Raw genomic sequence first — 57,671 nt, forward strand, 5'->3', positions numbered from 1 at the left:
GTGGTGATGAGTGCGAGACGGCCGGATGATGTAGTTGCACTACATAAAAAAATTGTCGCGTTTTATCAGCAAGATCAAATTGAAGCTGAGTTATTTGTACCGTGGGAAGCACAGCAATTACGTAAGGATATCTATGCAACTTGCCAGGTTCTGGCAGAAACCTCTGACCATGAGGGGGCATTTTTTAAAGTGCGCGGTGAAGTGGACGCCGTTAAAAAACTAAGTGAGAGTATTAAATTAGTTTAACGTGAAGTTAGATTGCGTAGCGTTGAGCAACTGCTCGAACTGCTCGGCAGTAACTGGTTTTGAGTACAAATAGCCTTGCCCAAAGTCGCAGTTGGCATTGCGTAACAAATCGCGTTGCTCATCCGTCTCAACGCCTTCTGCAATCACTTTCATGCCAAGCTTGTGCGACATTTCGATAATCGCCTCGCAGAGCACCATATCACTTGAGTTCGGTATGATGTTGGAGGTGAACGAGCGGTCAATTTTTACAAAATCGATATCGAATTTTCTCAGGTAAGCTAGAGATGAATAGCCAGTGCCAAAGTCATCAATTGCGATTTTAATGCCAGCTTCTCTAAATGCATTGAGCTGACCTACCACAGAGTCTCTTGCATCTAACAGCAAACCCTCAGTAATCTCGACAATAAAACTTTCACCAGACAATCCTAGTTGCTGTAAGCGCTCTATCCAATTAGAACAATTGTCGTGCACGCTTCTAAACTGCACAGGTGATTTATTCACGCTCACTTGCAGGTTAGGGTAGTGTTGCTTCCATGTTGCCATTTGACTGGCAACTTCGTTAAATAGCCAATCACCAATATCTACAATCAAACCGGTATCTTCAGCCACAGGAATAAAGTCATTAGGGCTAACCAAGCCACGTGTTGGGTGTTGCCAGCGGATAAGGGCTTCTGCTTTAAAAATTGCACCTGTTGTAAGATCCACAATCGGCTGGTAGTACACGCGGAACTGGTTGTCATTTAACGCCCCCCATAAATCACTGATGAGACGCATACGTTTCAGAGCCTCTTCCTGCATCACTGGGGTGAAATATTGGTAGCGATTACGCCCTTGCTCTTTTGCCACGTACATAGCTTGGTCGGCATTTTTAAGCAGTAGCTCCACCTCTGTGCCATCTTTGGGGTAGTTGCTGATACCAATACTGGTGCTGACATGAATGACTTCATCACCCAAGTGAAATGGTGTTGTAAGTTGATTTAAAATGTCTTGTGCAATGCGTTCGATATTCACTTGGCTGTTAATGTCGTTCAGAATAATGGTGAACTCATCACCACCCATGCGCGCTACGGTGTCAGACTCCCGCACGCAGCTTTCAAGACGGCGGGCGACATCTTTTAGCAGCATATCGCCAATGTCGTGACCAAGCGAATCGTTTACTTCCTTGAACTTATCCAAATCTAAAAACATAAGCGTCACAATTTGCCCGGTGCGCTGAGCTTTTTTAATATCTTGCTTAAATCGATCCAGAAACAGCACGCGGTTAGGTAAACCGGTTAACTGGTCATAGTGGGCTAAATGGGTGACTTGTGCTTCTGAGGTTTTGCGGTTAGTAATGTCGGTGTGAGTACCAATCATTCTCAGTGGTTTTCCATCTGCAGACCTGCTCACGGTCATGCCACGAGCCAATGTCCATTTCCAAGAGCCATCTTTGCAACGTAGACGAAACTCAGAAATGTAAACATCACTGTTGCCGGCAAAATAATTTTGAACATCACTAATCAGTATGGCCAAGTCGTCAGGGTGTACCAACTCCCTGCCTGCGGTTGCTGTAGGGGCGATTTCATTCTCAGCATAGCCATAAATTTGGCTCCAGCGGCTAGAGCGAAACACATGGTCACTTGGTAGATCCCAGTCCCATACGCCATCGCCTGAACCTTCTAGCGCAAACTTCCAGCGTTCTTCACTTGCTTGTAGTGATTGCTCTATACACTGCTGTTCTTTTAAGGTTCTGCGGAAAAGTGAATATAGCAACAGCGCGGTGATCAAAATAAAGGCCACACCTTTGTAGGTGCTCAGTATTGCAAACTCATCATGGCTGGAGATCAGGCTAGACATCAAAGAATCTGACGCAAAAATCCAAAGCAAACCAAACGCAAGGTAAATGCAGACTATACGCAATACGATCAAATCTAATTTAGAGATTTTTTTACGGAAAAACTGATTCACTACATTAAGCCTTTGCTCATATATGCAAGCATTGTAAAGCGATTTGATATAGATACAAGGTTTAGTTGTATGTTTATATGGCGATTTTGAGTCGCTATCATAGTCAGATACAGCCCTGATTAAATGAAGTTTATATGACAGTTTTAAGTTTGATATGGACATACTGCCGCAACAGATTGCGGCAGTATGTGATTGTCACTAAGAGGAATTCTGCTAAAACGATTATTACTAGATTTAGTGCGCTTATGTGCATAGATATAAGCGCACCAAGTTTTTTATACAAATTCCTTGAGTAGGCTTTTCACAAAGTCAGCCCGCAGATTGATGGCTTCTAGTGCGATAGAGACTCTCAGTTTATCTGGCCCGTTCATGCGGCATCGTTTATCGCGTTGCAGCAAATTAATCAGTTTTAACGGGTCTATATCGGCCCTAGGGTTAAACTGTAATTGAATTGCTGCATCTGACGCATCAATCTTAATAATCCCCAGTGGTTTAGCGGCGATACGCAGGCGGTGGCATGCCATCAAAGCTTCGCCTTGCTCCGGTAGTAAACCAAAGCGGTCAATCAGCTCTTCTTGCAGGTTGTCTAAGGTGTCGTCGTCGTTGCAGTTTGCCAAGCGCTTATAAATCACTAGCCGCTCGTGCACATCCGGGCAGTAGTCGTTAGTGAGTAGTGCAGGGGTGTGCAGGTTGATTTCTGTGGTAACACCTAACGGTGCATTTAAATCAGGCTCTTTACCTGCTTTGAGCTGTTTTACAGCGTGATTCAACATGTCAGCATATAAATTAAAGCCGATTTCCTGCATTTCACCGCTTTGTGAGTCGCCTAGCAATTCACCAGCGCCACGAATCTCTAAATCATGCATCGCCAGATGGAACCCTGCGCCGAGGTCTTCCATTAACTGAATCGCATCTAGGCGTTTTTGCGCCTGTACCGTGATTTTGCGACCAGCTTCTGTCAGCAGGTAAGCGTAGGCTTGGTGGTGCGAGCGCCCAACACGGCCGCGCAGTTGGTGCATCTGCGCCAAGCCAAACATATCGGCTTTATTCATGATAATGGTATTGGCAGTCGGCACATCAATACCAGTTTCAATAATAGTGGTGCAAAGCAATAGGTTGTAACGTTGGTGATAAAAATCACGCATCACATGCTCTAGCTCGCGTTCGCGTAGCTGTCCGTGTGCCACGGCGATGCGGGCATCAGGCAAAATGCGCTCAAGTTTTTCGCGCATGGAGTGTATGGTATCTACTTCATTATGCAGGAAGTAGACCTGACCACCACGTTTAAACTCGCGGGTCACTGCTTCGCGGATAATGCCTTCTGAGTATTCGGTATGAAATGTTTTAATACTTAAGCGTTTTTGAGGCGGTGTGGCAATCACACTAAATTCACGCAAACCTTCCATTGCCATGCTTAATGTACGTGGGATCGGCGTTGCGGTCAGTGTCAGCACATCCACCTCAGCACGTAGTGCCTTGAGCTGTTCTTTCTGCCGCACGCCAAAGCGGTGCTCTTCATCCAGAATTACTAGACCTAGGTTTTTAAATCGTACGTCTTTTTGAATCAGGCGGTGGGTGCCGATGATAATGTCGATTTCACCTGCTTCTAAGCCACGCAGGGCTTCAGCTTGCTCTTTTGCAGTTCTGAAACGTGAGATTTCTGCAATTTTGATCGGCCACTCGGCAAAGCGGTCACTAAAGTTATTAAAGTGCTGCTCGGCAAGCAGCGTAGTAGGCACCAATACAGCAACCTGACGCCCACCCATCACCGCAACAAATGCTGCGCGTAGGGCAACCTCGGTTTTACCAAAGCCCACATCGCCACATACCAGCCTGTCCATTGGGCGGCCGGATTGCATGTCTTTAATGACGTTTTCAATCGCTTCCAACTGGTCTGCGGTTTCTTCAAACGGGAAGCCTTCACAGAAAGCTTCGTAGTCCTGCAGGCTTAAGGTAAAGGCATGACCGCGTCTGGCTGCACGCTGTGCATACAGGTTTAGCAGCTCTGCCGCGGTATCGCGGATTTGTTTAAGCGCTTTTTTCTTGGCTTTTTCCCAGCTACCACTGCCTAAGCGGTGTAATGGGGCAGATTCCGGTGGGCCGCCTGAGTAACGTGAGATAAGGAATAGCTGTGAAACTGGTACGTATAGCTTATCGTCACCGTAGTATTCAAGTAGCAGGAACTCAGTCTCACCTTCGCCTAAGTCTAGGTTAATCAAGCCTTTATAACGGCCTACGCCATGTTGTTCATGTACAACCGGGTCATTGATGCGTAGCTCGGATAAATCTTTGAGCATACCTTCTGTACTGCGGGCTTTTTCTTTTTCACGGCGACGCTGTTGGCGCACGGTGGCAGCATAGAGTTCTGCTTCAGTGATGATGGCAATTGCTTGCGCATGGTTATCGCTAAACACTACACCGCGATGCAGCGTGCTGACGCCCAACATCACATGCGCATCACTGGCTTGGAACTCAGCCCAAGTTTCACAGATGGCGACTTTTAAGCCGTGCTCCGCAAATAATTGCGTCATGGTTTCTCGTCGGCCCAAGCTTTCTGCCACAATCAGAATGCGGCCCTTAAACTGACCGATGAATTCAGTTAGCTTATGTAATGGGCGCTCTGCACGGCGCTCAATATCTAATGCGGGTAGGGTACTTGCAGCTTTGCTAGCTTCTAAACTGCCGGTAGTGAGTACCACTCTGGCAAACGTATGTGTAGCACTGAAAAAGTCTTCAGTTTTAATCAGCAGATTTTCTGGCGGCAGTAGTGGGCGCTCTGCATCGTGCGCCAAAGTGCGATAGCGCGATTGTGCCTCTCGCCAAAATTGCTGTGCGCTTAAATCTAAATCACCATGCAGACATAACAGGCTGTCTGACGCCAAATAATCTAGCAATGTGGCGGTTTGCTCAAAAAACAAAGGTAAATACCACTCAATACCGCCAGATGCTATGCCTTTACTTACGTCTTTGTAGATTTTTGCGCGTTGCGGGTCACCTTCAAACGCTTCGCGGAACTGGCTGCGGAATAGCGCAATACCTGCTTCATCCAGTGGAAACTCACGTGCAGGCAGTAGCCTGATTTCTGGTACTGGGTACAGGCTGCGCTGTGTATCTACATCAAATGTGCGTATCGTTTCAATTTCATCATCAAACAAATCAATACGGTAAGGCAGGGCTGAACCCATTGGGAATAAATCCACCAAGCCACCACGTACGCTGAACTCCCCGTGAGAGATTACTTGCGTTACATGGTGATAGCCCGCTTCTGCGCATTGCAGCCTCAGTGCTTCAATATCTAATGTCTGCCCTTTTTTGAGCATAAAGGTATTGGCACTTAAATAAGCCTTGGGGCTTAAGCGAATCAGCGCAGTGGCTAATGGCACAATCACCACATCAAACGCGTTTTGCGCAATATGGTAGAGCGTAGTGAGACGGTCTGAAATTAAGTCTGGGTGCGGTGAAAACTGATCATAAGGCAGGGTTTCCCAATCCGGTAATAAGTGCACTGATAAGTCGGGTGCAAAATACGGAATCTCTTCTAGTAGTCTTTGCGCATCAAAGCCGCCAGCCGTGATAATCACTAATGGCTGATGCGGTTTTTGTGCTTTTGATGCCGTTGCTAACATTGCCAGTGCAAACGCATCTTCGCCACTGTTTGCAAGTGTTAGCCGACTGGCGTGGCCTTTGTTGGGAATTGGCAGGGTGTTCTGCGTCATGAGTTTATGATTTTGTTGCGGTGAAAAAGGGCAGATTATAACGGCTGTTAGCACACAACCGTTATTAAATCTGCGTTAATTTAGGCAGTGCCGCCAACTGTTAAGCCATCAATTTTAAGGGTAGGCTGCCCAACGCCAACTGGCACACTTTGCCCCTCTTTGCCACAAGTGCCAACCCCTGAATCCAGCGCCATGTCGTTACCAATCATAGAAACGCGTTTCAATACTTCTGGGCCATTGCCAATCAGGGTTGCTCCTTTTACCGGGTAGGTAATTTTCCCATCTTCAATCATATAAGCTTCTGCGGCACTAAATACAAACTTGCCGCTGGTGATATCCACTTGCCCGCCGCCAAAATTAGCTGCGTACAAGCCTTTTTTCACAGACTTGATGATTTCTTCAGGTGGCAATGTGCCATTTAGCATATAAGTGTTGGTCATGCGTGGCATTGGCACATGGGCGTAGCTTTCGCGGCGTGCATTACCTGTAAGTGGCATATTCATCAGCCGTGCATTGAGCGTGTCTTGAATATAGCCACGCAAAATGCCGTCTTCAATCAATACGGTTTTATTAGTAGGGTTGCCCTCATCATCTACGCTGAGTGAGCCACGGCGGTCTGCAATCGTGCCATCATCCACAATAGTGATACCTTTTGCCGCTACTTGCTGCCCAATCATATTGCTAAATGCAGAGCTGCCTTTGCGGTTAAAATCACCCTCCAAACCATGACCAATCGCTTCATGTAATAAAATGCCAGGCCAGCCAGAACCTAAAACGACAGTCATACTGCCAGCCGGGGCAGGGCGTGCCTCTAAGTTAACCAGTGCCTGATGTACCGCTTTTTGCGCATATTCGTGCAAGATTTCATCGGTAAAGTAGCTGTAATCAAAACGACCACCACCACCGGCAGAGCCTTGTTCGCGGCGACCATTGCTTTCAGCAATCACATTGATACCTACACGGACTAATGGGCGAATGTCTGCAGCTATCACGCCATCATGGCGTGCCACCATCACTACCTCGTATTCACCTGCAATTGATGCCGTGACTTGTGTGATGCGTGGGTCTAGTTTTCTTGCGATTGATTCCAAATGTTCTAATAATTTTACTTTTGCATCTGCAGAGAGTGATGCAATTGGGTCGTGCGGTAAATATAGCTGTGGAGTTTGTGGCTTGATGATGGAACTGGCAGTTTGCTCATTACCTAAGCTAGAGATGGATTTAGTGGCTTTCGCTGCCTCTAGCAACGCTTTTAAATTAATATCATCTGAGTAAGCAAAAGCGGTTTTTTCACCGCTTACCGCACGTACACCCACGCCCTGGTCTATAGAAAAGTTACCTGATTTAACCTGACCTTCTTCCAGCCCCCAGCTTTCGCTACGGCTATATTGAAAGTACAAGTCGGCATAGTCGATTTGATGCGACATCATATCGGCGAGCACGTTTTGCAGTTTCGCCACATCCAGATTAGCCGGTGCAAGCAACGCCTCTGTTGCTGCATCAAAATGCGAACCTTTAATTAGCTGGGCGTTTGGTTGTGTGTCTTGCGTTTTCATGGGTTTCTTTTCAAAAAGAACTCGGTAAGTGCTTGGGCTTATATGGCAATAAGATCTTAGGTTTGCTAGCTAATCTATGCAAAATGCAACCACTGCTCCAAGCGGGGCAGGGTATTGCACAGGTTTGGTTGTTTCTATAATTAGCGCTGCGTTGCAAACTCTATGTATTTGCAACGCAGCGGGTAAGTTTGATGCTTAAAGCTATTGTTGTCCGACAACCTTAATGGTGCGATGTTTCAGTGCAGGTAAACTTTTTCTTAAACTCTCTTGATAGGTTGGGTTCATGGTTGCCATGACCACGCCTGAACCACGCGGTAATCTATCCAGCACTACGCCCCATGGGTCTACAATCATGCTGTTACCGTGGGTTTCACGGCCAGATATATGGTAGCCACCTTGTGCTGGCGCAATGACATAGCTTAAGTTTTCAATGGCGCGTGCGCGGATTAAGCTTTCCCAGTGGGCTTTGCCTGTTGTGTCGGTAAACGCAGAGGGCACCACAATAATATTCACTTCGCCCATGGCTCTGTATAGCTCAGGGAAGCGTAGGTCGTAACAAATTGATAAGCCAATTTTGCCAAATGGGCTATCAATCACTTTGACCGTATCGCCGGCTTCAATCGTTTTTTCTTCAGTGTAATGCTCATTGCCTAGCTTCAGGCCAAACAGATGGATTTTATCGTAACGTGCAACTTGCTTGCCTTTGTCGTCAAACACTAAACAGCTATTACGTACTTTATTAGGCACGTTGCTAACTAAAGGCACAGAGCCGCCAATCAGCCAGATTTTATGTTTTTTTGCAGTTTTGCTTAAAAAGTCTTGAATCGGGCCTTTGCCTTCTTCTTCACGCGCGGTGACTTTGTCAGACTCTTTCAAACCCATGATGGCAAAATACTCAGGCAGTGCAATTAATTTGGCGCCTTGGTTAGCGGCAATTTCAATTAGGCGCTCGGCCTCGCTCAGGTTTGCACTGACATGAGGCCCAGATGCCATTTGAATCGCTGCCATTTTGATAATGCCTTTGGCGGTATTTTGACTGCTGAGTTTTGCTTTTGTAGTTGTAACGCGAGAGGTGATAGCCATGTAATATCCAAATAGTTTTAAATTCTTTTTAAAGCCGATGCGTTGACTTGTTTATTAACTAATTAATGAGCGGGTTGTCCTGACTCTTTTTCGACTCATCTTCAGACTTCACTTCCTGTGGGTTATCCCAAGTGCCAATGATTTCGTAATCAGTCGATGCAATTTTATTTAAAGGGTCTTTTAACACCTTTTGGGCTAAAAATGCGACTGCCCCTACTAATGGCCCACCAGCCAATGCAGCAAGCGAAATGCTATCACTAATTCTTGGCGAAACGTTAACAAAAAGATGCTGTGTCTCTTTGGGGATATTGATTTCACCTTTAATGCGCACATCTGCGGCTGGGCCTGCCATTTTAAAGTTATCGCTGCGCATCATACCTTGGTCAATTTTAACGGTTGCATTGATTTTGTCAAAAGCAAAGCCATTGCTAAACAGGTCTCTAAAATCTAATGTCAGGCGCCGCGGTAAACTTTGCAGGCTAAGCAAGCCTAGTAGTCGACCTACGCCTGGTTGCACTTGTAAAATCTGGCCTTTACGCACATCAAACTTCAGTTCGCCGCTTAAGCGCGTGGTATCAAATTGGTGTGGGCTGCCAGGCCAGCGTAGCTGTCCAGTAAGTTTGCCTTCACCTTCCATAATTGTTTCTGGATAGCCAAGTCGCGCTAGCGTTTGACCCAAGTCTTTAATGTCCCAGCGTACATTAAGAGAGGTGTTGGCGTTTCTTACCCAGTTATTCCATTGTCCTTCTGCATTAATTGTGCCTTCTGGTGTACTGAACTTGATTTTTTGAATATCCCAGTTGTCATTCTCAGGGTAAGCAATGAACTCTAAACTACCCAGATTCTTTTTCTGGAATACAAAATTATCCGCTGTAATGTCTAGCGCAGGGTAATCTTGCTCTAACTTGGTAAATTGTTTTAAGTTTTTGTTATCCGTCGCGCTGCTGGCGGCAGATAGCTGGTCTGGTGCCGTTTCTGGGATAGTAAGGTTGCTTAATCGCGCAATTAACTTACCATTTTTATGGTCTATCCACTGTAAGTTGCCAGTAATTTCTTTGCTTTGCAGCGTGATGCGTAGATTATCCTCGTTATTTAGCTCGGTAATATTTACCTGATTAAGACGTCGATTGAAAATATCGAGTGCTTTAATCGTGACGGCCACTTTTTGAATTGGCAGCTTCATTGTTTGGCTAGATGAATTTGCAAGACTCTTCGCAACATAACGCCATGCATCTGCGTTCAGGTAATCTAAGTTACCGCTTAAAGCAATGCCCGCCGGTTTGCCAGAGTCGTTGCTTACGGTAGGTTCCACTTTAATATCGCCGCCCAGTTGGATATTGGCATTATTCAGCTCAAACTTGCCATCTTTTAAAATGCTGGTGATTTTTGCACCGGCTTTATTACCAATATTAACGAAGGTATAGCTGGTGTTGGTGTCTATTTTTTTATCTACACGTAAGCTGAGCGGTTGGTTAGCATTTTTATCAAACGGTGCAGGTAAGGCTGAGGCAATACCGACTAAGTCCGAGCGTATGCCTATGCTGACGCGTGGCTTCTGAATCAAAATATCACCTAACCACTCAGTGCCTCCGCTGATGTAGTCATTCGCTTTTGCCAATGAGTTGTCTGTAAGCATCTGTTTTACGCTACTCTCGCTTAGCTTGCCTCTTACCTGTACGCGTACGGACTTATCCTTACCTGAGCTTAAGTTAAATGCAAGCGGTGAGCCAAAGGCGTAGGCCTTAATGTTTTTAGCGCTAAGGCTAGCTTCAGTGAATTCCAGATTACCGTTAATTTGTGTCAGTGTCGGAATGTCTTCACTCTCCATTTTGCCGTTGGTAATTTGGTAAATGCCTTTGTATTTAGACGCATCTATATCCGCAAGCGGTATGCTTAAGCCTAAGCCAAATTTGCCGGTGCCGCTGGTTTTAAGTGTGTCGGTAAAGCCTTCAGTGAGGCTATGCACTGGGCTTTTATTTACAAAAACAATGCCTTCACTCACTGGGCCTTGTAGTTCGGATTGCACATTAAGAATAGGGTAGTCAGCATCCAGCTGTGCGATGGTGGTTTTACTCTTAATGATTTGGTTACCAAATATGTGCCCCGTATGTGCATTGAGCTCCATGCGGTTGCCTTCAAACAGCAGGTCCAAGCCTAGTTTCTCAATGACGGGCCAGTCTGTACCATACTCTAAAAGTGCATCACTTACTTTTGCAGTGACACGGAATATCCCCAGTTTCGGGTCTAGGTGGTTTTTACTATCTACAAACGGGAAGTCTGCCAATCTGCCTTTAACGGTGACATTAATATCGTTAGCCTTGCCTTCTAATATAGAGGTATCCAGCCAGTTGATCGTGGCCTCGCCCAGCATGTTTGGATAATAAAATTTGGCATATTTTGCATTGCCGTTATTGAACTTACCTTTTAAGTCTAGATAGCCACCTTTTTTACCGTCCATCAGGTAGCTTGCATTCAGTGTGCCTGACAAATGGGGGCTACTTATTGTTAATGCGTTAACGTCAATTTTGGTGTTGTTGGGGTTGATGTTCCATGTGACTTTCCCTTCCAGCGTATCTAGAGGGATAGGCCAGCGTAATGTGTCTTTTGCATCTATGTGCGCTTGTTCGCTATCCAGTAACAGTAATCCTGATTTTTGATTCGCCTTAAATTCACCGGATAAATTGCCAAAGCCCGGTATGTGTTGGTACGCGTTAGTGGTTAGGCGTTTAAACTTGGTCGTTACTTGGTAGCTTTGAGTGATATTGTTTTGTGCCTGCCACATCACGCTCAGGTCTGACAGCTCACCTTGCGGATTAATGGCGCTGATAGGTGCAATAATCTCCTCAGGTAAAGGCAGTTGTGACAAACTGGCTTGAATGTTAGCCAGACCAAAGTTAGGCACAGATAAATTAAAATCTTGTTTTCCTTCAACGGTTTGTGTGTAGTTGGCTTTAACGTCTTTCAGATTGAGGCCATTCATCGCGCTGGCGTTAAGTTCGCTTACGCTTAACGATTGACCAAATTTAGCTGAAGTACCAAATAGCTGGTTTTTGCTTAGATTTTTCCAAACGATATTGCCAGCAAGCTTATCTAGCACCAGCGGTGCTAGATGCGGCTTAGTTTGTAGCTGTATATTTGCTAATGCAACATGGCTATTGATGGATTGCACCTGATGATGTGAGAAATCAATGTCAACTTTGGTGCTGCCGATACCAGACTTAAGGTCAACTGGGTAATCAACCCAAGCTTTGTAAGCGGCTAGATCTGCGTTTTTGAGCTCTACATGTAAGTTGCCATGCCAGTTTTGCGTTTGACGGACATCGCTGCCATAAAAACTGCCAGTGACTTGCAGCGGGTAGCGGCTGCCAACAGATGGTAATGCGCTCACTGTGAAGCTATGATTTCTGACCAAACTTCTCCAGGGCGGGCTAAGCACTTCAACGTTCAGCTGGTTTAGGCTCAACTCTGGTGCGCGTTTAAGTTCGTCCAGCCACAGCACTTTGGCATTAGTGATGGCTAATTTATTCTGCCTTAATAACCAGTTGGTTAAGTCTGGATTAGATTCTCCAGCCATGCTGATGCCCGCTACAAATATTTCACCATTGGTAGTGCGGCGTACCGTGAGCTCTGGCTCGCGAATAATAAGCTCGGCTAAATGCGGCTCTAACAGCGGCACGCTAAGCCAAGATAAATGAACATCAACCGTTTTTAATTGTAGTGCGATGCGATTTTGTACGTCAAAAATATCAATGTTACTCAGCAGCAAGTGCGGATTGACTCCTTGCCAGTCAGCTTTGATATCGCCGATGGTGATTCTTTGCTTGGCAGATTTACTGGCGAAACCTGCGATTTCATCTTTATGCTGGCCGATATTGGGCATCAGCCAAAAATGAATCGTGAGTGCGATAGCCAGCACAATGACAGCTGAAATACCAACTAGCCAAAGTACTGCTCGATAAACCCAAAGTAGAGATTTTTTAACCATTGATTATGTGGGTTTTATTGTTAAATGTTTAGACCGCACATTTTACTTGAATATTGACAGTATTGATTGATATTCAAGGTGATGCAGTTGTAAAACTAGGTAAAACTATACAAATATGGCTTAAAAATAAAAGAGTGTTTAAGACTATGTGCGTTAATCATTTAGAATAACGGGTTTAGTCGGTTAGCGATTGTGAACAGTCACATTCTCACTGCCTTAAATGCATGCATTAAGCCAAACGCATGTCGATCCATTTGGCTCAATTTAATTCATATGGTTATCACTTGATTCAATTTAAACAACTTACATTAACACGCGGCCTTAAAATTTTAATTCAAGGCGCATCCATGCAGCTGCACCCCGGCCATAAAGTTGGTTTGACTGGTGCCAATGGCGCTGGTAAGTCTTCTTTATTTGCTATGCTACGTGGTGAAGTGCACCCGGAGCAGGGCGATTTAGAAATGCCTGCAAGCTGGGTAGTGGCGCATGTGGCCCAAGAAACCCCTGCATTAGCTATGCCTGCTATTGAGTTTGTTCTGGATGGCGATGTTGAGTTACGTGAAATTGAAACTGCTTTGGTTGCTGCAGAGGCAAATCATCAAGGCGAACTGATTGCAGAGTTGCATCAACGCCTGACCGATATAGAGGGTTACAGTGCAAAAGCGCGAGCCTCAGAGTTGCTAAATGGCTTGGGTTTTAGCCAAGCTGCGCTTCAGCAGCCAGTATCTACGTTTTCTGGCGGCTGGCGCGTGCGTTTGAACCTAGCGCGTGCATTGATGTGCCGCTCAGACTTGCTGTTGCTGGATGAGCCTACCAACCACTTGGATTTGGATGCGGTGATTTGGCTAGAGGGTTGGTTGCAGAGCTATCGTGGTACTTTATTGCTTATTTCTCACGATAGAGACTTTTTAGACGCAATTGTGAACCACATTGCGCATATTGAGCAGCAAACTCTGACTCTGTACCGTGGCGGTTACTCTGATTTTGAACGCCAACGTGCTGAGAAACTGGCATTGCAACAAGCGATGTTTGAGAAACAGCAACGTAAAGTTGCCCACTTGCAAAGCTATATTGACCGTTTCCGCGTGCAGGCCACTAAAGCACGTCAGGCACAAAGCCGTATCAAAGCGCTGGAACGCATGGAGATGATTTCCGCTGCGCATGTAGACTCACAATTTGGGTTTGAGTTTAGAGCGCCGATTGCTGCGCCAGACCCATTGCTGGTGCTGGATGGCATGAGTGTGGGTTATCACGATAAGCCTTTGATTAGCAATATTGAATTAGCCATCAGGCCGGGTGAGCGCATTGGTTTACTTGGTAAAAATGGTGCAGGTAAAACCACGCTGATTAAATTATTAGCGCATGAACTGGCACCGTTAAGCGGCAAGCGCGTAGAAGGCAAAGACCTGAATATTGGCTACTTTGCGCAGCATCAACTGGAGCAATTGCGACCGGATGATTCGCCGCTACAGCACATGATGAAGTTGGATCCACTCACGCGCGAGCAAGAGCACCTTAATTATTTAGGTGGCTTTGACTTTAAAGGCGATATGGCAAGGTCACCTTGTGCTAACTTTTCTGGCGGTGAAAAATCACGCCTAGCATTGGCATTGTTGATTTGGACTCGCCCAAACTTGCTGTTACTAGATGAACCGACCAACCATTTAGACCTTGAAATGCGCCATGCGCTCACGCTTGCCTTACAAGATTTTGAAGGTGGAGTGATACTGGTGTCGCATGATCGAGCGTTGTTACGCGCGACATGCGATGAGTTTGTGTTGGTGGCAGATGGTAAAGCTAGCCAGTTTGATGGTGATTTAGAAGATTACAGTCAATGGTTAAATGAGCAGCGTTTAAAAGAAAAACAAGCCACACAGGCGGTTGTCACTGATAAACCTAATAAAAATGACCGTGCACTGAACAAAGCGGAGCGCCAGGCCAGAATCGCAGCGCGCCGCCCATTGTTAAAAGAGCTTGAGCAAATTGAGCGCAATATGGCACAGTGGCAAACCGATAAAAAAGTGTGTGATGAGCAGTTGAATGATACCGAGCTCTACACTAGTGCTGATAAATCTGCTTTGCAAACACTGTTGAAAACGCAGGCGGCTTTAACTCAGCAGTTAGAAACCGCAGAAGAACGATGGTTGGTATTGCATGAGATGCTAGAAGCAATGCCAGCACTAGATTAATAGTAGTTTATTTTGTTTAAGATTAATAAGGACTCCAAATGGAAATGACGTATTCACAACGCTTAAAGCTGATGCATGCATTGTGCTTAGCGGCCACGCATCGCGATGACGAAGCCCCTAATACCAATTTAGATGAATACGATGCATTGAATGCAGCCGATTACTTGAGCTGTTATGTGACGTTTAAGGCGATTCAATCTGCTGACCGCTCACCTTTAGCTGAGCGTAGCGATAATTTTGATATGCTGAGCGTATATCAAGCATTTGCATTGCTTAGCTACGCGTTCTTTACAGCACCACTAGTGCAAGAGGATATAAAACCTGATTTCCCAACCGCGCAAATTACCATTGCGAAGACATTATTTGCAGGCTTGCCAGATGCTGAGTTGGTTGAGATTGTAGAATCGGGCCTCAATAAGTTTCAGTTAATTGCCGACGCAGAAGTAGAGCATTGGACGCAATTTAGAGAAAATGTTGATAAGTTGGTGATTGCATTAGTGGTGGCTGGTACAGACGATGATAGCCCACATGGTGTAGAAGACGTGCTACCAATTTTTGGTCAGTTGCTAAGTCAATTGTGCGAGGCGTTTGAAGGCGCTTAATCAATAGCTAAATCAGCGCCATATTTCATGGCATTTAATAGGCAGCGCGCCCCGGGCACTAATGTTGCGGTTGCGTACTGCTTGCACTATCGATGATATTACCTTCTAGGGTTTGGTGAATCTGCTCCATTAAAAAACTTGCAGACTCACGCCCAAGTTTGGATTCACGCATCGCCATATGCCAGCTTGAGATACATTGTCTTAAGCTGGTTTCATCCTCGCAGCTTTCAATTTTAGCTTTAATGCCGCGCCCCATCATACCGAGATAGTCATCGGTAGCTTCGATCAGTATGCTTTTTACTGTCGCTAGCTTTGTTGGGCAGATAGGCGTAGCTTGCTCTGTTGTTTCGAGTAAGGATATGGTGATTGGTGATGTATGTGAGGCGGCTGTGGCTTGCTGTGCTCGCTGTTCCTCCTGACCTAGCGGCCGTTGAATATAGCCTTCGGACTCCAGCTTTTTAATCGTGTCTAGCAGTTGGTCCTGCTTAAAAAACTTGTTCAGGTCATCCAGATTACGTACGCCATTCACCAGCAATAATACTTGGCGTTCGCGCACACTCAATGTGCGTTGATTGCTGGTAAACTCATTAAAACCACGCGTGGATTTTTCATACACCATGATGTTGATCTCATGTGAGCGCCGCCATAAAAATGCAATGGGGTAAGCGCGTAATGAGGTGCATCTTAGTGTGTGAATGTGAAGTTAAGGTGATGCTTTTATTTCATATTGATGACGATTGTGTGAATTAGAGTTGCTGTTTTTTAAGTTTAGCTAGGCGGCGTATCTAGGCTGGTAGATGTATGCGTTGATTACTGGTAATCACCATCAACATAAAACCAGCGATTATCAATCCGTTTAAAACGGCTGGTTTCCTGCAGTCTTTCGGCTTTTCCACCCAGATTGTTGGCATATTTGAAACGCGCCACAAATGCGACAACTGCATTGTCATCATCTATGATTTGATGCTGCTTCACTTTTAAGCCTAGCCATTTGATAGCCTCTTCACCCTCTAAATTCAGGTCTTGCGGCCGAGAATCCGGGTGCCATGTGCATAATAGATAATCTTTTAAATCAGGTTTGCTGTTTGCCAATGCATAAGCGCTGTAACGTGAGCGCATCAGTGCCTCTGCAGTGGGGGCGGGGGTGCCGAGATGATAAACCTCACAGCATAGCTGGTATGGATTACCGCTATCGCATGGGCATAGTGTCATGATGTTATGCTTTCGAATATAGTCTCAAGCCCACAGTGAAACGATGGATGAGATTATGTTTGCGCACCATCTCATCATGCTCAAATCTATTTTAGGCTGGTTTGGGACTAGAGTCAGCTAATTGAAAGTTAGGCAATTTCACGCGTTTCTAAGAATTCAATATCCGGATAACGCTCTTGTGCCATTTGCAGATTAACGCGGTTAGGTGCCAGATACACATAATCATCTGCACCATCTAATGCTACGTTGAAGCCGTATTTGTCTGCAATGGTTTTTAAATCTGCGTCAGATCCGCGTAACCAGCGTGCGGTGTAGCAGTCGTATGGTTCAAATACCATATCTACGCTGTATTCATGCTCTAAACGGTGTGCAACCACTTCAAACTGCAACATACCAACCGCACCTAAAATCAGGTCGTTTGAAAGCAGTGGGCGGAACAACTGTGCTGCACCTTCTTCTGCTAACTGCTTTAGGCCAATTTGCAGCTGCTTCATTTTCATCGGGTTTTTAATGCGTGCACGGCGGAAAAACTCAGGTGCAAATGATGGAATCCCAGTAAATTTAAGGTTTTCACCTTCACTAAAGGTATCGCCCAATTTCACTGTGCCGTGGTTAGGAATACCGATAATGTCACCAGAATAGGCTTCATCCATGGTGGTACGGTCTTGTGCCATAAAGGTGATGGCGTTGTTCACGCTTAGAGTTTTACCGGTAGCAACTTGCTTTACTTTCATGCCACGCTCAAAACGGCCAGAACACACACGCAAGAACGCGATGCGGTCACGGTGTTTCGGGTCCATATTCGCTTGAATTTTGAATACAAAGCCTGAAAACTTGCCTTCATTTGCCTCTACAGGGCGGCTTGCTGTGTTGCGAGATTGTGGCGGCGGAGATAAATCTACTACAGCATCCAGCAATGATTGCACACCAAAGTTGTTAATGGCAGAGCCAAAAAACACCGGTGTTTGTTTACCGTTTAGATAGCGCTCTTTATCAAACTCATGGGATGCACCACGTACCAACTCAATATCAATACGCAGTTCCTCGGCTTGCATGCCCAGTAGCTCATCAAGGCGTGGGTTATCTAGGCCTTTGATGGTTTCTGAGGTGCCTTTTTCTGCACGTGGGTCAAAGAACGAGATTTCATCGTTGTATAAATGGTATACACCGCGGAAAGTTTTACCCATGCCTATAGGCCAAGTCATTGGCGCACATTCCATGCCTAGTGTGGTTTCAATTTCATCCAGCAATTCAATTGGCGGGCGGCTTTCACGGTCTAGTTTGTTGATAAACGTGATGATAGGGGTGTCGCGCATACGGCACACGTTTAACAGTTTAATAGTTTGTGCTTCCACGCCGTTTACTGAGTCGATTACCATCACCGCAGAGTCTACTGCGGTTAGTGTCCGGTATGTATCTTCAGAAAAGTCATCATGGCCTGGGGTGTCCAGCAGGTTAATCATGTGTTCGCGGTAAGGGAACTGCATCACTGATGAAGTGACGGAAATACCGCGTTGCTTCTCAAGTTCCATCCAGTCTGATGTCGCATGACGTGCTGCCTTACGGCCACGTACTTCACCAGCGACCTGAATTGCGCCACCGAACCAAAGTAGTTTTTCGGTTAGTGTGGTTTTACCAGCATCGGGGTGAGAAATAATAGCAAAAGTACGGCGGCGGGAGATTTCGTCTTGAAGCGATGACATGTTTTAATGGGTTTGATTTTAAAAGCGCTATTTTACCTGAAATATGGCTTAACTCGTAAAAACGGATATTGGCTGAGCAGGCTTTGCTGTCAGCTGGTGACGCATGCTTTATATTTGAGATGACTAGATTAAAATCAACCTTGGCCTTAGCGTCTTGATGACGCCTCATTTTTAAGTTCGCGCGTCACCAGTTTAGTTAATGAGCCAATCTCGTTGGAGAGCAGTATTAATAAATCGTCCAGCGTTACAATGCCGGTAAGCATGCCATGTTCGTCCACAACAGGTAGTCTGCGGACACCTTTTGAGGTCATCAGTTTAATCGTTTCAAATATCCCAGCACTTTCTGTGACTACCGATAAATGCCTGACCATGATGTCACTCACCGTAATGACTTTACAATCCAGTTCAGTTGCTACAACTTCTATGACTAAATCCCGATCTGTGACGATGCCTAATGGTATAGTTTGCTCTTGATTCTCTTTGACAACCACAACATCGCCAACATGATGATTACGCATTAATTTTGCAGCTTCAAAAACGGTGGCATCAGCTCTAACTGTCACCACTTCTCGATTACAAATTGAGCTAATTGACATGATGGCTTCCTTTTTTATTGTTAAAGATTATTTTAACTATTCGTTTTAACCAAAAGCACTGGTACATGACTTTGTTTGACCACTGCATCGGCATCACTACCCATCATAAAGCGCGCAAACCCACGTAAGCCGTGCGTGCCCATGACTATTAAATCTGCGGGCCATTCTTCTGCTTGCTTAATAATCAGTGTTGAGACGCGATCACCTATGCTTTCTGCGATTTTAGTGTCGGCAGATACGCCAGATTGAAGCGCACCATCTTCAGCGGCTTTTAGTATCTTTTCACCTTGGCTACGTTGAATGTCAGCGAGATACAATACATTAAGGTCGCCATTGGCATCTAAAATGGGGAAATAGGTATCTACCACATGTAAGAACCTGAGCTTTGCATGATGGACTTTGGCAAGGTTAATCGCTTCCACCATGCCACAGTTTGAGGTGTTGCTTCCATCTATCGGGCAGAGAATTTGTTTGTACATTTTTATTCACAGCCTCTCCATTTGTATTGCTTATTGTATTGACTACATTTTATGCATTTAGTTGGTTTGAATATTTGCCAACACTCTAGGATGATTACGTGAGCTGCGTACTGGTGTATCTCCGGGGTAGCCGACAATAATTGGTGCAACTACTGTAAATTCACTAGAAATGCCTAGTTTGGTTTTGACCTCTGCTAAATTTAAAATAGGGGATGCGCAGCCAATAATGCATGTGCCTAAGCCCATGGCGCATGCTGCCAAAATTAGATTTTCAGCGGCTAACCAACAATCTGCTTCAGATGTAGTTAAGTTGCTGTTACTGCAAATTAAGATGAGTGTGCCTGCGTTATAGAAAATATTAAAATCCTGATTAATTAACTGCTCAAAAAACTTAAGAGATGGCTGTTGTTGATCGGACTCCTTACTGGTTAGCAACATCGATTTAGCTTGATCAGAGAGTTCTTTCAGTACTTTTTTATCTTGTATGATGACAAAGGCCCAAGGTTCTCCATGCATGGCTGTAGGCGCGCGTATAGCAGCTTCCAGTAGGCTTGGAATCGTCTCCTTATCTAGCTTTTGTGTTGTGTAACTGCGTACGGAGCGCCTAGCTAATATGGCTTCGTAAAGGCTCATTTCCACTTCGAGCACTGCCATTTTATATACTCCCCAATGATCACTCAGATATTCTTTGTAATAGCGTTGTTTTGAACACACTATCAAGAATAAATTCATTAAGTAATCCGCGCGAGCACGTATAAATCAACTGTTTGATACCTGATTAATGTTTTAAATATTCATGTTGTGGCAAGAGTTGCCCAAATGTGGGTACTTAAATAGCATAAATGCATATATCGGTCACTGCAGTTGCACTATAAATCGCACTTCTTTGGTGCTTTAGGTAGCGTTGGTGCATATAGGGTGTGCATTCAAAACCCATTAAATTGCAGATATTCCCTAGTATTGGTAGGGTTTTATTAAATCAACTGATTGTAATCATTGATAAGTTCACGGTTGGCATAGTGATTGCTTATATATTTTTACATTTTGAAAATTATCTTTTTGTTAAGTCAATTAATCAGGATGCTAAGTAATTGTATATGGATGGCTAACAAAGGGGCTGATTGTTAAGAATACTGTGAAATAAAGTTTAAATAGAGTCAACGCTGGCTCGTGTTTATAGGTAATACAAGGCAAAGGTGTCTTGATAATAAATTAACTCCTGAGGAATCGGAGTGGTTTGTTATCAGACACCTTTTTTATTTGCCCAAATTATTTATCAATAAAGCTAATTATTCATTTTATTGAAATAAGCAGTATGTAACATCTGGCCGGGCATGCTTATTGTTAAGCAAAGTTTGGCGTAGATGAGTGTGGTTGCAGAGCATTTCAATAGCAACAGTATTAAACAATGAGCAATAGAGTTTGAAAGGTTTTAATAAGCGATGCACAAAATAATTAATTTTAAGAGCAGCACTTTACTGCCATTAGCGCTAGTGTTTATTTCAGTCGTAGCAATGGTGCATAGCATCAATAAAAGTAAAGCCGATAGCGCAATGCTAAAGCGGACCTATACCTTATTAAATCTATCAAAAAATATTCAAACTATACCAATTGTTCAGAATGAAAGTTTTAAGTCTCGCCTGTTGCCAGGCAATGAAGGCATTGCTAAGACAGTGGATAATACGCTGGCGCGTATGTTAGATAATCTCATCCAAATGCAAAAGCTTACCGCTGATAACCCCGCTCAGCAGCGGCAAGTTGTGGTTGTACGTAATGCTTTAGAAACATTTATTCATGAGTCAAATAAGTCGTTGATCAATAAAGGCGGGCTCAATTTGTTAGGGCCCACTATATCGATAGTGTCTGATGGCGAAATTAATCATTTATATGCCATCATGATTGAACGCTTGCGTGAGTTTGATAGTAGCCTGCAAAAGTCTTCGCAGCAGCAGCAAAAGTATGCCAATCTCAGTGGTTTGGCTTCTGAAATTGTTATGTTAGTAAGTTTGCTGCTTGGCGTGTTTATTTTCTTGAAGACACATAAGGGTTTACGTAAAGAGGTTTCTCTGCGCCAACGGGCTGAAGAGTACTGGAAGTCCGCACTAACAGAGCTTAAGTATCAGAAGTTTGCATTAGATAAGCATGCGCATGTGGTCGTGACCGATATTCATGGACGCATACAATATGCAAATGCTAAATTCTGTGAAATTAGTGGCTATACTCAGGATGAGTTAATTGGTCAGAATCATTCCATCATGAACTCTGGTCATCATCCTAAAGGTTTTTTTAAGGAAATGTATCGCACGATCGCCAAAGGTGAGACCTGGCATAATGAAATATGCAATCGTACTAAGAACGGGCAGTTGTATTGGATGGATACGACAATCGTTCCATTTATGAATAGCGATGGTAAGCCTGAAAGTTACATTTCTATTCGTACCGATATTACCCAGCGTAAAGCGGTGGATGAAAAAAATCACCTTTTGGCTTTTTATGACCCACTCACCACCTTGCCTAATAGACGCTTCTTTGTAGATAGGTTATCCAAAGCTGTCACGGCTAGTAAGCGTTTTGGGCGTAAAAGTGCGCTTCTATTTCTTGATCTGGATTACTTTAAAACGCTCAATGACACGCAAGGGCATCATATTGGGGACATGCTGTTGCAACAGGTGGCGAGCCGTCTGAGGAGTGCCGTACGTGAAGGCGACACCGTTGCACGAATTGGTGGAGATGAGTTTGTTGTGCTGCTGGAGGAGCTCAATGAGGACATTATTGAGGCTGCAGGTCAAACTGAGGTAGTAGGGGAGAAGTTGTTAAATATACTAAATCAGCCCTATTTGCTTAATGGTAATGAGTATATAAGCACGCTCAGCATTGGTGTGGCAATATTGGATAGTCATATACAGACAGAAGAGGACTTGCTTAAACAAGCTGATATTGCAATGTATCAAGCCAAAAAGGCGGGTCGAAATATGATTAGATTTTTTGATCCAGTGATGCAAGACACGATTAACAGCCGGGTCGCACTTGAAAGGGATTTACGCAAAGCACTGAATGAAAAGCAGTTTCAGCTACATTATCAGGTTCAGGTTGACAGTACAGGGCTGCCAATAGGCGCTGAGGCATTAATCCGCTGGAGACACCCAGAGCGTGGCATGATTTCGCCTGCCCACTTTATTCCTTTGGCTGAAGAAACCGGACTTATCGTACCGATGGGCGCATGGGTGCTAGATACAGCCTGTGCTCAACTGGCGATTTGGCAAAAAAATCCAGTGACCAGCAACATTGAGTTGGCTGTTAACGTTAGTGCAAAGCAGTTCAACCAAGTCAATTTTGTGGAGCAAGTGCGTGAAGCTATAGCACGTCATCATATCAATCCATCTATGCTCAAGATTGAGCTTACCGAAAGCATGTTGGTAGATAACATTAATGACATCATTACTAAAATGAATGAGTTGAATGCCATGAAAATTCGCTTTTCATTGGATGATTTTGGTACTGGCTATTCATCTTTGCAATATCTAAAAAAACTACCGCTATCACAACTTAAGATTGATCAGTCTTTTATACGCGATATCACGATTGATAGTAGTGATAGAACAATTATATTGACCATCATCGCGATGGCTCGCGCATTGAACCTAGATATTATTGCTGAAGGGGTTGAAACGGATGCACAGCTTGCTTTCCTGCGGAATTATGGATGCAATCATTTTCAAGGGTATTATTTTAGTAAACCTCTAGCGATTGATGAGTTTGAGGTAATGCTTACAGATACTGCTGAATGTGGTCTAAGTAACCCTCTACTTACGCTAGTGGCTTAACTTATTAAGCTTAAATGGTAAAAAAATGGTTGTTAGCTAGTGCTAAATTGCGATAAACACTTACTCTTTTAAACCACTTTTATGGGCGATACGCGCTAAATCAAGCACATGGCTAGCGCCAGTTTTGTGCATGATATTCGATTTGTGGATTTCTACGGTGCGGTGACTAATGCCCAACTGACGTGCAATGTCTTTATTATGGTGGCCTTGAATCGCTAGCAGCATGACATCGTACTCGCGTTCGGTCAGGCTTGCGATGCATCTTACCGCCTCTTTGTAACTGGCATTTTCTGCGAGTGTTTTTTCTGACTCCATCATGGCAGCAACCACCACGCTGATGAGTTTTTCACGCCGGACTGGCTTGGTTAAAAAATCAATGGCGCCTGCTTTCATTGCTTTAACGCTGGTTGGAATATTGCCATGCCCTGTTAAAAAGATAATGGGTATCGTTATGTCGCGCTTAGCCAACTCGGCTTGCAGTTCCAGCCCATCCATTTCCGGCATTCTATAATCAATAATTGCACAGCCTGAACACTCTTGCGGGCAAGCCTCTAAAAATGCCTGAGCACTTTCAAATGCCATAACGGGAATATTTTCTTGCGCAATCATCAGGGCTAATGAATCACGAATCGCATGCTCGTCATCAACAATATAAACAGTGGGGGTAGTAGTTTTCATGGTGAAAATGGGAGTGTAAAGTGAAAGGTTGCACCTACCTTAACATCAGGGTCTAACCAGAGTTGTCCGCCATTGGCTTCTGCTAAAGTTCGGCTGATTGCTAGCCCCATACCAATTCCTTTAGGCTTGGTGGTGAAAAACGGTTCAAAAATATGTTTTGCAACTTCATGGTTTAAGCCCGGCCCCACATCCTGCACCGTGACGTGTGCCATGTTGATATTTGCGTTAGTACGTACGGTGACGCTGATTTCAGAAGATGCTATTTCAGCCTCACGCATTGCTTCTACGGCATTCCTTAGTAAGTTGACTAGTATCTTGAGCACTTGTGTTTTGTTGCCGAGCACGGGCCTTATGTTGTTTTCTAATTGCAGTACAGGGTGAAAATCAGAATAACCATAACTTTTTGCAACTAGAAATGCCTCTTTGACCACACTGTTAATATCTAACTGTTCGCGTGTCATCTCGCCTTTATGCAGAAACGAAAGCAGTTCGTGCAGGCTGCTACCTGCACGCTGTGCTTGTGCTACGCAGCCTTCAAGCGCGCGTTTTAGGCTGGCTGAATCTATGACCTTTTGCTTTAGCGCGTGTAATGCTACTTCACTGTAGGCGGAAATGGCGGTTAATGGCTGGTTGATCTCATGCGCAATGGCTGATGCAGTTTGTGTCGCAACTTCTTTGGCAAAAAGTGTTTCAGTTTCAGCATGTTGGTCTTGTAGTTTTTTTTCTATTACTTTTTGTTCGGTAATATCTCTTACTACGCCTAACAGCCTGGTCGCACGTCCATCTCTAAAGTGGGCGCGTCCAATGGCTGATATCCAACGCAAATCGCCAGTCGCCTGGTTAATAATACGGTACTCCACTTTAAGTTCACCATTGCCTAACGGGTCTGTCGCATGACGGATGGCGGATGCTCTAATCGCGCTGTCATCTGGGTGAATCATAGGTAAAACAGTGCTATTGTTTTTTTCTGTGTGATCAGGTTCGGCTCCCCAATATGCGAGTAACTGTTCATTTGCATCACGCATTTTAAGGTCAGCATCAAAATCAAAAGCAACAAGACCTGCTGCTTTTTTTGCCAGTCTTAAGCTTTCTTCACTAATCCGTAATGCTTGTTCTACGCTTTTGCGCTTAGCCACCGTATAAAAAGTAATCAATGTATAGGGCTTTTCTTGATGGCTGATTGGGCTTAAGCCGATGTCTACCTCTAGCTCTTTGCCTTGTTTGGTTAAAACAGAAAGTTCGTTGCCACTACCCATCGGCCGTTTTTCTGGATTTTGTGCGAATTTTATGCGGTGTTTAATGTGCTGGGCTTGATAGCGCTGGGGGATGAGTGCTTCAACTGGGAGGCCAATAATCTCCTGAGCTGTGTAGCCCAGTAGAGAGAGTGCGGCCGCGTTTGCCTCTGTAACTTTGCCAGCGTCGCTAATGAGCAACATGGCATCTGCAACTGCATCAAACAGTGTTTGAAAACTTAAACTTTGTAATGGATAGGCCAAGAAAAGTCCTTTAACAAGACACATCTAGTACGGCTATACCAGTGATTATAGATTAAAAGTAAATGGGTGTGTGCCTCTTAAATACCCTCTAAAAGACTAAGGGTTCGCTCGTATATAAGTAGTAATTTGATTGCAGTAGATTGAACACTTGGCAGCTAGGGTGGCTGAGTAGCTAAATAAATGGGTACTTAATAATAAAACTGAAGCAGTTGCCAATCAACGCAGCTTTGTTTTTTGATTAAGAGGAGATCTAAAATGAAAAAGCTATATTTAGGCGTACAGCGTTTTATTAACGATGAACAAGGCGTGACTTCTATCGAGTATTCCTTGATTGCCTTACTGATTGCGCTGGTAATTATCCTGGCAGTTACAGCAGCAGGTACGCGTGTTTGCGAGACTTTCAGAGATGTTGCAACAATGCTAGGTGGTGCACCAGCAGCTTGTCCTTAGTAAATGGGCGCGCGAAGCTGTGTTGGCGTTGCTATTTTGGTATAGACGTATTGATTCTTGAGTGCATGATTTTTTCATGATCATCCTGCATTAAAAGGGTGTTGCGTGCTGCATTTTAAGTGGGGTTGAGTGATTGAAAATATTTACAAGCTTATGAGCTTGTTAGAAAAAAAGAAGGGTTTTTTAATTTAAATACCCTCTAAAAGACTAAGGGTTCGCTCGTATATAAGTCGTTAATCAATTGCAGTAGATTACGCATATCGGCAAATGAATCAAGCTGATAGTAAGAATAATAAGCACTGGGGAATTTGCCCTTAAAGTGAAAAAGCACAAGAGAGCAGTAAGCGATTGTAGTTTTGTATGACGTGTTTTTCAATAAAAAGGAGTTTTAAAATGAAAAAGCTATATTTAGGTGTACAGCGTTTTATTAACGATGAAGAAGGCGTTACTGCTATTGAGTATGCATTGATTGCGGCATTGATTGCAGTCGTGATTATCGCTGCAGTAACAACAACAGGTACCCGTGTGTGCGAAACATTCAGGTCTGTTGCAACTGCCCTCGGTGGTGCTCCTGCTGCTTGTCCTTAGTGGGTAACAGTATAGGGAGGCAATTGTGGTCTTGAGGTGTTGTCCAGTTTGCACAAGGGTGATAACCGACATTAATCAAGACCACGGTTGCTCACTATCGCTTTCTGTTTGCAAAGCTTATGTTGAGTGAAATGAGAGAAAAATGACACCGAAGCTGATGGGATTGTTAGCCTTAGTGCCCATGTTGGTGCTGATGCTATTAGCGGCGAAGCAAGATATTAGCAGCCATCGCATCTCAAACAAACTGGTGCTCACAGGCGTGCTTTTTGGTGTGATTTTAAACGGAATATTACCTGAAGGCTGGGGGTTTAATTCGCAGATTCCAGGCGCTTTAGGTTGGTTGGCGGCATTTAAAGGGCTAGTGATAGGGATGGCGCTGTTTTTACCACTCTACTGGTTGCGTGCAATGGGTGCCGGTGACGTGAAGTTGATGGGTATGGTTGGTGCTTTTTTAGGACCCAATGATGTTTTAGGTGCTGTGTTAGCGACATTACTTGCCGGTGGGGTGTTGGCGTTATTTGTAGTGATGTGGTCTAAGCAATTAAGGCCTATGTTGCAAAACGTTAAACTCATTTTTTACGGTAGCGCCGTTAAGTTGAGTACAGGGCAGGCGCCATTGGTGGATGATTTACCAGTTTCAGTAGGAAAGTTGCCTTATGCAGTGGCAATTGGTTTAGGCACCTTTGCTTACTTGATTTGGCAGCGCTTGTACTTGTAGTAATGGTAGCTTGGTTTTTTGTTTAGTTTTCATGAGTCAGTTTCATGGAGAGTGAATAAGCGCTATTTATGTATGTAAGTTTACGTATTGGTTAAGTGGGGTGTAACCCCGAAAGAATAAAGATAATACAAAAATAAACAAATAAATTTAACCGAAAAAGTGAATTAAATCATGACAATAGACATGGCAGAATATAAAAGGGAATTGCGTGAGGAACGCCGTCATACACTAGTCCCCATGCAGCCTAGTACTATTGAGGAAACGGGGCTAGGTTTTCAGTTTATTGTTGAGTTGTTAACAAAAGCACTATTCTTACGTGGCCAGATGCGATTGATGGATCTGGTTTCTTACGCAAAACTTCCAGTTGCAGTCCTTGAGCCATTGCTCGCCTTTATGCGCACAGAGCGCATGTGTGAGGCTGTGCGTAATAGTGAGGCTGAAACTGCGATTGCTTACAATCTGACAGAGTTAGGCAGATTACGTGCAGAAGATTATTTACGTAAAAATCAATATGTAGGGGCAGCCCCTGTCAGTTTGTTGGCCTATATCAGGCAAGTGCGTCAACAGTCTATCGTCAATATGCATGTGACTAGGCCGAATCTATTAAGAATATTTGATGGTTTAGTAATTAAAGAGGGCTTGCTAAAACAGTTTGGCGCAGCCATGAACTCCGGCCGAGCAATCTTTGTATATGGACCAGCTGGTAGCGGTAAAACATTTATCGCAGAGCATTTAGCCAAATTATTATCTGGTGACGTAGCGATACCCCATGCCATTGTCGTGGATAACGAGGTAATACAGGTATTTGATCCGCTGACCCATCGCCCATCCGTACCAGCTGATGAGGTTGGTGGCCTGGGGTTAGACCGTAGGGTGATGTCTGACCAGCGCTGGGTGACCTGTCATCGGCCAGTGATTAAAACCGGTGGTGAATTAACGCTTTCCATGCTGGATTTAGATTTTGATGAGAGCGCTCGCTTTTATCAGGCGCCACCACAAGTGAAGGCCAATAATGGATTGTTGATTATTGACGACTTGGGGCGGCAGTTGACACCTGCTGTCGATATTATGAATCGCTGGATTGTGCCGCTAGACCGTCATGTAGATTACTTAGCGTTACATACCGGTAAAAAGTTCATGTTGCCATTTGATGTGATTGTGGTTTTCTCCACTAATTTAGCCCCTAGCAAGCTGACCGATGAAGCGTTTTTACGTCGGCTTGGCTACAAGATTTATGTTGGGCCATTAAGCGAAGACGAGTATCGCGTAATTGCTCAACAGGTTTGCGAGGAAATTAATATTCCTTTCAGTGAAGAGGGTTTTAACTATTTGTTGCATGAACATCACTACAAGACAGGCAGGCCACTTTTTGCCTGTATTCCTAGAGATATATTGGAGCAGCTTAGAGATATTGCACGATATGAAGGTAAACCGGCAATTATGAGTAGAGAGTTGCTGGATTGGGCCTGGAATAATTATTTTGCCCACGATTAATGTTTGATTGCGTCACGATATGTTGATGAGAACAGAAAATAAAGGGGATGACAGATGAAAAATCCAAGAGCATTTTTGATGATTGTGGTTTCAGTCGGCATAGGGTTAGGCGCTGTAGTGTTAGCCTCACGCTGGATCTCTCAACAAGCTGCTACGGTAGCTTCTAGCAAGGTGGTTGTGGCTGCCATCAATATTGATTTAGGCACACCGCTTACACCGCAAATGCTTAAGTTGGCAGATTGGCCAAGAGGCAGCGTACCTGTTGGTGCGGCTGATGATATTAAAACTTTAGATGCGAGGGTAGTAAAAACCAGCTTATTACAAGGTGAGCCTGTGCTGGAGTCTAAATTAGCTCCACTTGGTGCAACCGGTGGTTTATCTGCGGTGATTGCTGAGGGTAACCGCGCAATGACCGTTAGGGTAAATGATGTGGTGGGTGTGGCAGGCTTTGCCTTGCCAGGTAACTATGTAGACATCGTAGTGAATACCGAAGATGAAAGCGTGAAGGCTGAAAATGTGAACAAGAGCATTTCAAAAATAGTACTTGAACACATTATGGTACTAGCCGTAGCGCAAGAGCAAAACCGGGATGAAACAAAACCAAAAGTGGTGAATGCAGTAACGCTTGAGGTAACACCTGCACAAGCTGAAAAATTAGACTTGGCACGTAGTGTTGGTACGTTGTCACTGGTTTTGCGTAATCAGATTGATAAGAGCGTGGTGACTACAGAGGGTTCAACCAAGAAAAACTTGCTTAATCGTGTAGATGAGCCACCAGCTCCAGTAATGGCAGCTGCGGCAGAACAGCCTGTTGTTAAAACTCCGGTTAAACATGTAGTGAAAAAATCTGCGGCACGTAAACCTGCAATGCAGAGAGAAAGCTATGAACAGGTTGAGGTGGTGCGCGGCGCGACCAAAACCGTAGAGGAGTTTAAACCATCGGTTCAGTAAAACTGTGAATGTAGTCAGTGTAAGTAATGAAGCATCTATGAATGGAAGCGCTTAGTTTCAAAAGACAGTGAGATCGAGAAAGTGGTGATGAGTTAAGTCAATACTTAAGCAAAACCTAGCTCGTATCGAAATTTGGAATAGAAACGGCATATTGTCAGGGAGAATTGAGATGAACAAGCACAAGATCAAACGTGATCAGTTTTTACACAGCCAACTAAGGTTCTGTGTCAGTAATCTTCTGGCTGCTATGCTAGGCATGACGCTACTTTCCATAGCACCGCTACATGCAGCCGAGCCTCAAGCAAATATGCAGAATATCTTGGTAGCTGCGGTAACGCCTAAAAAGGCAGCCAGACCTACGCCATCCTCTACGGAGATTGTGCCTAGCGTTGAGCTATCTTTAGGGCAATCGCATCTGGTGAGGTTGCCTGCAGGGGTGAACTTGCAACGTGTAAAGGTAGATGATGACAAGATTGTACAGGTGGATGTCACCAGCCCTCGAGAGGTAGTGCTACATGCGAAGGCCATAGGCTCAACCATGGTGATTATCTTGGATAAGTCTGGTCAGTCTGCAGTGATGGATGTAAGAGTGGTTGCAGTGACCACGGCGATGGATGCCTCATCCTTGCAAGCAAAATTGCAGCAAATCATGCCTAATGAAAAGGGCATTAAAGTAAGTACTGCAGCAGAGTCTTTGGTACTTAGCGGTACTGTGAGTGACGCGGTAAAAGCAGATAAAGCCATGGCGCTGGCAGAGGCCTATAGCGGCAAAGATAAAGATAAAAAGGTCATCAATATGCTTCAGGTAGCAGCACCGCAACAGGTGATGCTGGAAGTGAAAATGGCGGAGGTTTCTAAAAACCTGTTAGATAAACTGGGAGCATCGTTTGGCGCCTCTCGTGTAAATGGCGGTGTGGCCTATGCGATTGCATCTGGGTTCTTGAGCCTGACAGGGGCTGATCCATTATCCCCCGGTGGTTTGTTGACCATAACCAAGGGCAATACTGCAATTAAAATTGACGCTGAAAATAAAGATGGTGTCGTCAAGATTTTAGCTGAGCCTAATATTATCGCCATTAGTGGTCAAGAAGGTAGCTTTTTGGCGGGCGGTAAAATCTTCATCCCAGTACCACAAAACAATACTGGTGGTGGCGCTTCTGTACTTACTTTAGAAGAGCGTGATTTTGGTGTAGGCCTAAAATTTACACCAACCGTACTTGAAGAAGGAATGATTAACTTAAGAGTGGCACCTGAGGTTTCTGAGCTTAATCAAGGAGGTACCACTGTAGGCGGTAGTGTATTTCCATCATTTACGGTTAGGCGTGTTGCTACCACAGTGCAGCTTCGTGATGGTCAAAGTTTTGCGATTGCTGGTTTAATCAAAAACAATGTCACAGAGAACATCCGCCGCTTCCCAATTTTAGGAGAGATTCCAATTATTGGGGCACTGTTCCGTAGTAGTTCTTTTCAAGAAGATAAAACCGAGCTGTTATTTGTTGTAACCCCACGCTTGGTAAAACCACTACCACCTGACTTTGCGTTGCCGACTGATCACTTTAACAAACCAGGTAAGGCAGAGTTCTTCTTTAACGGTAAGTTAGAAGGCAAACCAGCTGAGCCTGCAACAGAAGAGAGTTCAGCACAAAGCGCCCCTGCACCTCAGCCTAATTCTGCAGCCCCAGAGACAAGTGGTGCTAAAGATGGCTTTGAAATGAAATAAAAGGAGATAGTCATGCACACCTTAACATTTAAATACATTCTATCTGCCTTAATCGTGTCTGCCGCTATGGTCGGTTGCTCCACCACTAATACGCCAGTACTAGACGAGCATTTTGGTGAAGCGGTGAAGGCAGCAAGAGCGCAACAGACTATTAACCCGGATGCTTCGATGAATACTGACCCTGCGACAGGGATTAGTGGTCAGGCGGCGGACGCTGCGGTTGATAGATATCACAAGTCCTTTGTTCAGCCGCCAGCAACCCCCAACGTGTTTAATATTGGGATTGGGTCTAGCGGTAGTTCTGGCAGTGGTAGTAATACAGGCAGTACTGGGACAAGGTAAGGCTTTGGCGCCCACTGGGCAACGAAGGAGAGCCACATGAGCAAGCATATAAAATGTAATCCGCATGGCATGCAACGCCAGCGAGGTGCAGTAGCGTTAATCGTTGCAATCTGCTTAGTGTTGCTCGTAGGGATGCTGGGTTTGGTGTTGGATTTAGGTCACCTTTATGTGACCAGAACCGAACTACAAAACGCAGCTGACTCTTCTTCGCTTAGTGGTGCTAGAGAGCTTAATGGAAAAGTAACAGGCATTAATAACGCGATTACCAGAGCCATTGAAGCCGCTGGTAAGAATAAATTTAACCTAAATAGCACAGCAGTGGTCGTTAATACCAGCAATATGTGGGTAGGCAGCTGCCCAGCTGATGGCTGTATGGTGCCGATTAGCTCGGTCACCACTGATGCCTTGGCTGGAGATAAAACTTTTTTAAAAGTAGATACAGGTTTGCGTACCATCAACACCTGGTTTATTCAGGTATTGCCGGGGGTTGCCAGTAGCGCCCAAACCTTTGGTATGGCGGTTGCAGGCAAGTATGCAGTTGATATTACGCCAATTGCTATCTGTGAGCAGCCTGATCCAGGTACCGTGCACGAGTTAGGATTTGAGCGTGGCGTTTCTTACAATGTTCAATATGCTAACCCGCTTGGCCCAGGCACCTTGTTTTGGATTGACCCCGAGTCAAATGTCCCAGGGGTTTGCCCTGTGATTAGTACCAATGCAACACTGCCGTATGTGTGTACGGGGAAAGTTGGCTTTACACCGATTATAGGCGATACAGTAAACACTAACACTGGGGTGTCCGTACCACAATTAGCAGCTCTTAATTCAAGGTTTGGGGACTATACGCCTCAAAATAAATGTGACGTAGCGACCGCACCGCCTGATACCAATGTCAAAGAATATATTTATAACAATGCAGGGGTTGGGTCACCTAGGGCTTGGATGGGAACAGACCCAGATAAACAAAGCATTTTGTTTGTTGACAGAGCTACCAATGGTACATGTAAACCTAATGCTCCTTGTAAACCTAGGCCATACAGTTTAAGAGCAGCAACAGACTACGGCGTTTTATGGTCAGGATATAGAAGAGCAGGTGCCGTTGTTTCAGATTGGCCAACCTTATATCAGGGCAATACCGCTACGTCTTACCCTGAGCCATCGCCCTATGCGCAAGGTAGTGGAAACTTCTTTACAGCGCCGCCTGTGGCTATTCAACCAGGTAAGCCTGGGCGTAGGGTGCTCAACATGGTGATTATTGACTGCACCACGGCAGGCGGTGTGTGTCGACCCGCTACCGTACTGGGTGTTGGTAGGTTTCTGATGCAGACTAGATCTGTTCCAACGGCTAAAGATGTTTTTGTTGAGTTTGGTGGATTGTTACCAACTCCTTTACCAACGAGTAATATTAAGCTTTACAGATAATCATGAAAATCACACAACTAAAATTTAACAGTAGATTAGGGCTAGCAAAGCAGCAAGGCGCTGCAGCGATCGAGTTTGCCCTGCTATTGGTGTTACTGCTGATGTTTGTGGCAGGGATTGTGGAGTTTGGTCGAGCTTTTTGGTATTACGATGCTTTAACCAAAGCTACGCGTGATGGTGCTAGGTACCTTTCTAATACTAGGGTCAGTGCTTTGGTGGCGCTTGATACAGCAACACAAGATCAGGCTAAACAAATGGTAGTTAATGCAGCTACGCAGGCGCAAGTTCCAAGTTTTACAACAGCAGACGTGACAGTAACTTGCGAGCCAAATTGTGACACGCCGGTGTATGTCATCGTCGCGATTAATGCGTACCCCATTACGATTGGTGGGTGGATTCCAATCTTCCTACCAGTAGGGTCAACGACTTGGGCCACTACGCTATCGCCTTCTACTGCGATGCGGTACATGCATTGAAGGGAATTGATGATGCTTAATATGATGAAAAATTACAACAGGCGGCAACGGCAGCAAGGCGCTGCGGCAGTTGAGTTTGCGATCATTGCCTTACTTTTATTTACCATACTGTTTGGCATTTTAGAGTTTGGGCGATTGTTCTATGTTTATAACACAGTGCAGGAAGTGACGCGGCATGCAGCGCGTGAGGCTGTGGTTAGGTGGGTGGATAATTCCAACACTAGCCCGGCAAAAGTATTGGCACTCTTTGGGGGGGCTTCTATACCGGCTGGTGCGGAAATTACGGCAGCTAATATTGATATTCAATATTTGACTGCCAGTGGTGCTGTGCCTAGCCCGTTTCCATTAAGTGCTTCAGACAATATTGCAGCCTGCTTAACAGGCCCAGCAGGCTGTATTGCCTTAGTACAGGTTTCTATTATTGGCGCGAGTTATGTGCCAATGGTTGGGTTATTTCCGTTCCTGAATTTGCCGATTCCGGCATCTACAGTGACGATGCCTGCGGAAAGTTTAGGTTACACCGGATCATAAACAGAATGGCGGCAAAAAAATGAAAATAATAGTGATTTCGCCTAACAAGGTGCTGAGAGAAGAAGTTCTACTGAGTATTAAAGGGGTTGATGCGTCTAAACACGCCTTAGTGTTTGGGGATGGATTTAGTAGCTTGGGGCAAATGGTAGAGGCTGAGCATCCAGACTTAATGATTATTGATAGTGTTTGTATTGAGAACGGTAACCTCAGTATTTTAGAGGCGATTAGTCTGCGCTTTCACCATATATCAATCATTCTGTTATCCCAAAATGCATCATCAGAATTCTTAATGTCGGCAATGCGTAGTGGTGTGAAAGATGTGTTGAGCCTACCGCTGCAGGCCAGTGATTTGCAAGCAGCAGTAGGCCGCGTTGAGCTTAAGCTTAAACAATCTGTACCAAAAAGCAAAAAAGGCAAGGTCATTGCTTTTGTGGGCAGTAAAGGAGGTAGTGGCGCTACGTTTCTTGCATGTAATCTCGCTTATATATTGGCAGAAAGCAGTGAAGCCAAGGTGGCACTGTTGGATTTAAATCTGCAGTTTGGTGATGCGGTACTGTTTGTGAATGACCATGTACCCCCAAATACACTCGCCGATGTAGCCAAGAATATCAGGCGCTTAGATGCTTCACTGCTTAAATCTTCTATGGTACATATTTTGCCAAACTTTAGTGTGCTGGCCGCGCCGGAAGATGCTGAGTCAGCACAGGATGTGAAGCCAGAGCATATAGATGCGCTACTTAAACTTACAGCATTAGAGTATGACTTTGTAGTGGTGGATATTGGCAGAACGCTCAATGCTACTGGAGTTAAAGCCTTAGATCATGCAGATTTGATATTTATTGTACTGCAAGAAACATTGCCTTTTATACGTGATTCAAAACGTTTATTACATGCATTCCGCTCACTGGGTTACGCAAAAGAAAAAGTTAATATCGTGCTTAATCGGCATGAAAAAGGAGGGGATATCCGATTAATAGATGTAGAAACTGCGCTAGATATGAAAGTTTATAAAACAATACCAAACAGCTATCTTGCCGTTTCTGCGTCCGTTAATCAGGGTGTGCCTATCGTAAAAATTGCTAAGAATGATGCGGTGACTAAAGCCTTGCAGGAAGTTGCAGAAAGCTTGGTGGAAGGCTCTAAGGCTAAAAAGTCTGGATGGCTGGGCAATTTGCTACACCATGCATCATTACTTTAAGCGAGGTTGCAACACGTACGATTGACGGGATGTAGATAAGAATAAATGCTGAATTGAGGAAGGAATTTAATTATGTCATTACGTGATCGATTAGAAGATGTTAAAAAAGATGCGGTGTTAGAGCCGCAAGGCAACCAAACCGATGGTTTAATGGGTAATAAGGTGTATCAGGAATTAAGGTCACGTATTCACCGTAAGCTGCTAGATCGCGTTGACCTTTCCATGATGGAAAACATGCCGCCGGAGCTATTAACGGCCGAACTGAAAACATTAGTAGAGCGCCTGCTTACAGAAGAGGCCGTGGCAATTAATGATATAGAACGCATGAATCTAGTGCGTGATATTCAACATGAGGTACTAGGCTTAGGGCCATTGGAAATTCTGATGGCAGACCCAACAGTCTCAGATATTTTGGTCAATACCTATAACCAGATTTACATTGAGCGTAAAGGTAAGTTAGAGCTAAGTGATGTGCGTTTTGAAAGTGAAGCGCACTTGCTGAAGATTATCGATAAGATTGTTTCAGGTGTGGGTCGGCGGGTGGATGAGTCTAGCCCGATGGTTGATGCACGCTTACCTGATGGATCTCGTGTGAATGCGATTATTCCGCCTTTGGCTGTCGATGGCGCTATCTTGTCGATTCGTCGTTTTGCCATCACACCATTGATGATGAAAGACCTTTTGCACTATAAAAGCTTAACACCAGAAATGGCAGAAGTACTTGAAGGTTTAGTCAAAGCAAAAGTGAATATCTTGATATCTGGCGGTACCGGTACCGGTAAAACAACCTTGCTAAATGTCCTGTCTGGGTATATTCCAGAAAGCGAGCGCATTATCACCATTGAAGATGCAGCCGAACTGCAATTGCAACAACCTCATGTCGTACGCCTAGAGATACGTCCACCCAACATTGAAGGTAAAGGTGAGGTAACACCCCGCATGCTGGTGAGAAACAGCTTACGGATGCGTCCTGACCGTATCATCGTCGGTGAGGTGCGTGGTCCTGAAGTAGTTGACATGTTGCAGGCCATGAACACAGGTCATGAAGGCTCAATGGCAACTGTGCACGCCAACACACCGCGTGATGCCTTAACGCGCTTAGAGAATATGATGGGTATGGCCGGTTTCAATCTGCCAACCAAGGCAATGCGTGAGCAAATTAGCTCTGCACTCACTGCCATTGTTCATATTACTCGTTTAAGTGATGGCCAGCGTAAAGTGACCAACATCAAAGAAATTACCGGCATGGAAAGCGAAGTGATCACCATGCAGGACATTTTTGTTTACGAGCAAACAGGCGTGTCTGACAAAGGGGTGGTACAGGGTCACCTCAAAGCAACCGGTATCCGGCCTAAATTTATCGAGCGTTTGCGGGTGCATGGTGTACAAATATCAGACAACTTGTTTGACCCAACAAAACTGTATGAGTAGGAGAGGAGCTTAATATGGACTATCTCTACTATCTATTTGCGATATTAGCGTTTCTGGCGGTAGTGCTATTTTTAGAAGGCGCGTACATGGCTTGGAACGCTTACAAGGGGCCGGAAGCAAAGCGTATTGAAAGACGCCTGGAGGCAATGACTCTTGGTAAAGAGCATGAAAGTACCTTGGTTAAGCAACGCATGCTAGCCGAGTCGCCAGGCATTGCCAGTCTTTTGCAAAAGTTTCCTAGGGTTAATCAGGTAGACAAAATGCTTTTACAATCTGGGGTCAATTACAGCGTGGCAAGGTTTTTAGGTATTTGCCTGCTACTGGCAGCAGCAGGGTTTGCACTGGCGTTGTTTTTTGGAACAAACTTAACTGTGGCAATTATTATCGCAGTTGTCTTTGCATTCTTGCCGCTCGTTTATGTGCTCAGCGCTAAGCAAAAACGCATTACTACGATTGAGCAGCAACTGCCAAGCTCACTTGATTTAATGGGCCGGGCTATGGTGGCCGGGCATGCTTTTCCTAGCGCTTTGCAGATGGTTGGCACTGAAATGCCAGAGCCGATTGCTTCGGAGTTTCGCATTGTGTTTGATGAAATTAATTACGGTATTCCGACATCTGAAGCCTTGATGAACTTAATCCAGCGTGTGCCAAGCACCGATGTCAGTTATTTTGTGATTGCGGTGCTGATACAGCGTGAAACCGGCGGTAATTTAGCTGAGCTCTTGGGGAATATTAGCGATTTGATTCGGGCTCGTTTGAAATTGCTAGGGTCTGTGCGTGTTTTATCTGCGGAGGGACGCTTATCTGCTTGGATTCTGACATTGCTACCATTTGCGTTGGGTGCCGTACTGCAGTTGGTTAACCCTAAGTTTTTGAGCGTGCTGTGGACAGATCCCAATGGTCTGAGAATGGTGATAATGGCACTGATCTTGATGGTTCTTGGTATTTTTGTGATGTGGCGGATTATCAAAATTAGGGTCTGATACATATTAAATAAGTGAGAACATCATGAACACAATTCAAATAATTTATCTGGTTCTTATCTTTATTACAGTTTTTATTGTTGCGATGGTCGTTGTTGGCCAGTTTAGCGCCAGCCCTTTAGAGGCTAGGCTAAAGATATTAAAAGGTGATGATTCTGATGCAGCAGAAGATGATCCTGTTTGGGTAAGCCGTATTGTTAAATTAACTGGGCCAATTGCTAAACTGTCTTTACCAAAAGAGGGGTGGGAACAATCACAGCTACGTATTCGTTTTATGAATGCAGGGCTGCGCAGTGCGAGTGTGCCAATTTTATTCTTTGCGGCTAAAACCATTCTTACCTTTGCATTGCCAAGTTTGTTTATCTTATACACAGTTATTTCTGGCGCGATTGTTAAGCCTAACAATTTGATGATGATGCTAATTTTGCTGGCGGCAATTGGTTATTTCTTGCCAAACGCAGTGTTGTCACATCGTATTGATAAGCGTAAACGTGAAATATTCGAGAGCTTTCCTGACGCGCTTGATTTGATTATTGTGTGTGTTGAAGCAGGTTTAGGCTTGGATGCAGCACTGGCTAGAGTGGGTGAGGAAATGCATGTAAGAAGCCCAATACTGGGCGAAGAGTTGCATTTAATCAATCTGGAGTTGCGCGCAGGTAGCTCACGTGAGCGGGCATTGCGTAATTTGGCATTACGCACAGGCGTAGAAGAAATTGATACGTTAGTTGCCATGCTGGTGCAGTCAGATCGTTTTGGTACCAACATTTCAGATTCATTAAGAGTGCATGCAGATAGTTTACGCACCAAACGCCGTTTAATGGCCGAAGAGGCCGCGGCAAAAATTGCAGTTAAATTGTTATTTCCACTTATCTTCTTTATTTTTCCGTCTATGTTGTTGGTATTGTTGGGGCCAGCCTTTATTAGCATACACAACATTTTGTTACCAACCCTTGCCGGACAGTAAGTAGACAAGACGCAGTAGTTAAGTTGTAGCTTAAGTAGCAGTATGGAGGTGAATGATGAAAAGTAAACGTAAAATCTTACCTTTGGCATGTTGCGTTGCAATACTGAGCGCATGTGCGTCTAATCAAAAGGCAGCAGAGATACCCTCATGGATGATTAGCCCCAATGTTAAAACTAGCAATGCGCAAGCCAGTGCAAGCGCGATGTACAAGTTAGGCCGATATTATCAGGGGCAGCAGCGCGATGATCTGGCGATAGAAGCTTACCAAAAATCAATTTATGCAGATTCAAGCTATGTTGAGTCTTACAATGGCTTAGGCGTGGTTTATGCAAGGCAAGGCAAGTATCAAAAAGCTATAGATGCATTTAAATCTGCACTTGGTTATGCTCCAGCGGCAGCACATATATATAGCAATATGGGTTATGCCTATTACTTGCAAGGCCAATACACAGAGGCAGTTATCTCTTTAAAGCAAGCCACTACGCTTGATCCAACCAACCTGCGTGCGCTTAATAACCTAGGAATGGCTTATGCTAAAGCTGGTAGTCAGGGCGAGTCTATTCAGGCTTTTACTCAGGCGATTAGTGTAGAGGCTAAAGCCGCCAATGTAGCGGCGCCTGCACAAGATACATTGGCACAAGAAAATTCTGTTGATTCATCTGAGGCAAAACCTGCCAATGTGACTGAAGTTTTCACTGCCAAGGTAGCTGCTCCTCAGGCTGACTTGCGGGAGTTAGCACTCCCTAAAAACGGCGGGGTGATTCGGCCTGCACCTTTATCAGGAACTGTGCCGTTGGTGGATAGCCGTGTTAAGTTAGTGCAATTGTCCCCCAATGTGTTTGAACTGCAATCACAGCAGTTGGGTGCAATGCCAGTTCAGGAGGCTGAGCAAGCTGTGGTGGTGAACTGGGCGCAAGCGCACCTAGAGGTTGCTAACGGTAATGGTGTGACCGGCATGGCAGGCCAAGTAGGTAAGTTTTTACTGGGGCAAGGCTACCCAGTCACAAGGCTCACCAATCAAAAACCATTTATCGTTAAACGATCACAAATTCAGTACCGAGACGGCCATCATGAGGAAGCTCAACTTTTAAAAGATAGCTTACCTGATTCTCCACAGCTTGTTCAGCGTAACGATCTACGTGCAGATGTTGGCGTGAGGTTAGTGCTTGGTAGTGATATGCGTACACATATTGCATATTTTGGCACAAAACCAGATGCAACGCAGATGGCTTCAACATTGAATAAGCCTAAAACTTAAATGGCATTTAACATCAATTGATATGTAGTGGTGGTTTGTAGTGCAGTGTGGTTGGTATGTTCTTTAACTTGATAACTTAAGGGAGTGAAACATGGCTAATATGGATAACATCATTGAACCGGGCAGACAGGGTGTTTGGGTTGCTGCAACTTTTGTGATGGCATTACTGGCGCTGGTGGTAGCAATCGTTGGGGTCAATCGTAATAGTGAGTTACTGTACATGACACAAACTGAGCTCTTGTTGGTGAATCAAAAAATTGAGGCGCTACAAGGAGGCAAAGCACCACCAGCCGCACCTGCAGCGCCAGCCGCACCTGCGGCGGCCGCCGAGTAATTATGGCTGGCAGTGTTGCCTCTATTTGGCATGTTCTAAATATTACCTATTGGTAAACTTTAGAACATGCTGAATACGCATACTACGATGCGTCTTATCGCTCTATAGTGTGGTGGTTTTTAAGTATCTTTGTGATAGCTAAAGTTGCTGGTACAGTTAGATACTACAGAGAGATAGGAGATTGATGATGAAAACACCTGTTTTTAAATTAAGTTATATTCTCAAGGCTTTATTATTAGGGCTAGTCTTTTCTACTGCCATAGTTACCCCTCAGGCAGCGTTTGCTAAGAAACCATCTCAGAGTTATGAGGAGCAAGATAGAGATTACAACGGTGATCAATATGAACGCGGCGAACGTGGCAACAATCGTGATAATGATACCAATTTGAGTGTTAGCCTCCATTTTGGCGATAGACAGCGTACTGTAGTGCATGACTACTACGACAGAGATCGTCAATCAGGGTTTTGCCCACCAGGCTTAGCTAAAAAGCGCAATGGATGCATGCCGCCAGGTCAAGCCAAAAAGTGGAGGGTAGGCCGCCCGCTTCCTAGGGACGTGGTATATCAGGATTTGCCACCACGCTTAGTGGTTGAGTTAGGTGTTCCTCCTGCTGGTCACCGCTATGTCAGAGTCGCTGCAGATATTTTATTAATTGCGGTGGGCACCGGCATGGTGATTGATGCAATTGAAGATCTAGGTAATTAGTTTCAGGGTTATTTATTCCGATAGCTGTTGTAGGCTTAATGCTTACGTGTTTACCCGTATGTACCAAATACCTCAATCAGGTTAGATTGTCGAACGTACAGAGGCAACACTAAATGAGTGAGTGATCACAACATTTAATTTAGTGATGCCTTTGGTTTTTTTGATACCTTAATCAAGGGTGCCATGGTGCTAACAACAGAAGCCATTAAAGTAAAAAAAACGTCCCAGTGCTTAATCTGCAAGTTATATAACTGCGATGCTCAGCCTGTATATCAGGCGTCCATAGATAAAAATCATGTCTTACAAATAACAGTGTGTATTGCCGTGAGCCTTCGTTGCATAACGTAATCTCATGGGTTTAAGCTTGGCGCAAAGTGATGGTTTGCTAGTACTACAAACGGAGACGATACAATGAATGCATCATCCAATGTATATCAGTTGCAAGGCATGATACCTAGTAATCTTTTAATTCGGCATGATCAATATGAGGATACTGGGTTAAATCTGCCAGAGTTGACCATTTATGACAACGGTATGATTAGAAGTTGTAGTAAAGCTGCTGTTGAGCTATTAGGGTGCTCATTCGATAAACTCAAGTGGCGTCATATATCGATATTTCTTCCGCAATTGTCTGAAATTGCAATCACAAAAGGCGGACAAATTAACCCTAACTTAAGGTTCTTGTCTCACATCGGTCATCATTTTGATGTGGTTGACATGCAAGGCGCACACATTACCTGCGCCTTGTTTTTTAATGAGATAGAGTGTTCCGGTAAACATTATTTAAGAGTGATATTCCGTCCGGTTGAGCCTCAATACTCTTTGCTCTAGTTGCTTATATAGCCTATATAAGTTGTCAAAATATTCATTGATAATATTGCAGGCTGTTGTCATATCAAATTGGATGTTTATTACTTTCTGTAAAACATACTTATGGTTTAAGCATGGCTAATTACTGCCATGCTTTTTTTCTGTGAATAATGATGATATATGGTATTTATGCGAAAGATAATTGAATTAAAAAATAATATATAAATCAAATATCTATGATATAAAGAGTTGTAAAGTTTTATTGCTTTTAATGTTAATAAGGAGAACACTAATGAACTATTTAAAGCATATCATCATCGCTAGCATTACACTTTTAACCGTATCAGTTTCAATGGCTACCTACGCTTACACCGTTGTGCCAGAGGAAATGGTGCCTGAAGACGCTACAGAGCCCGACATGAGTGCAGTGACCCCTGTAACTGTGGGCGATGTTACTTATCTCTCAGGTGGTATAGGTAAATCAGAATCAGTTGCCATGCGCGGCAATGCAAAAAATTATGCGCTGGAAATTGTGTTTGTAGAAAAGTCTGGCGCCTTAGAGGAGTACTTGTCCGAAGTTAAGCTACAGATTCAAGATGCCACTAAAAATACCGTGCTGGATATTAATACAGAAGGGCCATATTTCTTAGCAAACTTACCGCAAGGTAAATACCAAGTGAGCGCTGAGTATAAAGGCGAGGTTAAAACGCAATTAGTCACCATCAGTAAAAAGAAACACGCCAAACTGGTATTTTGGTGGCGTATGGTAGAGTAGTTTTGAAATTCGCGGCAGTTCTTACACAACACTGAGTAAGCTGCGCTAACTATCATGATAGTCATGGCCTTTAGGCTAACCTTTAAGGTCATGGCTATGCGTTGTATAAACGCACAAATTAGTTAATTATTACTTGCCGGGGCGCCCATCAATCTTGCAGTTTGCATCTTTGTATGGCCCACTAGACTTTATCCAGCCATCACCGGGGCTGGTTTGAGTACACCACACTTCATTATTTAGCTTACTTTTCCATTTGTACCAAGCTGCGGGTGCAGCCATTGTGGCTAGCGACACCAATATGCCAGCTGCAAACAAAACCATGCTCTTTTTCATAGTTTTGGATTTCATGGTTCTGGCGTGCCGGTATCTTTGTTGCCAAGTATTAGCTCCGAGCGTGCAGCGGCAGCAAGTGCTTGATACTTCATCTTAAATGCATCCAGATTTTCTTCTTCAAGTTCTTCTAAGTCTAACAATGCGTTATGTGCACCCTTAGTTGCCCTAATTAACTCATCAAGCTTGAGTTGAATCGCCTCAGTATCGCGATTCTGGGTATTTTGAATCAAAAATACCATTAAAAAGGTGACGATAGTCGTGCCGGTATTAATCACCAATTGCCAAGTATCGCTAAAGTGAAATATCGGGCCCGTCACCACCCAAATTAAAATCACGGCCACCGCCATAGAAAAAACACGCGGTCGGCCACAGTAGTGTGCCGCAACCTTGGCAAAACGGGAGTACCAAACACTGTTACGCATACAATGATTCCCTTTAAAGTTTAACGTGACAATTCAGGCGCTGACACTTTTTTAGACTAACAGCTTCGACATGCGTTTAGTGTGCCGTCGATTTGGAAAAAAAGTTAAGTATCACAACACCAGCAATAATCAGGCTAATGCCAATGATGGCGGCTGTATCAAGTGGCTGGCGATATACAAACCAGCCAATCAGTGAAACTAGAACAATGCCAATACCTGACCATGCTGCATAAGCAATGCCAATGGGGAGTGTGCGTAGTGTGAGTGATAAAAAGTAAAACGCAGCAGCGTAACCTACCACCACCACGATGGAAGGCACTAGTTGTGTAAAACCTTCGGCCGCTTTAAGCGCGGATGTTGCGATAACCTCTGAAACTACTGCAATTGCTAAATAAAACCAGTTCATTGTTGCACCTAACCTAATGTTTGACTGACAGCGTGATTTAAAGCCACAATCCAAGCTTGACGTGATTACCAATCCTCAAATGATTATAAGGCATTCAATACTATATAGCGTTCGCAGTAATTGATAACGTGGCTTACCCATTCACTATGGCACTAATAAAACTTGCGCCACTTTGCGAATACACTAACCAGCCCATGGCAGCACAGTTCATGATGACGGTAAAGAAGAACATTACTTGAAATTCTTTTTTTACCGATTTATGCCGCAATATACTTTGTGCAAGCGCAGCACCGGGCCAGCCACCAATCAAACTCAATAAATGCAATTGGCTTTCTGGCGTTCTCCGCAAGTTATGCTTGGCGGCTGATTTGTCCAAGGCATAATTAATAAACGTCAACGTACTTAGCCCTAGGTATAACAACAATAGCGCTAATGGCGCCCAACCTGCCAGTACCGTGACTGCTAAAAGCGCACAAAAAATCAGGGAGAATTTAACCCCTAATGCGCTATGTTTATTTGGGTTGTTTTGTATTGAACGACGGTTTACAAAATTAATGTTTTTGGCAAAAGTGCGTTTGTTTTTATCAATGCTCAGCTCGTACGTAATTAAATCACCATTCTTGGGCCGTAAAGATGCACTGGAAAACTGCTTGATATGCACAAATGCGCGTTGGGGGTGAGTATTGGGCGTATCACCGCCATTAAGCACAACAAACCCATACCCTAGGTCATCTTTCCAATCTGTTATTTTCCCCTGATAACGCATTAGCTGCTTTTGGCTAGAATGTGTGTAGGTAAGCCGTCAATACTCACCTGATTTTTATCTGCCCAGTATTGTTTAATACCCTCATCACCTTTTTTTGTAGCCCAATCAGAGAGCTGCTCTCTATCGCTATCGTATGACAAATAAGGCACAGCAATGCCGCAAGAGCTTTGTACAAGATCAATTTTCATATCAAAAACTTGGCGAGCACCAGGTAACGGCTGGAACAAGGGGAAAAGCTCATCCCACTCTGCGTCGCCCTTGTGATAAACCTTGGCCGTGCCATACAGCCGTAAAATTAAGGGAGGGCCATCAAATGCACAAAGCATAATAGTCATTCGAGGGTCTTGCTGCACATGCGCAGATGTTTCATTACCGCTGCCAGTCACATTGAGCCAGGCAACACGCGTACTACTGATTACCCGTAATGAATCCATCCCCTTGGGCGAAACATTAACGCGGCTATCAGTACATGCCGTCCCCACAAAAAAGATCTTCTGCTCAGCAATAAATTGAATATGTTTTTCAGATAACTCGTTAAATTTCTGCCCCATTACTACTCCATGCGGTTGGTGACTACTAAATTATTGGTAATTCATTGTAACGTAGCATTTAATAAGCTGGTATAGGTTAAGCGTTTGAGAGGGTGGTAATGCAGGTAATGTTTTTATCTAGATGCCTAACTTTTGACATGTTTGTACTGAATAGCTGGCCAGAAGCTCACAGGTGGGCAAAGAATGCGGGTGTGCTTTGCCATTTGTCACTTAGTCCGTCCACGTAAGTGACGGGAATTTTTGAAAGGTCCTCGTCCGTCACATCGTTTAGACAGCCAACATTAACGCCATACATTTTGCCGATGGGAGTTTCATTGCCAACACCAAAACAGCGAACGCCGCAGTGCTTGCAGAAATAATGATAGTTTTTCTTGGTATTAAACAGATACTGCGTTAGCTCAGACTCCCCAGTAAGTAAGCGGAATTTTTCTGGCATGGTTATAGCCGCCCAGAAGCGAGTGCGCCTACATATAGAGCAGTTGCAACGGAATGAGCTTTGAGTGAAGTCAAGCTCGGCCTCAAAAGTGACTGCACCGCAATGACAGCTACCGCGATATGTTTTTAGCACTATAAATTCTCCTCAGTAACATAGAGCTATATTTTACGTTTGAGTTAAGAGGCTCGCTTTTGAGCAGTCCCGCTTGAGCGTAAGGTTAGACATGGTTACAGGCATACAACGCAAGTATATTGCTAGCCGTTGTATGCAAAAACAACCCTTCGCGTTTCAGGAATGACTATTATCATTCCAATACGGCCATAAGCAAAAAAGTTGCCTTTCTTGGAAATTGCCGTATCAATTGCATTTGCAATAACTGGATCTAACGGAATGCCGAAGCCATATTTAAGTAAATAGGTTTCAATTTTTGGCACAAATGTATCTTGTGTGGTTTTATTACCAGATTGCGTGTATGACCAACTATCGTTATAAGAAATTGGGGTGCTATACCACTTTTCAAACTGCCCATGCCAATCGTGACTGTCGCCAGATAGAGGCTGCAGTGAAGAAAAGTAATCAATGCCAATCTTGCTTATTTGTTCACCAATGGTGTCTGGTAGCTCATATACGATTACTCCTGTTTCATTGCCACCTGGACCAAAGCCCCAAGACTCCTCGCTAGCGTAAATGATTTTCTCAACTTTAAGCCCTTCTGGAATGTAGCTAAGTCTAAGCTGCTTTTCAAAGTGTTTGTAATAAATGACTGAGCTAGAAACTAATACGGCAAAAACGATTAGTGATAAAATAGGAAATCGGATTACGCAACGAACAGACACATAAAGTAAACCGCCAACGAGGGCGAGCAATAGCAACGGTATAGCAACTATTAATATTTGCGTCATGAATGCCTAACGTTTGACATAAGGGGCGCGCTTTAGCGCGTCCCGCTTGATGGATGGGTTAGGCTGCATAAGGCGGTACGCAGAAACACGAACACATCTTGTGCGCTCCAAATATGACCTGGTAGCGAACAATAGCCTCGTAGCCACAAGGCACCTTCGATGCAGCGCAAGTAAAAGCCCTTTGGAACATCTTCATCGGTGCTCAGTTCTGCTGACGCAATAGTGATTGAACCTGTTGGCGCTTGATTCTCTGTGGCGGGTTGACGGATAGCTCCTTCTGCTTGTTCCAGCATAAAAAGGCGTAGATGAGGACCCAACTCAAGTGGGCAAAGAGCCATTCCTTGACTTGCGGCACTTTGAATTATCTGATCGAATGTTCCGCCCTCCAATAAGCCGAGTGCAGCCACGGTTACTTGAACGACCTCGACTTGGTTGCGAACTTGAGATGTAGTGAAACGTTCATCTGAGAAAAGTACTTCCGCTAGAGGATTCAGGAGGATTTGAGCTTCGCGAAGTTGCTTAAGCAGTTCTTGCTTTTCGACACCACCGACAAACAATTTCAAACTCACTAGACACTCCCGCTGCGATGCCGATACATCCAGCCTAACGTAAAATAGCCATCCTATTTGACGCAAAACTTTGCGTCAAAGAATGATTTTTTATTATGGTGTTGATTATATTTTTCAATAAAATCATTATATTAGTAATTTTTAGTACTGCCTAATTTTAATATCAAAATGCGGCGGGCTGATATGGGTATCTACACGCCGAATTTCCATTACTTAACCACCTCTTTTAGCTGATCTAAAATCGCAGGGTTATCTAGTGTTGAAATGTCTGAAGTAATCTCTTCACCTCTTGCTAGTGTACGCAATAATCTACGCATGATTTTGCCTGAGCGGGTTTTAGGCAGGTTGTCACCAAAGCGGATTTCATCAGGTTTGGCGATAGGGCCAATCTCTTTGCCAACCCATTCGCGTAGTTCAGCTACAATTTTCTTCGCTGCGTCACCTTCTGGGCGAGGGCCTTTCAGTACCACGTATGCGACTATAGATTCACCTTTAACATCATGTGGTTTACCTACAACAGCAGCCTCAGCAACTAGGTGGTTAGCTACTAAGGCAGATTCAATCTCCATCGTCCCTAAGCGGTGGCCGGACACATTTAGTACGTCATCAATGCGGCCCATTATAGTGAAGTTGCCTGTTTTTGCATCGCGAATTGCTCCGTCGCCAGCTAGGTAAGTCTTGCCACCTAAATCCAATGGGTAGTAGCTGGTTTTATAGCGCTCTGGGTCGTTGTAAATTGTGCGTATCATGGATGGCCATGGTTTTTTAATCACCAACAGGCCGCCAGTGCCCCAAGGTACGTCTTTACCTGTTTCATCCACCACATCAATATCAATACCAGGGAAAGGCAGGGTACAGGAGCCCGGCACTAACGGTGTAGCACCAGGTAGTGGTGTAATCACATGGCCGCCTGTTTCTGTTTGCCAGAAAGTATCGGCAATTGGGCAACGGCTGCCGCCTACATTTTCAAAGTACCACATCCATGCTTCTGGGTTGATTGGTTCACCAACAGAACCAAGCAAGCGCAGGCTAGATAAGTTGTAATTTTTTGGGGCTACTTCTGGTGTAGTTTCAGAAGCTTTAATCAGTGAGCGAATTGCCGTTGGCGCAGTATAAAAGATAGAAACTTTATGTTTTTCTATCATTTGCCAGAAGCGGCCAGCATTTGGGTAGGTTGGGATGCCTTCAAAAATAATTTGTGTTGCACCCATCGCAAGTGGGCCATACGCCACGTAGGAGTGGCCGGTAATCCAGCCCACATCGGCCGTACACCAGAATACATCGTTTTCATGAATATCAAACGTCCAACGCATAGTGTTCATGGCGTGTAGCAAATAGCCAGCAGAGCTGTGTTGCACGCCTTTTGGCTTGCCAGTAGAGCCTGATGTATAGAGTAAGAATAGCGGATGCTCTGCATTGACCATCACTGGTTCGCATGTGTCAGCTACGTTTGTAATCAGGTCATGCCACCAAATGTTGTTGCTGTTCCATGCAATGTCTAGCCCGGTTTTTTTCAGTACGACAACTTTTTCAATCACATCACAGCCACCCATTGCAATGCCTTCATCCACGGCAGATTTCAATGGTAGTGTTTTGCCGCCACGGAACTGACCGTCTGATGTGATCACTGCTTTCGCGCCAGCATCAATAATGCGCTCGTTTAAGCTTTTAGCTGAAAAGCCGCCAAATACCACTGAGTGAATCAGGCCGATACGTGCACAGGCTTGCATTGCCACTACGGCTTCAATACCCATTGGTAAATAGATAATGACGCGGTCACCTACGCTTAAATTCAGCTTTTTTAGGCCGTTTGCAAACTGGCAAACGCGATGGTATAAGTCTTTATAAGTAACTTCTTGTGTAGTGCCGTCATCGCCCTCAAAAATAATGGCGACTTTGTTCGGAATTGTGTTTAAGTGCTTATCTAAGCAGTTGGCAGAAACATTGAGCTCGCCATCTTCAAACCATTTGTAGAAAGGGGCGTTGTCTTGATTTAGGGTTTTGGTGAAGGGTTTGTTCCAGACCAGTAGTTCCCGTGCGAGTTTTGCCCAGAAACCTTCATAATCAGCGGCAGCTTCTGCGCAGAGCTGATTGTAAGCCACCATGCCTGAGACATTCGCATTTTTAACAAAGTCTGCGCTTGGCTCAAATACACGGTTTTCGTGAAGAACTGATTCGATTGACATGCTTAAAATCCCCTTAAATCTTTATGACCCGTTTATAATTTGGTGCAAGGACATCTAACTTATAAAAGATAGATAACCATTAAAAGTAAGTTAGTTACGTATGTGTAACTACGCCATATTACATGAAAAATCTTATGCTAACACTCGATAATTTATTATCTCTAAACCGCGCCCCTGCTAGTGATGAGGCTTATGTACTGCATGCAGTATCTTGCAGTCCGTTTGTAGAAAGATTGTTTCGAAAAGATGCGCTTTTACTGCAAGATTCGTTACAAAATCATCAGAAATCCTACCTGTTGGGTGAGATGCAAAATTTTTTAGCAACGCAGCATATTGTTGATGAAATTAGCTTAAAAAAATCCCTACGTTTGCTGCGTAGTCGAGTCATGGCTCGGATGATAGTGAGAGACCTGAACGGGTTAGCTGACCTACAAGAGGTAATGACAATAACATCCCAGCTGGCGGAATGTGTTATCAATAGCGCGATTAAATACCTACATGAGTGGCAGGCGGCGGTTTATGGTCAGCCTGTGGATGCACAGGGTAAATTACAGCAGCTAATTGTGATTGGCATGGGTAAGTTAGGCGGCGGCGAGCTCAATGTTTCATCTGATATTGATTTGATTTTTGCATACGAGTCAGATGGTGCAACACAAGGTGCTAAATCAATTAGCAATCAAGATTTCTTTTCGCGTTTAGCTAAAAAGCTGATTGCTGCGATTGATGAAATTACAGAAGATGGTTTTGTGTTTCGTGTGGATATGCGCTTACGGCCATTTGGCTCAGAAGGCGCCATTGTGTGCAACCTCGATGCGCTTGAAGACTACTATCAAAACAATGGGCGAGAGTGGGAACGTTACGCGTGGATTAAAGGTAGCGAGGTAACAGGCGGAGATGAGGTTTCACGTTTATTAAAACCATTTGTATTCCGCAAATATTTAGATTTTGGTGCGTTTGCCAGTATGCGCGATTTAAAGATCCAGATTCAGCGGGATGTTAATAGTAAAGGCATGCACGACAACATCAAGCTGGGGCGTGGTGGTATTCGTGAGATTGAGTTTATTGCGCAGGTGTTTCAGTTAATACGCGGCGGGCAAGATGTGAGTTTGCAAATCAAGCCTACTTTGTCAGTACTGCGCTTACTGAGCAATAAGGGGCTGCTGCCTATGCAAACAGTGGCAGAACTGAGTGAAGCCTATGTGTTTTTAAGAAACCTAGAGCACCGTTTAATGTATGTGGATGATGTGCAAACACAAGAACTGCCTAAGTCTGATGATGCTAAAGCACGCATTGCCAAAGCCATGAATTATGAAAGCTGGTCAGCATTCTTACACCAACTAGACCAGTATCGCGCGCAAGTACAGCAGCATTTTGATGCTACGTTTAATGACGCAGAGGCGGTTGATGACGCACTAGAGGCTGAAAAGTCTGTGTGGAACGCCTCGGTGGGCGAAGCTGAGGCGATAGATGGCCTATATCGTATGGGGTTTGCAGAGGCAGATGAAACTTATCGCCGTTTAAATATTTTGCATCAAAGCAGCCGATACAAACAGCTGCCGGAGCTGAGCCGCCAGCGATTTGATGCCGTGATGCCGCATGTAATTTCACAGGCCGGAAAAGTAAGTAATTCGGACGTTACCTTAACTCGCGTGACTGATTTACTGGAAAGCATCTGCAGACGTGCCAGCTATTTAGCACTTTTGGCCGAGCATCCGCAAGCTATGCAATTGCTGGTTAAATTATGCAGTAGCAGCCCGTGGCTTGCTAATTATTTAACCAGTCACCCTATCTTGTTGGATGAGTTGTTAGATGACCGTACTTTGCATGCTGCGCCTGATTTTGCAGCAATGCGCACCGAGTTGCTACAAAGGTTGGCAGAAGTGACCGGCGATGTGGAGCGGCAAATGGATGTGATGCGTCATTTTAAGCATGCTTATATCTTTCGTTTTGCGGTACAGGACCTTAACGGCGAGTTGCAGTTAGAAACTATATCTGACTACTTGAGCGCATTGGCTGATTTGATTTTGAGTGTGGCTTTAGAAGTGATATGGCCCAATGTACGCGGTAGGCATCTAGATGTACCGAAATTTGCAGTCATCGGCTATGGAAAACTAGGTGGCAAAGAGTTAGGTTATGCATCAGATTTAGATATAATATTTTTATATGATGACGAAGCACCAGAGGCCAGCGAGGCTTATGCACGTTTTGCACAGCGCATCAATAACTGGTTTAACAGCTTAACTTCAGCTGGTTTGCTGTATGAAACAGACTTACAGTTGCGCCCGGATGGGAATAGCGGCCTGCTGGTGAGTAGGGTAGATGCCTTTAGAGATTATCAGTTAAACAAAGCTTGGATATGGGAACATCAGGCACTGACACGTGCTCGCTTTGTAGCCGGTGATAGTGCCATTGGCCAAGCTTTTGATGCCATTCGCGCCGAGGTGATGACGCAGGCACGTGATGCATCTGTGCTTAAAGCTGAGGTGCTGTCTATGCGGGAGCGCATGCGCAAAGCTCAGCATGTGAGCGAAGGCCTGTTTGATTTGAAACAGGGCATTGGGGGCATTATTGATGTAGAGTTTTTAGTGCAGTATCTGGTGCTATTGCATGCGCCTAGTTACCCAATGTTGACTGGAAATATCGGTAATATCGGTTTGCTGAAACAGATGGCAGCCTTAAAAATTATAGATGCAGAGCTAGCAGAAAATGTGGCCGCTGCTTATAGAGAGTACCGCCATATGCAGCACAGGCTGAAGTTGCAGGGAGCTACACAGCTGCACATTAAAGCGGAAGAAATTGCCTTTCAAATCACTAAAGTCACTGCATTATGGAATTTAGTTTTCGGGAGTTAAGCTTTTTGGAAATTAACTTTCGTCTAAATAGAGTGTAAGCAGGGTATAGGCTACGGTTATCTGTATCTAACTAGAATAGCTCGATTTCGCCTTCTTTTTTATTTTCTTGCAAACTGCCGTTGGCAATCAATAACTCGTATGAGTCTACACGATTGCGACCATTATTTTTTGCGTAATACAATGCAGTATCTGCGCGGTCTATAATCTGACTAGAGGTGTCAAAGGTTGATATCTCGGTAAAACCAGCACTAACAGAAACCTTGCCCACCTGCGGGAACTCAAAATTGGCGACTTTTTGTTTAAAGCGCTCAAAAATATTTTGAATATCAACCGTGCTACTGCACTCAAAAAAGCCAACAAACTCTTCCCCGCCAAAGCGGAATAGTGGGTCAGCCTCTCTAAAGCTTTGACGCATAAGCTGAGAGAACATTAACAGCACTTCATCGCCAATTAAATGGCCAAATTGATCATTAATTTTTTTAAAGTGATCAATATCAAAAATCGCTAAAAAGTATTTTTGGTTAGTTTTATCTTCCTTGCGATTACTGCCACTATGCATTTGCGCAAGAATTTTATTGATTTTAAAGTCGAAAGTTTTACGGTTGAGTAAGCCGGTAAGCGTGTCGCACTCGTTTTCGTTATTGAGCAAAATGAAGTTTTGATAAATATCCAATATCATACAAACGGAGTTGTATAAATGCTCATTGGTATGGTCAGCATCAATCGCAATCACGCTGTCTACATGCCCCATGGTGCCGGTAATTGGGTGGAGTTTTATGGCGCGCTGTGCGTCAACTCGATAGGTATGTGGGTTGCCGGTATGCAGGCAATTGAGAATCGCCCGTTTAAAGTCAGCAGGCATGTCTACGCTGCTTGAACTACTGTCTTCAGCTAATGCGGTGATAGATTGTTTTTTTAAGTCACTCACATGGTAGATAACGACGATTCTTTTCGATTCGTTATGGTTGAAGTTGATGAAGTCTGTGAGTGTCTTAATTAGCGCAACTTGCAGGGATAGGTCATCGCGCTCTTTTGTGAGTGTTACTAACTTACTCAATAACGAATTGATGCAGTATGTTTGCAAGATTTTATTTGATATAGGTGATTAAATGCCTAAAAACTTAATCATAATCAAGTTAGTTTATGACCGATTGATTCTCATACTATCATAACTTTTCACGTTGCTGAGCTTAAGTAAATTACATCTCCATGCGTATGGTGAAATAATGTTTTTGCCTAACCCTTTCGGGTGATAATTCATTGTCTCAAATGGTTGTTTTCTGTTTTTTTTACTGTAATTATCGCCCCCATCTTAACGCAGTAGTATGCACTGGGCTATCCCAATGCTGTTTGATTTCTGCGTCTAACAGGCACAGCGTAATAGATGCGCCTGCCATGTCTAGAGCCGTTGTGTAGTTGCCAACTAAAGAGCGGCTAATTCTAATATTGTGCTTAGAGAATAACTTGGATGCTGTGTTGTAAATTAGGTACAACTCCATTAGTGGGGTAGCACCAAAACCGTTAATCAGGAGCAGGGCTTCGCTGTCTTGTGCAGGCTGCAACGCGTCCAAAATGGAGTTGACCACGTCTTGAATAATTGCATCAGCTTCGCGCATCGCTTCGCGCTTACGGCCAGGTTCACCATGGATGCCCACGCCCATTTCAAGCTCGTTATCGTTAATGTCAAAAGTAGGGCGGCCAGCAGCGGGCACCGTACAGCTAGTGAGCGCAACACCCATGCTTGCGGTACGGCTGTTCACTTTATCTCCCAGTGCTTTACACGCTTGCAAATCAGCACCCGTTTCAGCTAGGCTACCTACACATTTCTCTACAATCACAGTGCCAGCCACGCCACGCCTACCGGTTGTATAGGTGCTATTAATCACAGCGCAGTCGTCGCTGGTGAGCACCGTGGCAGATTCAAATGGCAACATCTCTGCTGACATTTCAAAATTCATTACATCCCCGGCATAATTCTTAACAACAAATAAAATCCCTTTGTCTGCATGCACAGCCTCTGCCGCCGCTAACATTTGATCAGGCGTGGGCGAGGTAAATACATGGCCAGGGCAGGCGGCATCTAACATGCCATAACCAATATAACCAGCATGTAATGGCTCATGTCCTGAACCGCCCCCAGAAATGATAGCTACTTTGTTACTGGCTTTTTGCTGACGTGTTAAAAAGAGTGGGTCGGTATTTAGCTCAACTAAATCATGATGCGCTGAGGCGAAGCCACTGAGGCTTTCAATTAATACATCGTCAACTTTGTTAATAAACTTTTTCATCCCACGTCCTTTTATCACGCGTCTTTTTTATGGTTGATTCGCTAGCACTTGCTTACAAACCGCATTAATCATTAACTGGCAGCTTTTTGCACCTGGATCTATATGTCCAATCGCGCGCTCACCCAAGCCGGCGGCACGCCCCTTGGTGGCGATTAGTGCCTTTGTTGCAAGCATGCCTTCTTCGGCGGTGTGCGTCAGAGCTTGGCAGATTGCTTTGATATTGGAATCTGATGCAGCGAGTGCAGAAAACTGCTGTGCTACGGGAATCAGCACATCCAGCATGGTTTTTTCACCCAAAGCTGCTTTGCCGCGCAATTGTACGGCCGCTACCCCTGCGGCAAAGGCTGCGGCATAGGTGGTGATCGCGTCATCATTTTTTTCTTTAAGTACTTTGGCCATACTCATGAAAAAGCTCGCTAGTAGAGGGCCGGATGCGCCGCCTATCGTGCTGAGTAATTTAAGGCCAATTTTGTTGAGGGCTGCATCTGCGTTGAGCGTTGCAAGCTCTGTATGCAACTCAGTAATCGCTGCTGCACCGCGTTTCATATTGATATAGTGGTCACCATCTCCAATCGCGCGGTCTAGTGATTCTAGTTCTGATTCATGGTCAAGAATGGCGTCGCGTATGGAGTCAGCCGCTGATAAGATAAATGATGTTTTCATGAATAACACTATATAGCGAATTGATTAAAGTTGTTAAACTCTACACATGTCATAAAGTGATTTCAACTCATGAGCTTACGTTTTCGTTTAAATTTACTGATTACCTTATTGTCGTTGGCATTTATCTTGGTGGTAGGGTCTATCTTGGTGACAGATACCCGAATTTCAATCCGTGAGCGTGTTGAAGCAGCCAGCAGGGTGACGGTGCAGTTGCTGGACACTGTGATTATTGGCTCGACGTTAAATCCGGAAATGGGGCCTACACACGTTGTGCTGCAAGGTTTTTTGGCTTCTTTAGGCTATGTGCGCAGTAGCCGCATCACGCTTTATGATTACCGGGGTTATGAGTTGTATCGCTCCCCTGAATCCACCTTTAAAAGTGATGTAGTTCCACCACAATGGTTTGTAAAGTTAGTACAGCCTAAGGTTGAAACAGTAGAGCGCAGAATTCGTTATGGCACTTTAGTTGTGCAGTCTAGCGCAGCTGGCTCTATACGTGAGGCGTGGGCTGGTTTTAATCAGCTGATGTGGGTTGGTTTGGCATTTTTTATTATCCTGAACACTTTGGTTTACTTACTGTTAAGTCATTCACTTAAGCCGATTGGCCGAATTTTAGGAGCAATCAACCGTATAGAGCAGGGCGACTTAACGACGCGCTTGCCTACTTTTTCGTTGCCTGAGTTTGACACCATAGGCCACAGCCTGAATCGGATGGCCGAATCATTAACAGCCGAGCGCTTGTTGGAAGAAAATAGGCAGCTCACGCATTTGATTCAAAAGCATATAGAAGAAGAGCGTCGTAGCTTGGCGCGCGAACTGCATGATGAGCTTGGTCAGTATGTCACCGCGATTAAAACTTTTGCAGTAGGTATTGCCAATAAAGCTAAGGCAAATAGCAGTGGTGCGGGGATGGCTGAGATTGCATCCAGTGCGCAGGTAATTGTTTCAGCCGCTAATCAAATTTATGATGGTATGCACAATATTGTGCGCCAGTTGCGGCCTGGTGCGCTTGATAACCTGGGCTTAGCTGAAACGCTAAAAGACTTAGTCAGCAGTCACCAGTTGCAGCATCCTAAACTCAATATTCAGCTTCATTTGTCTGAAAACCTGCAATCAGGCAACTTGCAAAGCCTAGGTGAAACTATCAGTATTAATCTGTATCGAATAGTGCAGGAGTCTTTGAATAACGCTTTAAAATATGCCAAGGCCAGTACAATAGAAGTGCGGCTGAACAAAATGTCTGATGGCGAACTGCAATTAAGCATTAAAGATAATGGCATCGGTATGGATATTAACGCTGTTGACCAAACTAGCCATTTTGGTTTGCTGGGTATGCGAGAGCGTGTGCAGGCATTACATGGTACTTTTGTGATAGCGTCTGCGCCTAGCCAAGGCACCACAATTAACATCAAGGTGCCAGCCAGTAACGCTGGCTAACATGTTAAACGAGTTAACAAATGCAGCAAATTAATGTAATTGATATGCCTAAGAGCAGAAGGTAAGTAAATGAGTCAAATTAATGTGATGTTAGTCGATGATCACGCAGTTGTTCGTATGGGATTCAAAATGCTGCTTGAGTCTGATGTCGATATCAAAGTGGTGACAGAGGCCGAAAGCGGTGAGTTAGCGATTCAGCGCTATGTAGAACACAAACCTGATGTAGTGGTGATGGATATCACGATGCCCGGCATTGGTGGCCTAGAGGCAATAGAACGTATTTTGGCAAAAGACAGTACGGCAAAAATTTTAGTGCTGTCTGCACATGAGGACTCTGTGCATCCTAAGCGCGTGCTTAATGCAGGCGCTATGGGTTATCTTACTAAGCGTAGCGCGGCAGAAGAGCTAATCAAGGCAATCAGAACTGTGGCTGGCGGTAAGAAGTACTTAGAGGCCAGTGTTGCACAGCAAATGGCGATTCAACAGCTATCTGGCGACCAAAATCCGGTAGATGTACTCTCGCCTCGTGAGTTTGAAGTGTTTATGGCGCTGGCTAAGGGTAAAACCACGAATGAAATTGCCGAGACTTTGTTTTTAAGCCCACGTACCGTCGGTACGCACCTGTACAATATTAAGCAAAAATTAAATGCCAATAATTCGGCAGAAATTGCTTTAATCGCAATGCGTAGCGGTTTGCTCGACGCTTAAATTAAACACAAAATGGTAATAGCAGCAGATTGCCGTTAGGCTCCACAATTGGTTTTGAGCGGAACTGCTTTAAACCTTAGCGGGGGTACTACGTATGCTGATAACCCCGCTGAGTATAATCAAGCCGATTGCCAGCCATGCGTCCACGCTCAGGTGCTCATGCCACCAAATAACCCCAAATATACTTGCTAATAAAATCGTCACGTAAGCAAGGCTAGCCACGACTAACGTATCTCCAGTGCGGTAGGCGCGAGTCAGTGCAAGCTGTGCAATGGTGGCTGAAACACCTAGACCTACTAAAGTCAGTGCGTCAGACCATGCTAAGGCGTGGAAGTGGTCAAATAGCATCCATGCGCCAGCGCAAACTGAAGAAACCAACGTAAAGTAAAATACAGTACGCCAATCGGGCTCATTTGCCTGACCTAGTTGCTTAACATGAATGTAAGCCAGTGCCGCTCCCGCTCCTGACAATAAGCCTAATGAGCCAGCTAGCCACTGTGATTGGTTAATGGTGGGTTTTAATAATAAGGCCACGCCAGTAAAGCCAATAGCAAGTGCGATAAATAGTATTTTTTTTGGTTTTTCATTAAGTAGCAGTGGTGTGAGTACCGCTAAAAACAAAGGTGATGTGTAGTTGAGTGTAATGGCGGTGGCTAATGGTAAATTTGCGATCGCATAAAAAAATAAAA

General features: G+C 44.5%; 52 protein-coding genes (2 of these 52 cut by a window edge). 26 read left to right on the forward strand and 26 right to left on the reverse strand.

Going from position 1 to position 57,671, the window contains the following annotated elements; translation table 11 throughout:
* A protein-coding gene (hflX, locus tag VGD82_RS10480) for a GTPase HflX (protein ID WP_331020335.1) crosses the window boundary here: on the forward strand, positions 1-246 show its 3' end. Its footprint begins 1,098 nt before the window's first position; only the last 246 of its 1,344 coding nucleotides appear in the window; its start codon lies off the left edge, out of view; the stop codon is at positions 244-246.
* Here the strand turns inward: hflX and VGD82_RS10485 are convergent.
* The 5 genes from VGD82_RS10485 to VGD82_RS10505 form a co-directional block, all read right to left on the reverse strand.
* Complete coding sequence (locus VGD82_RS10485) at positions 238-2,193, reverse strand: putative bifunctional diguanylate cyclase/phosphodiesterase (protein WP_331020336.1); 1,956 nt, start codon at positions 2,191-2,193, stop codon at positions 238-240. The genes hflX and VGD82_RS10485 overlap by 9 nt on opposite strands.
* Before the next feature lie 275 nt (positions 2,194-2,468).
* Positions 2,469-5,909 carry a transcription-repair coupling factor gene (gene mfd / locus VGD82_RS10490; RefSeq protein WP_331020337.1) on the reverse strand — a complete coding sequence of 1,147 codons (3,441 nt, stop codon included), beginning with the start codon at positions 5,907-5,909 and terminating at the stop codon, positions 2,469-2,471.
* Between the two features lie 80 nt (positions 5,910-5,989).
* Positions 5,990-7,465, reverse strand: a complete 1,476-nt coding sequence (gene tldD, locus VGD82_RS10495; protein ID WP_331020338.1) for a metalloprotease TldD — start codon at positions 7,463-7,465, stop codon at positions 5,990-5,992.
* A gap of 201 nt (positions 7,466-7,666) precedes the next feature.
* Positions 7,667-8,548 (reverse strand): carbon-nitrogen hydrolase family protein, encoded by an 882-nt coding sequence (locus VGD82_RS10500; protein WP_331020339.1) that lies wholly within the window; start codon positions 8,546-8,548, stop codon positions 7,667-7,669.
* Between the two features lie 58 nt (positions 8,549-8,606).
* Positions 8,607-12,533, reverse strand: a complete 3,927-nt coding sequence (locus VGD82_RS10505) for a YhdP family protein (RefSeq protein ID WP_331020340.1) — start codon at positions 12,531-12,533, stop codon at positions 8,607-8,609.
* A 284-nt stretch (positions 12,534-12,817) separates the two neighbouring features.
* Between VGD82_RS10505 and abc-f the strand changes: the two genes are divergently transcribed.
* Positions 12,818-14,722: a ribosomal protection-like ABC-F family protein gene (gene abc-f, locus VGD82_RS10510; RefSeq protein ID WP_331020341.1), complete on the forward strand. Its 1,905-nt coding sequence runs from the start codon at positions 12,818-12,820 to the stop codon at positions 14,720-14,722.
* Between the two features lie 38 nt (positions 14,723-14,760).
* Entirely contained in the window at positions 14,761-15,324 is a 564-nt protein-coding gene (locus VGD82_RS10515; protein ID WP_331020342.1) for a hypothetical protein, read from the forward strand.
* A gap of 58 nt (positions 15,325-15,382) precedes the next feature.
* Here the strand turns inward: VGD82_RS10515 and VGD82_RS10520 are convergent, their stop codons facing one another.
* The 6 genes from VGD82_RS10520 to VGD82_RS10545 form a co-directional block, all read right to left on the reverse strand.
* Positions 15,383-15,943 (reverse strand): hypothetical protein, encoded by a 561-nt coding sequence (locus VGD82_RS10520; RefSeq protein WP_331020343.1) that lies wholly within the window; start codon positions 15,941-15,943, stop codon positions 15,383-15,385.
* A 191-nt stretch (positions 15,944-16,134) separates the two neighbouring features.
* Positions 16,135-16,536, reverse strand: a complete 402-nt coding sequence (locus VGD82_RS10525; RefSeq protein WP_331020344.1) for a YchJ family protein — start codon at positions 16,534-16,536, stop codon at positions 16,135-16,137.
* A gap of 128 nt (positions 16,537-16,664) precedes the next feature.
* Complete coding sequence (locus VGD82_RS10530) at positions 16,665-18,239, reverse strand: peptide chain release factor 3 (RefSeq protein ID WP_331020345.1); 1,575 nt, start codon at positions 18,237-18,239, stop codon at positions 16,665-16,667.
* Positions 18,240-18,385: 146 nt separating this feature from the next.
* Positions 18,386-18,835, reverse strand: coding sequence for a CBS domain-containing protein (locus VGD82_RS10535; protein WP_331020346.1), 450 nt, complete (start codon positions 18,833-18,835; stop codon positions 18,386-18,388).
* Positions 18,836-18,867: 32 nt separating this feature from the next.
* Positions 18,868-19,314 carry a universal stress protein gene (locus tag VGD82_RS10540; protein ID WP_331020347.1) on the reverse strand — a complete coding sequence of 149 codons (447 nt, stop codon included), beginning with the start codon at positions 19,312-19,314 and terminating at the stop codon, positions 18,868-18,870.
* A gap of 57 nt (positions 19,315-19,371) precedes the next feature.
* A complete protein-coding gene (locus tag VGD82_RS10545) occupies positions 19,372-19,968 on the reverse strand; it encodes a nitroreductase family protein (protein WP_331020348.1) in 597 nt (198 codons plus the stop codon).
* A 788-nt stretch (positions 19,969-20,756) separates the two neighbouring features.
* Here VGD82_RS10545 and VGD82_RS10550 point away from each other — a divergent pair.
* Positions 20,757-23,138 carry an EAL domain-containing protein gene (locus tag VGD82_RS10550; RefSeq protein ID WP_331020349.1) on the forward strand — a complete coding sequence of 794 codons (2,382 nt, stop codon included), beginning with the start codon at positions 20,757-20,759 and terminating at the stop codon, positions 23,136-23,138.
* 60 nt (positions 23,139-23,198) lie between these two features.
* Here the strand turns inward: VGD82_RS10550 and VGD82_RS10555 are convergent, their stop codons facing one another.
* Both VGD82_RS10555 and VGD82_RS10560 read right to left on the reverse strand, forming a co-directional pair.
* Complete coding sequence (locus VGD82_RS10555; RefSeq protein WP_331020350.1) at positions 23,199-23,816, reverse strand: response regulator transcription factor; 618 nt, start codon at positions 23,814-23,816, stop codon at positions 23,199-23,201.
* Positions 23,813-25,312 carry a PAS domain S-box protein gene (locus VGD82_RS10560; RefSeq protein ID WP_331020351.1) on the reverse strand — a complete coding sequence of 500 codons (1,500 nt, stop codon included), beginning with the start codon at positions 25,310-25,312 and terminating at the stop codon, positions 23,813-23,815. Before VGD82_RS10560 ends, VGD82_RS10555 begins: the two co-directional genes overlap by 4 nt.
* Before the next feature lie 255 nt (positions 25,313-25,567).
* Here VGD82_RS10560 and VGD82_RS10565 point away from each other — a divergent pair, with 255 nt between their 5' ends.
* The 19 genes from VGD82_RS10565 to VGD82_RS10655 all read left to right on the forward strand — a co-directional run bounded on the left by VGD82_RS10565 (position 25,568) and on the right by VGD82_RS10655 (position 42,463).
* Positions 25,568-25,762: a Flp family type IVb pilin gene (locus tag VGD82_RS10565; RefSeq protein ID WP_331020352.1), complete on the forward strand. Its 195-nt coding sequence runs from the start codon at positions 25,568-25,570 to the stop codon at positions 25,760-25,762.
* Between the two features lie 393 nt (positions 25,763-26,155).
* A complete protein-coding gene (locus VGD82_RS10570; protein WP_294838455.1) occupies positions 26,156-26,350 on the forward strand; it encodes a Flp family type IVb pilin in 195 nt (64 codons plus the stop codon).
* Between the two features lie 142 nt (positions 26,351-26,492).
* The gene (locus VGD82_RS10575; protein WP_331020353.1) at positions 26,493-27,068 is read left to right on the forward strand and encodes an A24 family peptidase; all 576 of its coding nucleotides are present in this window, start codon (positions 26,493-26,495) and stop codon (positions 27,066-27,068) included.
* Between the two features lie 171 nt (positions 27,069-27,239).
* Positions 27,240-28,562 carry an ATP-binding protein gene (locus tag VGD82_RS10580; RefSeq protein WP_331020354.1) on the forward strand — a complete coding sequence of 441 codons (1,323 nt, stop codon included), beginning with the start codon at positions 27,240-27,242 and terminating at the stop codon, positions 28,560-28,562.
* A gap of 54 nt (positions 28,563-28,616) precedes the next feature.
* On the forward strand, positions 28,617-29,513 hold the full coding sequence (cpaB, locus tag VGD82_RS10585) for a Flp pilus assembly protein CpaB (RefSeq protein ID WP_331020355.1): 897 nt from the start codon (positions 28,617-28,619) through the stop codon (positions 29,511-29,513).
* A 169-nt stretch (positions 29,514-29,682) separates the two neighbouring features.
* Positions 29,683-31,233, forward strand: a complete 1,551-nt coding sequence (locus VGD82_RS10590; RefSeq protein ID WP_331020356.1) for a type II and III secretion system protein family protein — start codon at positions 29,683-29,685, stop codon at positions 31,231-31,233.
* 12 nt (positions 31,234-31,245) lie between these two features.
* The gene (locus VGD82_RS10595; RefSeq protein WP_331020357.1) at positions 31,246-31,575 is read left to right on the forward strand and encodes a hypothetical protein; all 330 of its coding nucleotides are present in this window, start codon (positions 31,246-31,248) and stop codon (positions 31,573-31,575) included.
* Between the two features lie 36 nt (positions 31,576-31,611).
* Positions 31,612-32,997 carry a Tad domain-containing protein gene (locus VGD82_RS10600; protein ID WP_331020358.1) on the forward strand — a complete coding sequence of 462 codons (1,386 nt, stop codon included), beginning with the start codon at positions 31,612-31,614 and terminating at the stop codon, positions 32,995-32,997.
* 2 nt (positions 32,998-32,999) lie between these two features.
* Positions 33,000-33,473, forward strand: a complete 474-nt coding sequence (locus VGD82_RS10605; protein ID WP_331020359.1) for a TadE/TadG family type IV pilus assembly protein — start codon at positions 33,000-33,002, stop codon at positions 33,471-33,473.
* A 21-nt stretch (positions 33,474-33,494) separates the two neighbouring features.
* On the forward strand, positions 33,495-34,004 hold the full coding sequence (locus tag VGD82_RS10610; RefSeq protein WP_331020360.1) for a TadE family protein: 510 nt from the start codon (positions 33,495-33,497) through the stop codon (positions 34,002-34,004).
* A 19-nt stretch (positions 34,005-34,023) separates the two neighbouring features.
* Positions 34,024-35,202, forward strand: a complete 1,179-nt coding sequence (locus VGD82_RS10615) for an AAA family ATPase (protein ID WP_331020361.1) — start codon at positions 34,024-34,026, stop codon at positions 35,200-35,202.
* A gap of 72 nt (positions 35,203-35,274) precedes the next feature.
* Positions 35,275-36,633, forward strand: coding sequence for a CpaF family protein (locus tag VGD82_RS10620; protein ID WP_331020362.1), 1,359 nt, complete (start codon positions 35,275-35,277; stop codon positions 36,631-36,633).
* A 14-nt stretch (positions 36,634-36,647) separates the two neighbouring features.
* Entirely contained in the window at positions 36,648-37,616 is a 969-nt protein-coding gene (locus VGD82_RS10625; protein WP_331020363.1) for a type II secretion system F family protein, read from the forward strand.
* Between the two features lie 25 nt (positions 37,617-37,641).
* Positions 37,642-38,580, forward strand: a complete 939-nt coding sequence (locus VGD82_RS10630) for a type II secretion system F family protein (RefSeq protein ID WP_331020364.1) — start codon at positions 37,642-37,644, stop codon at positions 38,578-38,580.
* A gap of 52 nt (positions 38,581-38,632) precedes the next feature.
* Positions 38,633-39,838, forward strand: a complete 1,206-nt coding sequence (locus VGD82_RS10635) for a LytR C-terminal domain-containing protein (RefSeq protein ID WP_331020365.1) — start codon at positions 38,633-38,635, stop codon at positions 39,836-39,838.
* 91 nt (positions 39,839-39,929) lie between these two features.
* Entirely contained in the window at positions 39,930-40,172 is a 243-nt protein-coding gene (locus tag VGD82_RS10640; RefSeq protein ID WP_331020366.1) for a hypothetical protein, read from the forward strand.
* A gap of 187 nt (positions 40,173-40,359) precedes the next feature.
* Positions 40,360-40,878 (forward strand): hypothetical protein, encoded by a 519-nt coding sequence (locus VGD82_RS10645; RefSeq protein WP_331020482.1) that lies wholly within the window; start codon positions 40,360-40,362, stop codon positions 40,876-40,878.
* A 411-nt stretch (positions 40,879-41,289) separates the two neighbouring features.
* On the forward strand, positions 41,290-41,709 hold the full coding sequence (locus tag VGD82_RS10650) for a hypothetical protein (RefSeq protein ID WP_331020367.1): 420 nt from the start codon (positions 41,290-41,292) through the stop codon (positions 41,707-41,709).
* A 271-nt stretch (positions 41,710-41,980) separates the two neighbouring features.
* Entirely contained in the window at positions 41,981-42,463 is a 483-nt protein-coding gene (locus VGD82_RS10655; RefSeq protein WP_331020368.1) for a hypothetical protein, read from the forward strand.
* 129 nt (positions 42,464-42,592) lie between these two features.
* On the opposite strand, the gene VGD82_RS10660 is transcribed toward VGD82_RS10655, so the two are convergent.
* The 9 genes from VGD82_RS10660 to acs form a co-directional block, all read right to left on the reverse strand.
* Entirely contained in the window at positions 42,593-42,811 is a 219-nt protein-coding gene (locus VGD82_RS10660; RefSeq protein ID WP_331020369.1) for a hypothetical protein, read from the reverse strand.
* Positions 42,808-43,218 carry a low affinity iron permease family protein gene (locus VGD82_RS10665; RefSeq protein WP_331020370.1) on the reverse strand — a complete coding sequence of 137 codons (411 nt, stop codon included), beginning with the start codon at positions 43,216-43,218 and terminating at the stop codon, positions 42,808-42,810. The genes VGD82_RS10660 and VGD82_RS10665 overlap by 4 nt, the downstream gene beginning before the upstream one ends.
* 76 nt (positions 43,219-43,294) lie before the next feature.
* Positions 43,295-43,624: a multidrug efflux SMR transporter gene (locus VGD82_RS10670; protein WP_331020371.1), complete on the reverse strand. Its 330-nt coding sequence runs from the start codon at positions 43,622-43,624 to the stop codon at positions 43,295-43,297.
* A gap of 133 nt (positions 43,625-43,757) precedes the next feature.
* Positions 43,758-44,390 carry a DUF1294 domain-containing protein gene (locus tag VGD82_RS10675; protein WP_331020372.1) on the reverse strand — a complete coding sequence of 211 codons (633 nt, stop codon included), beginning with the start codon at positions 44,388-44,390 and terminating at the stop codon, positions 43,758-43,760.
* Positions 44,390-44,941: a pyridoxamine 5'-phosphate oxidase family protein gene (locus VGD82_RS10680; protein WP_331020373.1), complete on the reverse strand. Its 552-nt coding sequence runs from the start codon at positions 44,939-44,941 to the stop codon at positions 44,390-44,392. Before VGD82_RS10680 ends, VGD82_RS10675 begins: the two co-directional genes overlap by 1 nt.
* 166 nt (positions 44,942-45,107) lie before the next feature.
* Complete coding sequence (locus tag VGD82_RS10685; RefSeq protein WP_331020374.1) at positions 45,108-45,509, reverse strand: GFA family protein; 402 nt, start codon at positions 45,507-45,509, stop codon at positions 45,108-45,110.
* A 122-nt stretch (positions 45,510-45,631) separates the two neighbouring features.
* On the reverse strand, positions 45,632-46,279 hold the full coding sequence (locus VGD82_RS10690; RefSeq protein ID WP_331020375.1) for a hypothetical protein: 648 nt from the start codon (positions 46,277-46,279) through the stop codon (positions 45,632-45,634).
* A gap of 32 nt (positions 46,280-46,311) precedes the next feature.
* A complete protein-coding gene (locus VGD82_RS10695) occupies positions 46,312-46,848 on the reverse strand; it encodes a hypothetical protein (RefSeq protein WP_331020376.1) in 537 nt (178 codons plus the stop codon).
* Between the two features lie 209 nt (positions 46,849-47,057).
* On the reverse strand, positions 47,058-49,034 hold the full coding sequence (gene acs, locus VGD82_RS10700) for an acetate--CoA ligase (RefSeq protein ID WP_331020377.1): 1,977 nt from the start codon (positions 49,032-49,034) through the stop codon (positions 47,058-47,060).
* Between the two features lie 134 nt (positions 49,035-49,168).
* Between acs and glnE the strand changes: the two genes are divergently transcribed.
* Entirely contained in the window at positions 49,169-51,886 is a 2,718-nt protein-coding gene (gene glnE, locus VGD82_RS10705) for a bifunctional [glutamate--ammonia ligase]-adenylyl-L-tyrosine phosphorylase/[glutamate--ammonia-ligase] adenylyltransferase (protein ID WP_331020378.1), read from the forward strand.
* Positions 51,887-51,956: 70 nt separating this feature from the next.
* On the opposite strand, the gene VGD82_RS10710 is transcribed toward glnE, so the two are convergent.
* The 3 genes from VGD82_RS10710 to dhaL all read right to left on the reverse strand — a co-directional run bounded on the left by VGD82_RS10710 (position 51,957) and on the right by dhaL (position 54,837).
* A complete protein-coding gene (locus tag VGD82_RS10710) occupies positions 51,957-52,943 on the reverse strand; it encodes a GGDEF domain-containing protein (RefSeq protein ID WP_331020379.1) in 987 nt (328 codons plus the stop codon).
* Between the two features lie 241 nt (positions 52,944-53,184).
* A complete protein-coding gene (gene dhaK, locus VGD82_RS10715) occupies positions 53,185-54,174 on the reverse strand; it encodes a dihydroxyacetone kinase subunit DhaK (protein WP_331020380.1) in 990 nt (329 codons plus the stop codon).
* Positions 54,175-54,201: 27 nt separating this feature from the next.
* Positions 54,202-54,837, reverse strand: coding sequence for a dihydroxyacetone kinase subunit DhaL (dhaL, locus tag VGD82_RS10720; protein ID WP_331020381.1), 636 nt, complete (start codon positions 54,835-54,837; stop codon positions 54,202-54,204).
* 69 nt (positions 54,838-54,906) lie between these two features.
* Between dhaL and VGD82_RS10725 the strand changes: the two genes are divergently transcribed.
* Together VGD82_RS10725 and VGD82_RS10730 are read left to right on the forward strand one after the other, a co-directional pair.
* On the forward strand, positions 54,907-56,274 hold the full coding sequence (locus VGD82_RS10725; protein ID WP_331020382.1) for an ATP-binding protein: 1,368 nt from the start codon (positions 54,907-54,909) through the stop codon (positions 56,272-56,274).
* 69 nt (positions 56,275-56,343) lie between these two features.
* A complete protein-coding gene (locus VGD82_RS10730; protein ID WP_331020383.1) occupies positions 56,344-56,982 on the forward strand; it encodes a response regulator transcription factor in 639 nt (212 codons plus the stop codon).
* A 69-nt stretch (positions 56,983-57,051) separates the two neighbouring features.
* Here VGD82_RS10730 and VGD82_RS10735 read toward each other — a convergent pair whose 3' ends face one another.
* A protein-coding gene (locus VGD82_RS10735; protein WP_331020384.1) for a DMT family transporter crosses the window boundary here: on the reverse strand, positions 57,052-57,671 show its 3' portion. Its footprint extends 253 nt past the window's final position; the window shows 620 of its 873 coding nt (coding positions 254-873); its start codon lies off the right edge, out of view — the gene reads right to left on this strand; it ends in the stop codon at positions 57,052-57,054.

It is taken from the genome of Methylotenera sp. (assembly GCF_036401095.1).
Classification (GTDB): Bacteria; Pseudomonadota; Gammaproteobacteria; order Burkholderiales; family Methylophilaceae; genus Methylotenera.

Excerpts from the sequence above, each read along its gene's own strand:
- mfd (WP_331020337.1), bottom strand. The coding sequence starts at position 5,909 with ATGACGCAGAACACCCTGCCAATTCCCAACAAAGGCCACGCCAGTCGG.
- tldD (WP_331020338.1), bottom strand. The coding sequence starts at position 7,465 with ATGAAAACGCAAGACACACAACCAAACGCCCAGCTAATTAAAGGTTCG.
- VGD82_RS10500 (WP_331020339.1), bottom strand. The coding sequence starts at position 8,548 with ATGGCTATCACCTCTCGCGTTACAACTACAAAAGCAAAACTCAGCAGT.
- VGD82_RS10505 (WP_331020340.1), bottom strand. The coding sequence starts at position 12,533 with ATGGTTAAAAAATCTCTACTTTGGGTTTATCGAGCAGTACTTTGGCTA.
- VGD82_RS10515 (WP_331020342.1), top strand. The coding sequence starts at position 14,761 with ATGGAAATGACGTATTCACAACGCTTAAAGCTGATGCATGCATTGTGC.
- VGD82_RS10520 (WP_331020343.1), bottom strand. The coding sequence starts at position 15,943 with ATGGTGTATGAAAAATCCACGCGTGGTTTTAATGAGTTTACCAGCAAT.
- VGD82_RS10525 (WP_331020344.1), bottom strand. The coding sequence starts at position 16,536 with ATGACACTATGCCCATGCGATAGCGGTAATCCATACCAGCTATGCTGT.
- VGD82_RS10530 (WP_331020345.1), bottom strand. The coding sequence starts at position 18,239 with ATGTCATCGCTTCAAGACGAAATCTCCCGCCGCCGTACTTTTGCTATT.
- VGD82_RS10535 (WP_331020346.1), bottom strand. The coding sequence starts at position 18,835 with ATGTCAATTAGCTCAATTTGTAATCGAGAAGTGGTGACAGTTAGAGCT.
- VGD82_RS10540 (WP_331020347.1), bottom strand. The coding sequence starts at position 19,314 with ATGTACAAACAAATTCTCTGCCCGATAGATGGAAGCAACACCTCAAAC.
- VGD82_RS10545 (WP_331020348.1), bottom strand. The coding sequence starts at position 19,968 with ATGGCAGTGCTCGAAGTGGAAATGAGCCTTTACGAAGCCATATTAGCT.
- VGD82_RS10550 (WP_331020349.1), top strand. The coding sequence starts at position 20,757 with ATGCACAAAATAATTAATTTTAAGAGCAGCACTTTACTGCCATTAGCG.
- VGD82_RS10555 (WP_331020350.1), bottom strand. The coding sequence starts at position 23,816 with ATGAAAACTACTACCCCCACTGTTTATATTGTTGATGACGAGCATGCG.
- VGD82_RS10565 (WP_331020352.1), top strand. The coding sequence starts at position 25,568 with ATGAAAAAGCTATATTTAGGCGTACAGCGTTTTATTAACGATGAACAA.
- VGD82_RS10570 (WP_294838455.1), top strand. The coding sequence starts at position 26,156 with ATGAAAAAGCTATATTTAGGTGTACAGCGTTTTATTAACGATGAAGAA.
- VGD82_RS10575 (WP_331020353.1), top strand. The coding sequence starts at position 26,493 with ATGACACCGAAGCTGATGGGATTGTTAGCCTTAGTGCCCATGTTGGTG.
- VGD82_RS10580 (WP_331020354.1), top strand. The coding sequence starts at position 27,240 with ATGACAATAGACATGGCAGAATATAAAAGGGAATTGCGTGAGGAACGC.
- cpaB (WP_331020355.1), top strand. The coding sequence starts at position 28,617 with ATGAAAAATCCAAGAGCATTTTTGATGATTGTGGTTTCAGTCGGCATA.
- VGD82_RS10590 (WP_331020356.1), top strand. The coding sequence starts at position 29,683 with ATGAACAAGCACAAGATCAAACGTGATCAGTTTTTACACAGCCAACTA.
- VGD82_RS10595 (WP_331020357.1), top strand. The coding sequence starts at position 31,246 with ATGCACACCTTAACATTTAAATACATTCTATCTGCCTTAATCGTGTCT.
- VGD82_RS10600 (WP_331020358.1), top strand. The coding sequence starts at position 31,612 with ATGAGCAAGCATATAAAATGTAATCCGCATGGCATGCAACGCCAGCGA.
- VGD82_RS10605 (WP_331020359.1), top strand. The coding sequence starts at position 33,000 with ATGAAAATCACACAACTAAAATTTAACAGTAGATTAGGGCTAGCAAAG.
- VGD82_RS10610 (WP_331020360.1), top strand. The coding sequence starts at position 33,495 with ATGATGAAAAATTACAACAGGCGGCAACGGCAGCAAGGCGCTGCGGCA.
- VGD82_RS10615 (WP_331020361.1), top strand. The coding sequence starts at position 34,024 with ATGAAAATAATAGTGATTTCGCCTAACAAGGTGCTGAGAGAAGAAGTT.
- VGD82_RS10620 (WP_331020362.1), top strand. The coding sequence starts at position 35,275 with ATGTCATTACGTGATCGATTAGAAGATGTTAAAAAAGATGCGGTGTTA.
- VGD82_RS10625 (WP_331020363.1), top strand. The coding sequence starts at position 36,648 with ATGGACTATCTCTACTATCTATTTGCGATATTAGCGTTTCTGGCGGTA.
- VGD82_RS10630 (WP_331020364.1), top strand. The coding sequence starts at position 37,642 with ATGAACACAATTCAAATAATTTATCTGGTTCTTATCTTTATTACAGTT.
- VGD82_RS10635 (WP_331020365.1), top strand. The coding sequence starts at position 38,633 with ATGATGAAAAGTAAACGTAAAATCTTACCTTTGGCATGTTGCGTTGCA.
- VGD82_RS10640 (WP_331020366.1), top strand. The coding sequence starts at position 39,930 with ATGGCTAATATGGATAACATCATTGAACCGGGCAGACAGGGTGTTTGG.
- VGD82_RS10645 (WP_331020482.1), top strand. The coding sequence starts at position 40,360 with ATGAAAACACCTGTTTTTAAATTAAGTTATATTCTCAAGGCTTTATTA.
- VGD82_RS10650 (WP_331020367.1), top strand. The coding sequence starts at position 41,290 with ATGAATGCATCATCCAATGTATATCAGTTGCAAGGCATGATACCTAGT.
- VGD82_RS10655 (WP_331020368.1), top strand. The coding sequence starts at position 41,981 with ATGAACTATTTAAAGCATATCATCATCGCTAGCATTACACTTTTAACC.
- VGD82_RS10660 (WP_331020369.1), bottom strand. The coding sequence starts at position 42,811 with ATGAAATCCAAAACTATGAAAAAGAGCATGGTTTTGTTTGCAGCTGGC.
- VGD82_RS10665 (WP_331020370.1), bottom strand. The coding sequence starts at position 43,218 with ATGCGTAACAGTGTTTGGTACTCCCGTTTTGCCAAGGTTGCGGCACAC.
- VGD82_RS10670 (WP_331020371.1), bottom strand. The coding sequence starts at position 43,624 with ATGAACTGGTTTTATTTAGCAATTGCAGTAGTTTCAGAGGTTATCGCA.
- VGD82_RS10675 (WP_331020372.1), bottom strand. The coding sequence starts at position 44,390 with ATGCGTTATCAGGGGAAAATAACAGATTGGAAAGATGACCTAGGGTAT.
- VGD82_RS10680 (WP_331020373.1), bottom strand. The coding sequence starts at position 44,941 with ATGGGGCAGAAATTTAACGAGTTATCTGAAAAACATATTCAATTTATT.
- VGD82_RS10690 (WP_331020375.1), bottom strand. The coding sequence starts at position 46,279 with ATGACGCAAATATTAATAGTTGCTATACCGTTGCTATTGCTCGCCCTC.
- acs (WP_331020377.1), bottom strand. The coding sequence starts at position 49,034 with ATGTCAATCGAATCAGTTCTTCACGAAAACCGTGTATTTGAGCCAAGC.
- glnE (WP_331020378.1), top strand. The coding sequence starts at position 49,169 with ATGCTAACACTCGATAATTTATTATCTCTAAACCGCGCCCCTGCTAGT.
- dhaK (WP_331020380.1), bottom strand. The coding sequence starts at position 54,174 with ATGAAAAAGTTTATTAACAAAGTTGACGATGTATTAATTGAAAGCCTC.
- dhaL (WP_331020381.1), bottom strand. The coding sequence starts at position 54,837 with ATGAAAACATCATTTATCTTATCAGCGGCTGACTCCATACGCGACGCC.
- VGD82_RS10725 (WP_331020382.1), top strand. The coding sequence starts at position 54,907 with ATGAGCTTACGTTTTCGTTTAAATTTACTGATTACCTTATTGTCGTTG.
- VGD82_RS10730 (WP_331020383.1), top strand. The coding sequence starts at position 56,344 with ATGAGTCAAATTAATGTGATGTTAGTCGATGATCACGCAGTTGTTCGT.